Origin of the sequence: Polycladomyces abyssicola (assembly GCF_018326425.1) — a bacterium.
In the GTDB taxonomy this organism is placed as follows: domain Bacteria; phylum Bacillota; class Bacilli; order Thermoactinomycetales; family JIR-001; genus Polycladomyces; species Polycladomyces abyssicola.
Genome location: NZ_AP024601.1, coordinates 1,858,473 through 1,916,143, shown reverse-complemented (window position 1 = coordinate 1,916,143; position 57,671 = coordinate 1,858,473). Strand labels below are relative to the sequence as shown.

At 49.2% G+C, this 57,671-nt stretch carries 59 protein-coding genes and 2 pseudogenes (1 of these 61 only partly in view); 45 read left to right on the top strand and 16 right to left on the bottom strand.

The genetic code is table 11. The features are described 5' to 3' along the window. The 23 genes from plsX to KI215_RS09485 form a co-directional block, all read left to right on the top strand. A protein-coding gene (plsX, locus tag KI215_RS09595; RefSeq protein ID WP_212772532.1) for a phosphate acyltransferase PlsX crosses the window boundary here: on the top strand, positions 1-541 show its 3' portion. 449 nt of this gene lie to the left of the window's left edge; the window shows 541 of its 990 coding nt (coding positions 450-990); its start codon lies off the left edge, out of view; its stop codon occupies positions 539-541. 5 nt (positions 542-546) lie between these two features. Beyond that, complete coding sequence (locus tag KI215_RS09590) at positions 547-1,554, top strand: beta-ketoacyl-ACP synthase III (RefSeq protein ID WP_420830108.1); 1,008 nt, start codon at positions 547-549, stop codon at positions 1,552-1,554. 283 nt (positions 1,555-1,837) lie between these two features. Beyond that, positions 1,838-2,776, top strand: a complete 939-nt coding sequence (fabD, locus tag KI215_RS09585; protein ID WP_212772531.1) for an ACP S-malonyltransferase — start codon at positions 1,838-1,840, stop codon at positions 2,774-2,776. 24 nt (positions 2,777-2,800) lie between these two features. After that, a complete protein-coding gene (fabG, locus tag KI215_RS09580; protein WP_212772530.1) occupies positions 2,801-3,544 on the top strand; it encodes a 3-oxoacyl-[acyl-carrier-protein] reductase in 744 nt (247 codons plus the stop codon). A gap of 120 nt (positions 3,545-3,664) precedes the next feature. Then, entirely contained in the window at positions 3,665-3,898 is a 234-nt protein-coding gene (acpP, locus tag KI215_RS09575; protein WP_212772529.1) for an acyl carrier protein, read from the top strand. Between the two features lie 188 nt (positions 3,899-4,086). Beyond that, positions 4,087-5,331, top strand: coding sequence for a beta-ketoacyl-ACP synthase II (gene fabF / locus KI215_RS09570; RefSeq protein ID WP_212772528.1), 1,245 nt, complete (start codon positions 4,087-4,089; stop codon positions 5,329-5,331). Between the two features lie 21 nt (positions 5,332-5,352). Continuing rightward, entirely contained in the window at positions 5,353-6,078 is a 726-nt protein-coding gene (gene rnc, locus KI215_RS09565) for a ribonuclease III (protein ID WP_212772527.1), read from the top strand. Positions 6,079-6,280: 202 nt separating this feature from the next. Further along, positions 6,281-6,526 (top strand): hypothetical protein, encoded by a 246-nt coding sequence (locus KI215_RS09560; protein WP_212772526.1) that lies wholly within the window; start codon positions 6,281-6,283, stop codon positions 6,524-6,526. After that, the gene (locus KI215_RS09555; RefSeq protein ID WP_212772525.1) at positions 6,480-6,878 is read left to right on the top strand and encodes a putative glycolipid-binding domain-containing protein; all 399 of its coding nucleotides are present in this window, start codon (positions 6,480-6,482) and stop codon (positions 6,876-6,878) included. The genes KI215_RS09560 and KI215_RS09555 overlap by 47 nt, the downstream gene beginning before the upstream one ends. A 76-nt stretch (positions 6,879-6,954) precedes the next feature. Beyond that, a complete protein-coding gene (locus KI215_RS09550; RefSeq protein ID WP_212772524.1) occupies positions 6,955-7,287 on the top strand; it encodes a tRNA-binding protein in 333 nt (110 codons plus the stop codon). 325 nt (positions 7,288-7,612) lie between these two features. Next, complete coding sequence (gene smc, locus KI215_RS09545; RefSeq protein ID WP_212772523.1) at positions 7,613-11,203, top strand: chromosome segregation protein SMC; 3,591 nt, start codon at positions 7,613-7,615, stop codon at positions 11,201-11,203. Between the two features lie 13 nt (positions 11,204-11,216). Next, positions 11,217-12,206, top strand: a complete 990-nt coding sequence (ftsY, locus tag KI215_RS09540; RefSeq protein ID WP_212772522.1) for a signal recognition particle-docking protein FtsY — start codon at positions 11,217-11,219, stop codon at positions 12,204-12,206. Between the two features lie 101 nt (positions 12,207-12,307). Next, positions 12,308-12,640, top strand: coding sequence for a YlxM family DNA-binding protein (ylxM, locus tag KI215_RS09535; RefSeq protein ID WP_212772521.1), 333 nt, complete (start codon positions 12,308-12,310; stop codon positions 12,638-12,640). A 34-nt stretch (positions 12,641-12,674) separates the two neighbouring features. Beyond that, a complete protein-coding gene (gene ffh, locus KI215_RS09530; RefSeq protein WP_212772520.1) occupies positions 12,675-14,030 on the top strand; it encodes a signal recognition particle protein in 1,356 nt (451 codons plus the stop codon). Positions 14,031-14,066: 36 nt separating this feature from the next. Further along, entirely contained in the window at positions 14,067-14,339 is a 273-nt protein-coding gene (rpsP, locus tag KI215_RS09525; RefSeq protein ID WP_212772519.1) for a 30S ribosomal protein S16, read from the top strand. A 35-nt stretch (positions 14,340-14,374) separates the two neighbouring features. Next, positions 14,375-14,602, top strand: coding sequence for a KH domain-containing protein (locus KI215_RS09520; protein ID WP_212772518.1), 228 nt, complete (start codon positions 14,375-14,377; stop codon positions 14,600-14,602). Positions 14,603-14,627: 25 nt separating this feature from the next. Continuing rightward, positions 14,628-15,152: a ribosome maturation factor RimM gene (gene rimM / locus KI215_RS09515; protein WP_212772517.1), complete on the top strand. Its 525-nt coding sequence runs from the start codon at positions 14,628-14,630 to the stop codon at positions 15,150-15,152. A 10-nt stretch (positions 15,153-15,162) separates the two neighbouring features. Then, the gene (trmD, locus tag KI215_RS09510) at positions 15,163-15,903 is read left to right on the top strand and encodes a tRNA (guanosine(37)-N1)-methyltransferase TrmD (RefSeq protein ID WP_212775144.1); all 741 of its coding nucleotides are present in this window, start codon (positions 15,163-15,165) and stop codon (positions 15,901-15,903) included. A gap of 124 nt (positions 15,904-16,027) precedes the next feature. After that, complete coding sequence (gene rplS / locus KI215_RS09505; protein WP_205492419.1) at positions 16,028-16,375, top strand: 50S ribosomal protein L19; 348 nt, start codon at positions 16,028-16,030, stop codon at positions 16,373-16,375. A 134-nt stretch (positions 16,376-16,509) separates the two neighbouring features. Further along, positions 16,510-17,049, top strand: coding sequence for a signal peptidase I (gene lepB / locus KI215_RS09500; protein WP_212772516.1), 540 nt, complete (start codon positions 16,510-16,512; stop codon positions 17,047-17,049). Between the two features lie 15 nt (positions 17,050-17,064). After that, complete coding sequence (ylqF, locus tag KI215_RS09495; RefSeq protein ID WP_212772515.1) at positions 17,065-17,973, top strand: ribosome biogenesis GTPase YlqF; 909 nt, start codon at positions 17,065-17,067, stop codon at positions 17,971-17,973. Continuing rightward, entirely contained in the window at positions 17,942-18,745 is an 804-nt protein-coding gene (locus KI215_RS09490) for a ribonuclease HII (protein ID WP_212772514.1), read from the top strand. Before ylqF ends, KI215_RS09490 begins: the two co-directional genes overlap by 32 nt. 4 nt (positions 18,746-18,749) lie before the next feature. After that, on the top strand, positions 18,750-19,124 hold the full coding sequence (locus KI215_RS09485) for a YraN family protein (protein WP_212772513.1): 375 nt from the start codon (positions 18,750-18,752) through the stop codon (positions 19,122-19,124). Between the two features lie 48 nt (positions 19,125-19,172). Here KI215_RS09485 and KI215_RS09480 read toward each other — a convergent pair whose 3' ends face one another. Then, positions 19,173-19,730: a hypothetical protein gene (locus tag KI215_RS09480; RefSeq protein ID WP_212772512.1), complete on the bottom strand. Its 558-nt coding sequence runs from the start codon at positions 19,728-19,730 to the stop codon at positions 19,173-19,175. A 283-nt stretch (positions 19,731-20,013) separates the two neighbouring features. Between KI215_RS09480 and KI215_RS09475 the strand changes: the two genes are divergently transcribed. After that, on the top strand, positions 20,014-21,540 hold the full coding sequence (locus tag KI215_RS09475; protein ID WP_212772511.1) for a YifB family Mg chelatase-like AAA ATPase: 1,527 nt from the start codon (positions 20,014-20,016) through the stop codon (positions 21,538-21,540). A gap of 331 nt (positions 21,541-21,871) precedes the next feature. On the opposite strand, the gene KI215_RS09470 is transcribed toward KI215_RS09475, so the two are convergent. Both KI215_RS09470 and KI215_RS09465 read right to left on the bottom strand, forming a co-directional pair. Beyond that, positions 21,872-22,021, bottom strand: a complete 150-nt coding sequence (locus KI215_RS09470) for a hypothetical protein (RefSeq protein ID WP_246512300.1) — start codon at positions 22,019-22,021, stop codon at positions 21,872-21,874. A 989-nt stretch (positions 22,022-23,010) separates the two neighbouring features. Then, positions 23,011-23,553 (bottom strand): GNAT family N-acetyltransferase, encoded by a 543-nt coding sequence (locus KI215_RS09465; RefSeq protein ID WP_212772509.1) that lies wholly within the window; start codon positions 23,551-23,553, stop codon positions 23,011-23,013. A 370-nt stretch (positions 23,554-23,923) separates the two neighbouring features. Between KI215_RS09465 and KI215_RS15975 the strand changes: the two genes are divergently transcribed. From KI215_RS15975 to KI215_RS09455, 3 genes are all read left to right on the top strand, one after another. Next, the gene (locus KI215_RS15975; protein ID WP_246512072.1) at positions 23,924-24,133 is read left to right on the top strand and encodes a VOC family protein; all 210 of its coding nucleotides are present in this window, start codon (positions 23,924-23,926) and stop codon (positions 24,131-24,133) included. A gap of 5 nt (positions 24,134-24,138) precedes the next feature. Then, a complete protein-coding gene (locus tag KI215_RS15970) occupies positions 24,139-24,393 on the top strand; it encodes a VOC family protein (protein WP_246512071.1) in 255 nt (84 codons plus the stop codon). 109 nt (positions 24,394-24,502) lie between these two features. After that, positions 24,503-25,186 (top strand): cupin domain-containing protein, encoded by a 684-nt coding sequence (locus KI215_RS09455; protein ID WP_212772508.1) that lies wholly within the window; start codon positions 24,503-24,505, stop codon positions 25,184-25,186. Positions 25,187-25,377: 191 nt separating this feature from the next. Here the strand turns inward: KI215_RS09455 and KI215_RS09450 are convergent, their stop codons facing one another. The 4 genes from KI215_RS09450 to KI215_RS09435 form a co-directional block, all read right to left on the bottom strand. Beyond that, a complete protein-coding gene (locus tag KI215_RS09450; RefSeq protein WP_212772507.1) occupies positions 25,378-25,680 on the bottom strand; it encodes a hypothetical protein in 303 nt (100 codons plus the stop codon). A 397-nt stretch (positions 25,681-26,077) separates the two neighbouring features. Further along, positions 26,078-26,827 carry a YheC/YheD family protein gene (locus KI215_RS09445; protein ID WP_212772506.1) on the bottom strand — a complete coding sequence of 250 codons (750 nt, stop codon included), beginning with the start codon at positions 26,825-26,827 and terminating at the stop codon, positions 26,078-26,080. 208 nt (positions 26,828-27,035) lie between these two features. Continuing rightward, complete coding sequence (locus KI215_RS09440; RefSeq protein WP_212772505.1) at positions 27,036-27,947, bottom strand: phosphatidylinositol-specific phospholipase C/glycerophosphodiester phosphodiesterase family protein; 912 nt, start codon at positions 27,945-27,947, stop codon at positions 27,036-27,038. Positions 27,948-28,216: 269 nt separating this feature from the next. Then, the gene (locus KI215_RS09435; RefSeq protein WP_212772504.1) at positions 28,217-29,641 is read right to left on the bottom strand and encodes an amidase; all 1,425 of its coding nucleotides are present in this window, start codon (positions 29,639-29,641) and stop codon (positions 28,217-28,219) included. Between the two features lie 426 nt (positions 29,642-30,067). Here KI215_RS09435 and KI215_RS09430 point away from each other — a divergent pair, with 426 nt between their 5' ends. After that, complete coding sequence (locus KI215_RS09430) at positions 30,068-31,696, top strand: peptide ABC transporter substrate-binding protein (protein ID WP_212772503.1); 1,629 nt, start codon at positions 30,068-30,070, stop codon at positions 31,694-31,696. Positions 31,697-31,835: 139 nt separating this feature from the next. Here the strand turns inward: KI215_RS09430 and KI215_RS09425 are convergent, their stop codons facing one another. Then, a complete protein-coding gene (locus tag KI215_RS09425) occupies positions 31,836-32,099 on the bottom strand; it encodes a hypothetical protein (protein WP_212772502.1) in 264 nt (87 codons plus the stop codon). Between the two features lie 257 nt (positions 32,100-32,356). Here KI215_RS09425 and KI215_RS09420 point away from each other — a divergent pair, with 257 nt between their 5' ends. Further along, positions 32,357-32,863, top strand: a complete 507-nt coding sequence (locus KI215_RS09420; RefSeq protein ID WP_212772501.1) for a GNAT family N-acetyltransferase — start codon at positions 32,357-32,359, stop codon at positions 32,861-32,863. A gap of 51 nt (positions 32,864-32,914) precedes the next feature. Here KI215_RS09420 and KI215_RS16345 read toward each other — a convergent pair whose 3' ends face one another. From KI215_RS16345 to KI215_RS09405, 4 genes are all read right to left on the bottom strand, one after another. After that, on the bottom strand, positions 32,915-33,316 hold the full coding sequence (locus KI215_RS16345; protein ID WP_420830106.1) for a sensor histidine kinase: 402 nt from the start codon (positions 33,314-33,316) through the stop codon (positions 32,915-32,917). 146 nt (positions 33,317-33,462) lie between these two features. Beyond that, positions 33,463-33,699 (bottom strand): histidine kinase dimerization/phospho-acceptor domain-containing protein, encoded by a 237-nt coding sequence (locus KI215_RS16340; protein WP_420830104.1) that lies wholly within the window; start codon positions 33,697-33,699, stop codon positions 33,463-33,465. Positions 33,700-34,004: 305 nt separating this feature from the next. Further along, complete coding sequence (locus KI215_RS09410) at positions 34,005-35,036, bottom strand: NADP-dependent oxidoreductase (protein ID WP_212772500.1); 1,032 nt, start codon at positions 35,034-35,036, stop codon at positions 34,005-34,007. 406 nt (positions 35,037-35,442) lie between these two features. Next, complete coding sequence (locus KI215_RS09405) at positions 35,443-36,846, bottom strand: peptide MFS transporter (protein ID WP_212772499.1); 1,404 nt, start codon at positions 36,844-36,846, stop codon at positions 35,443-35,445. A 756-nt stretch (positions 36,847-37,602) separates the two neighbouring features. On the opposite strand from KI215_RS09405, the gene glcT reads away from it, so the two are divergent. The 3 genes and pseudogenes from glcT to KI215_RS15965 all read left to right on the top strand — a co-directional run. Continuing rightward, the gene (glcT, locus tag KI215_RS09400; RefSeq protein ID WP_212772498.1) at positions 37,603-38,445 is read left to right on the top strand and encodes a glucose PTS transporter transcription antiterminator GlcT; all 843 of its coding nucleotides are present in this window, start codon (positions 37,603-37,605) and stop codon (positions 38,443-38,445) included. Positions 38,446-38,644: 199 nt separating this feature from the next. Then, positions 38,645-40,612, top strand: coding sequence for a glucose-specific PTS transporter subunit IIBC (gene ptsG / locus KI215_RS09395; RefSeq protein ID WP_212775143.1), 1,968 nt, complete (start codon positions 38,645-38,647; stop codon positions 40,610-40,612). A gap of 218 nt (positions 40,613-40,830) precedes the next feature. Beyond that, positions 40,831-41,100, top strand: a pseudogene (locus tag KI215_RS15965) (transposase); the annotation flags it as partial. 177 nt (positions 41,101-41,277) lie between these two features. Here the strand turns inward: KI215_RS15965 and KI215_RS09385 are convergent. Both KI215_RS09385 and KI215_RS15960 read right to left on the bottom strand, forming a co-directional pair. Then, the gene (locus KI215_RS09385) at positions 41,278-42,621 is read right to left on the bottom strand and encodes a YheC/YheD family endospore coat-associated protein (RefSeq protein WP_212772496.1); all 1,344 of its coding nucleotides are present in this window, start codon (positions 42,619-42,621) and stop codon (positions 41,278-41,280) included. A gap of 189 nt (positions 42,622-42,810) precedes the next feature. Then, positions 42,811-43,619 (bottom strand): annotated as a pseudogene (locus KI215_RS15960) (transposase); the annotation flags it as partial. Between the two features lie 185 nt (positions 43,620-43,804). On the opposite strand from KI215_RS15960, the gene KI215_RS09370 reads away from it, so the two are divergent. The 11 genes from KI215_RS09370 to KI215_RS09325 all read left to right on the top strand — a co-directional run bounded on the left by KI215_RS09370 (position 43,805) and on the right by KI215_RS09325 (position 52,513). Then, positions 43,805-44,914 (top strand): KamA family radical SAM protein, encoded by a 1,110-nt coding sequence (locus KI215_RS09370; protein WP_212772493.1) that lies wholly within the window; start codon positions 43,805-43,807, stop codon positions 44,912-44,914. Positions 44,915-45,684: 770 nt separating this feature from the next. Then, entirely contained in the window at positions 45,685-45,912 is a 228-nt protein-coding gene (locus KI215_RS09365; RefSeq protein WP_212772492.1) for a hypothetical protein, read from the top strand. Beyond that, a complete protein-coding gene (locus KI215_RS16335) occupies positions 45,909-46,238 on the top strand; it encodes a YheC/YheD family protein (RefSeq protein WP_420830103.1) in 330 nt (109 codons plus the stop codon). The genes KI215_RS09365 and KI215_RS16335 overlap by 4 nt, the downstream gene beginning before the upstream one ends. A gap of 215 nt (positions 46,239-46,453) precedes the next feature. Then, positions 46,454-47,464 (top strand): ATP-grasp domain-containing protein, encoded by a 1,011-nt coding sequence (locus KI215_RS09360; protein ID WP_212772491.1) that lies wholly within the window; start codon positions 46,454-46,456, stop codon positions 47,462-47,464. 283 nt (positions 47,465-47,747) lie between these two features. Next, entirely contained in the window at positions 47,748-48,494 is a 747-nt protein-coding gene (locus tag KI215_RS09355; RefSeq protein WP_212772490.1) for a YheC/YheD family protein, read from the top strand. Positions 48,495-48,653: 159 nt separating this feature from the next. Then, a complete protein-coding gene (locus KI215_RS09350) occupies positions 48,654-48,968 on the top strand; it encodes a hypothetical protein (protein WP_212772489.1) in 315 nt (104 codons plus the stop codon). Positions 48,969-49,201: 233 nt separating this feature from the next. Further along, positions 49,202-49,945 (top strand): YheC/YheD family protein, encoded by a 744-nt coding sequence (locus KI215_RS09345; protein WP_212772488.1) that lies wholly within the window; start codon positions 49,202-49,204, stop codon positions 49,943-49,945. A 34-nt stretch (positions 49,946-49,979) separates the two neighbouring features. Then, a complete protein-coding gene (locus KI215_RS09340) occupies positions 49,980-50,732 on the top strand; it encodes a YheC/YheD family protein (protein WP_212772487.1) in 753 nt (250 codons plus the stop codon). Positions 50,733-51,578: 846 nt separating this feature from the next. Further along, on the top strand, positions 51,579-51,743 hold the full coding sequence (locus KI215_RS16330; RefSeq protein WP_420830102.1) for a PTS sugar transporter subunit IIA: 165 nt from the start codon (positions 51,579-51,581) through the stop codon (positions 51,741-51,743). 93 nt (positions 51,744-51,836) lie between these two features. Then, positions 51,837-52,082, top strand: coding sequence for a MerR family transcriptional regulator (locus KI215_RS09330; protein WP_212772486.1), 246 nt, complete (start codon positions 51,837-51,839; stop codon positions 52,080-52,082). 83 nt (positions 52,083-52,165) lie between these two features. Continuing rightward, a complete protein-coding gene (locus KI215_RS09325) occupies positions 52,166-52,513 on the top strand; it encodes a PH domain-containing protein (protein WP_212772485.1) in 348 nt (115 codons plus the stop codon). Between the two features lie 51 nt (positions 52,514-52,564). Here KI215_RS09325 and KI215_RS09320 read toward each other — a convergent pair whose 3' ends face one another. Further along, positions 52,565-52,987: a DUF2621 family protein gene (locus KI215_RS09320; RefSeq protein WP_212772484.1), complete on the bottom strand. Its 423-nt coding sequence runs from the start codon at positions 52,985-52,987 to the stop codon at positions 52,565-52,567. Positions 52,988-53,117: 130 nt separating this feature from the next. On the opposite strand from KI215_RS09320, the gene KI215_RS09315 reads away from it, so the two are divergent. Then, the gene (locus KI215_RS09315) at positions 53,118-54,263 is read left to right on the top strand and encodes a glycerate kinase (RefSeq protein ID WP_212772483.1); all 1,146 of its coding nucleotides are present in this window, start codon (positions 53,118-53,120) and stop codon (positions 54,261-54,263) included. A gap of 249 nt (positions 54,264-54,512) precedes the next feature. Beyond that, positions 54,513-54,953, top strand: coding sequence for an HIT family protein (locus tag KI215_RS09310; RefSeq protein WP_212772482.1), 441 nt, complete (start codon positions 54,513-54,515; stop codon positions 54,951-54,953). Between the two features lie 218 nt (positions 54,954-55,171). Here the strand turns inward: KI215_RS09310 and KI215_RS09305 are convergent, their stop codons facing one another. Next, entirely contained in the window at positions 55,172-56,845 is a 1,674-nt protein-coding gene (locus KI215_RS09305) for an acetate--CoA ligase (protein ID WP_212772481.1), read from the bottom strand. Positions 56,846-57,671 lie beyond the last annotated feature (826 nt).

Below are 57,671 nucleotides of genomic sequence, written 5' to 3'. Positions count from 1 at the left end.
GCAATATGCCCGGATGGGTGCGATCTATGCCGAAAAGGTGTTGGGGTTTGAACAACCGCGTGTCGGTTTGCTTAACATCGGGACGGAGGAAGGAAAAGGAACAGAACGAACCAAAGAGGCGTACAGCTTGCTGTCGCAGTTGCCCATCCGGTTTGTCGGCAACGTGGAGGCGCGGGATGTGTTGTATGGGGTGTGCGACGTTCTCGTGTGCGACGGCTTTTCCGGCAATATTCTGCTGAAAAACACAGAAGGCGTGGCCAAGGCGATTTTTGAACGGTTAAAAGAGGAATTTACCCGTACATGGCTGAACAAATTAGCTGCGGCGATTTTGAAGCCGGGTCTGAAACGTTTCGCCAAAGCGATGGATTACACCGAACATGGTGGTGCGCCGCTGCTGGGATTAAGCGGGGCGATCGTCAAGGCACACGGATCTTCTGACGCAAACGCGATTGCCAATGCAATTCGCCAGGCGCGTCGGTTTGTGGAACAGGCGGTGATTTCACAAATCTCTGGCGAGATCGGGGATGACAGGAGGGATTGAGGACGATGATGCGATCCGTGGGGATTCTGGGAACCGGCGCGCATTTGCCGGAAAAGGTGTTAACCAATTTTGATTTGGAAAAGATGGTGGATACTTCGGATGAGTGGATTGTGAGCCGGACCGGTATCCGGGAGCGGCGCATCGCGGCGGATAATGAGGCATCTTCGGACCTGGCGGTGGAGGCCGGACGAAAAGCGCTGGAAGCGGCGGGAATCACACCTGATCAGTTGGACTTGATCATCGTGGCCACGGTGACGCCCGACATGATGTTCCCCGCAACGGCCTGCCTCGTACAGGATCGGCTGGGAGCTTCGAAAGCAGCTACTTTTGACCTGTCTGCCGCTTGCACCGGATTCTTGTACGGCATCACCACGGCGGCCCAATTCATCGCCAACGGAATCTATCGTTACGCTTTGGTGATCGGGGTCGATTGCTTGTCCAAAATCATCAACTGGGAGGACCGGAACACCTGCGTGCTGTTCGGCGATGGGGCAGGCGCGGTGGTGCTTGGGCCTGTTGAAGAAGGATATGGTTTTCTCTCGTTTGATCTGGGTGCGGATGGTTCGGGTGGTAACCTGTTGCTCCAGCCGGCCGGGGGTTCGCGCATTCCGGCGACAGTGGAGTCAGTGGAGAAAAAATTGCACACCATTTCCATGACCGGCGGGGAAGTGTTCAAATTCGCCGTTCGCGTTATGGGCAATGCCGCCGAAGAGGCATTGAAAAAAGTGGGAATGACCAAGGACGATATCGATTTCCTCGTCCCGCACCAAGCCAATATTCGCATCATCGACGCCGCGGTGAAGCGCTTCGGTCTGTCGGAAGACAAAGTGATCGTCAACCTGGATCGCTACGGTAACATGTCGTCTGCCTCCATTCCGGTCGCGTTGGACGAAGCCGTGCGTGAAGGCCGGATTCGTGAGGGAGATACCTTGGTACTCGTCGGATTCGGCGGCGGACTGACTTGGGGAGCGGCCGTACTCAAGTGGTCCACCAAAGAAAAACAAAGGGACTAGGGCGGCAACGTTTTCCCAGGTGAGTGATACCTAAGATTGACGGCCTTGATCTGCTTCCTTGCAGGGCGCACGTGGACCAAGCGGGGAAAACGATACAGACAATGTAGATCAGGCATGCCCGAAAAGCATGTCCGGTTATTCTGGGAAAAGGGAAGCCTGTTGTTCCCGACTTCAAAGGTGGGAAACGGGTTTACCCTGTGCCCCAGGGGTGTAGAGATTCGATGAGAAAAATGGATCAGACACACCCCAATACGGCGCAAGCTGACGGAAAGGAGCAGGAACGATGGGAAAAATCGCGTTTCTCTTCCCCGGTCAGGGATCGCAATTCGTGGGGATGGGTCGGGTCATAGCAGAACGCGACGAGCGGGCGGCACGTCTTTTCGCCCAGGCAGATGACGTGCTCGGATATGCGTTGTCCCGACTCTGTTTCGAAGGACCCGAAGAGGAATTGCGCCTGACGGCCAACACGCAACCGGCAATTTTGACCACCAGCATGGCCATCTATACGGTTTTTGCAGACGCAGGGATCGAGCCCGATTATGTAGCAGGACACAGCCTGGGAGAATACTCGGCGTTAACCGCCGCAGGTGCACTAGATTTTGCGGATGCGGTGGCCACCGTGCACCGGCGTGGACTGTTCATGGAAGAAGCGGTCCCTGCCGGTCAGGGGGCGATGTCGGCGGTGATGGGATTGGAACGCGAAGCGTTGGATGCGGTGTGCCGGGAAGTGACGCGCGAAGGTCACGTGGTGGTGGCAGCCAATTACAACTGCCCCGGGCAGATCGTCATTTCCGGACATCGTGACGCTGTCGAGGAAGCGGGAGAAAAAGCCAAAGCCGCCGGAGCACGTCGAGTGATTCCGCTCGCCGTCAGTGGTCCCTTCCATTCGCCCCTGATGCAACCGGCGGCCGAACGGTTGAAAGACGTTCTGGAAACCATCACTATCCGTGATGCACGCGTCCCGGTCGTGGCTAACGTCTCGGCATCCCCGATCCAAGACGCGGATGAGATCCGCCGTTCGCTGGTGGAACAAGTGGCCAGCCCTGTTTTGTGGGAGGATAGTGTCCACTGGATGTTGAATCAGGGAGTGGACACGTTCGTGGAGATCGGACCGGGTACGGTGTTGACCGGATTGGTTCGGAAAGTGGAGCGCAAAGTGACCGCTGTTTCCGTGCAGGACGTGGAAACGTTGCAGGCGGCATTGGACATGTTGCAGAAATGACAATAAACCGAAGGAGGCTTACGCATGTTAACCGGTAAAGTGGCGATCGTCACCGGCGGTTCCCGTGGTATCGGACGGGCCGTATCACTCCGATTGGCCCGAGCGGGTGCCGATGTGGCCGTCGTGTTTGCGGGCAATCGCGAAAAGGCGGAAGCCGTCGTCGGCGAGATACAGGAGATGGGTCGTCGGTCCGTGGCGATCCAGGCAGACGTTTCTCAGGCGGAACAAGTGGACGCCATGGTGAAACAGGTGATCGAGGCGTTTGGCCGGATCGATATTCTGGTGAACAACGCAGGGATTACCCGTGACAATCTCCTTCTTCGATTGAAAGAGGAAGATTGGGACGCGGTGCTGAGCACCAACCTCAAAGGGGTGTTCCTGTGCACCAAAGCGGTCACCCGCCAAATGATGAAACAGCGCTTCGGTCGCATTATCAACATCAGCTCTGTGGTGGGATTGATCGGGAACCCGGGGCAGGCCAACTATGTGGCCGCCAAAGCCGGCGTGATCGGCTTGACCAAAACGGCGGCACGTGAATTGGCCAGCCGGGGCATCACCGTGAACGCTGTCGCACCAGGGTTTATCGAAACCGATATGACGGCTGTATTGGGAGAGGAAACCCGGGAGCAGATGCTCGGTCAAATCCCGTTGGGCCGTTTCGGTTCCGCTGAGGATGTGGCCGGTGCGGTTGCGTTTTTGGCGTCCGATGATGCTGCCTACATTACGGGACAAACCCTGAATGTGGACGGCGGCATGGTAACTTACTGACATCGGAAATCCACGGTGGGTCGACGCAAATGGTCGGATATCCGGCGGCGTTGCTCATCGTTTTGGATTGCTAGTCTTTTGATGACACTTTTCGTATAATACGAAAGGGAGGTGAACAAGATGGCAGATACGTTGGAGCGTGTAAAACGCATCATTGTAGACAAGCTCAACGTGGATCCTTCCGAAGTGACTCCGGAAGCCTCGATCAAGGAAGATCTGGGAGCTGACTCCCTTGACGTGATGGATTTGGTTCTGGAGCTGGAAGATGAGTTTGAAATGGAGATTTCGGACGAAGAAGCTGAAAAAATCTCCACGGTGGGGGATATCATCTCGTACATCGAGTCCCACAAATAATCAAAGTCCCGTTACATAACGGGACTTTCAGGTTATGAATATCTTGACCTGAGCAGGGGGCGTTTTCCCGGCCGGATGCCCGCAATCCAGTGGATCACAGCGGGAAAACGCGCCCATCCCCTGTTGGAATTAGGGATGCCCAACGGTATCCTTCACATAGATCAGTTGTTGGAAAAGGCGGTGGAATCATGAGCCGACGAGTGGTGATCAGCGGTTTGGGCGTCATTTCGCCGATCGGCAACGACCTGTCGACGTTTTGGAACAACCTGATCGCCGGAAAATCCGGCGTGGGTCCAGTGACCCAGTTTGATGCGAGCGACTATTCCACGCGCATCGCGGCGGAAGTCAAAAACTTCGACCCGTTGGATTACATGGACAGAAAAGAGGCACGGCGCATGGACCGTTTTGTCCAGTTTGCCGTAGCCGCTGCCCGTCAAGCATTGGAACATGCCGGATTGGACATGAATCAGGTGGACGCAAATCGCGTCGGTGTATACATCGGCTCGGGTATCGGCGGGCTGACCACTTGGGAAGAACAGTACCAAGTGTTGTTGAATCGCGGACCGAACCGGGTGAGCCCGTTCTTCATCCCGATGATGATCTCCAACATGGCGGCAGGTCAGGTGTCTATCCTCACCGGCGCCAAAGGGCCCAACAGCACATCTGTGTCCGCTTGCGCCTCGGGAACGCACTCCATCGGGGACGCGTTTCGGATCATCCAGCACGGGGATGCCGATGTCATGATCGCCGGCGGGGCGGAAGCCACGATCCGTCCGCTCGCATTCGCCGGATTTTGTGCGGCTCGTGCTATGTCCACGCGCAATGACGAGCCGGAAAAGGCGAGCCGGCCGTTTGACAAAGACCGGGACGGCTTCGTCATGGGCGAAGGAGCAGGCGTCTTGATTTTGGAGGAACTGGAGCACGCGAAAAAACGGGGTGCCAACATCATCGCCGAAATCGTGGGTTACGGCATGAGCGGTGATGCCTATCACGTGACTTCCCCCGCACCGGAAGGGGAAGGAGCGGCTCGTTCCATGGCACACGCGATCCAAGATGCCGGACTGAAACCGGAAGACATCGACTACATCAATGCGCACGGTACGTCGACCGATCTGAACGACAAATTTGAGACCATGGCCATCAAAAAGGCGTTTGGCGACCATGCCTACAAGTTGGCCATCAGTTCCAACAAGTCGATGATCGGGCATCTGCTCGGTGCCGCAGGCGGTGTGGAAGCGGTGGCGACAGCGATGACGCTGAAAGAGCAAATCATCCCGCCGACGATCAACTATGAAACACCGGATCCGGAATGCGATCTGGATTACGTCCCCAACGAAGCCCGTCGTGCGCGTATCAGAGCGGCTCTGTCCAACTCGCTCGGATTTGGCGGTCACAATGCAACAATCGTGTTGAAAACGTATGAGGACGCGTAATGACCAGGTGGTGAAAGACGGATGGATTTGACCGATTTAGAGCGAAAAGTCGGCTTCCCTTTTCGGAACCGTCGTTTGTTTCAACAGGCGTTTACCCATACATCGTTTGCCCATGAGAGAAAGGGAAGCGATTTTCACGAAGACAACGAACGGCTGGAATTTCTGGGGGACGCTGTGTTGGAACTGGCGGTGTCGGAGTTCTTGTTCCACCGGTTTCCCGACATGAGCGAAGGAGATTTGACCCGGACGCGGGCTCGCGTCGTGTGTGAACCGTCATTGGCCGCTTTTGCACAGGAGCTCGATTTCGGTCAATACGTCCGTCTTGGCAAAGGGGAAGAGATGACCGGTGGCCGGACGCGTCCGGCCTTGCTGGCTGACGTTTTTGAAGCGTTTGTCGGTGCGCTGTACCTGGATCAAGGATTGGACCGGGTCAAACAATTTCTGCATGCGGTAGTCTTTCCCCGCATTGATGATAAATGGCTGTCTCAGGTGACGGATGCCAAGAGTCAATTGCAGGAGATCGTGCAGCAGGAACGAATGGGACCGTTGGTATATCAAATCGTGGATATTCAGGGACCGGCCCATGACCGCCATTTCGTGGCCGAGGTGTGGCTGGAGGGGAAACGGCTGGGAAGAGGCAGCGGGCGTTCCAAAAAGGAAGCGGAACAGCGTGCGGCCTTCGAAGCTTTGCAGAATTGGAAACAAGGCCCAGGTCACGACATCGCCGACTCCCATCGGCAACGTTGACGGGGATATGGAGAACCGGAGCACATCATGATAGCTCCGGTCGATTATGCCCCATCGACATTGCCGATGGGATTTTCTTTTTGTAGAAAATGGGAGGTTCGAAAGGGAAGTTGGCGAAAATGGTAAGAGACCATGCGTGCCTTGCAAACCGCAACTGAGACGGTATCCCGAACCGATATACTCAAATGAGGGGAGATCACCTGTGCAAACGCACCATTGGATGTGGAAAAGATTGGACACCGCCGGTTACGAGCAAGTCACACTGCAAGAAAAACAGAACGGTTGGCTCGCGGATGGTGTGGGGGTATGGTTGGGAAATGATGAGCCGGTCCGTTATGGGTGCAAACGGATCAATGGTGGAGGACACGGGAAGTGGTATCTGCCTGCAAAACCAGGAGGATTTGGAACCGATTCGGTTGCTCTCGGATGGGACGGGCCATTGGCGTGATGTATTCGGTCGTCCCGTTCCCGCCCTTGACGGGTGCGTAGATGTGGATTTAAACATCACGCCGTTCACCAATACTATCGCCATACGCCGTTTGGGTCTGAACCCTTCGGACACGGAGACGATCCGAGCCGCCTATGTCGATGTGCCGAGGCTTTGTTTGCGCCCCATCTTCCAACGCTACACTTGCCTCTTGCGGACAGCTGACGAGACCGTATACCGATATGAAGGATTGGACACCGGTTTCGCTGCTGAGATTCGGGTGGACGCGCAAGGCGGCGTCATCGATTCCGCTGGATGGTTTGAGCGGGTGTGGCATAAGACAAATATATCGGTAGAGGGAACTCTGCGGTGATCGTCGTTTATGAAAAAAAATATTGTACCGCATTACCGATTTTTGGAGAGATCAGCTCCCGCAAAGGAGTGACCCGATGGCTACCTACGCTGATTTTGAACGGATTGAGATGAGAGTGGGACGGATTGTGCGGGCCGAAGCGTTCCCGGAGGCGCGCAAACCGGCCTACCGTATGTGGATCGATTTCGGGGAGCCTTTGGGCATAAAGAAAAGCAGCGCTCAAATCACGAAGCTGTATGAAACCGAAACACTCGTCGGCACACAGGTGATTGCCGTCACCAACATTCCGCCCCGCCAAGTAGCCAACTTCATTTCAGAAGTGTTGGTACTCGGAGTGGTATTGGATGACGGAAAGGTGGCGCTGATCCGTCCCGATCGTGAGGTACCGCTGGGGAAGCGTATTTTGTGAACTTTAAATTGATGAATGTGAGTCAGTTATTTTGTATCACCCTCGGATATTATCAGGTACCCCTGGAAGTAGAAGCGAAGATCGGAAAGAGCGACCAGTGGAAAAAGAACTTTTGCAAATCGATTTGTAACGTTTGTACCTGAGTTCCCGGTATACCTGTTATGTGGTAAAATAGTGCAGTTCGGATGAACACCGTTTGCCCGGCTGATCCGGTTGCCTCTCATGGTGAGAAGGGTGGTCTTTGTCCGATCATCACACCATGGTGGAATCGGTTGCCGGGCAAATACGTCCGGATCGTGAAACTCGAGCGAAAGGAGGCTGGAACGTGCATCTCAAGCGGTTGGAGATGATGGGGTTCAAGTCGTTCGCGGATAAGACCGAACTGGAATTCGTCCCCGGCATCACCGCCGTGGTCGGTCCCAACGGGAGCGGTAAAAGTAACGTGACCGACGGCATCCGCTGGGTGCTGGGAGAACAAAGCGCCAAATCGCTCCGGGGGTCCAAGATGGAGGACGTGATTTTCGCCGGCAGTGACACGCGCAAGCCGGTCGGATTCTGCGAAGTCTCCATCACGTTCGACAATACTGACAGAAAGTTGAACCTCGATTATTCGGAAGTGACGGTTACCCGTCGTGTATATCGCTCGGGAGAAAGCGAATACCTGCTCAACAGGCAACCCTGCCGTTTGAAGGATATCACCGAGTTGTTCATGGATACAGGGATCGGCAAGGAAGCCTACTCCATGATCGGTCAAGGGCGCATCGACGACATCTTGAGCACCAAATCGGAAGATCGGCGTGCCATATTTGAGGAAGCGGCCGGGATCGTCAAATACAAATCACGGAAAAAGGAAGCGGAAAAAAAGCTGGACGCCACCGAACAAAACCTGGCCCGACTCAACGATTTGGTTCTGGAGCTGAAGGACCAGGTTGCCCCATTGGCGGAGCAGGCGGAGAAAGCGGCGCAGTACAAAGAATGGCGCGCACAATTGGAACAAACGGAAATCGGCTTGTATGTACATAAGATTGAAACCTTGCACCAAGCTTGGCAGGAAGCGACCAAGCAAGTGGAGTCCTTTTCAACCGGACAGGTGGATCTGGCCGCCGAAGTCAGCCAACGTGAGGCCAAACTGGAATCTCTGCGCTGGGAGATCAGCCGTCATGAGGAAGAGATGGAAGCACTCCAAACTCGGTTGCTGCAGGTGAGTGAAGAACTGGAAAAAGTAGAAGGACGAAGAAAGGTCCTTCTGGAGCGGATTCGCAACCAGGAAGCGGCGTACACCCAGACGGTCGCACGCATCGGGGAACTTCAATCGACCATGGCCCGTCTGCGGGAGGAACAGTCCGTCAACGACGAGCGCTTGCGGGAGAAAGAGACTGAATTGGCGGAGGCCGAAGCCCGTCTGAGGGAAGCAGAAGCTCGTCTGGCGGCGACCGGGGACGATCGCGCATTGGAATTGGAGCGGCTTCGCGACCGTTACCGGGAATTGACCAATGAGATTACCGCATTGCAAAGCGAAGAGCGTCACCTGATGGATCGGCGAGTGCAAACTGAACGTCGTCTCGAAGAGTTGGCCGAACAAGAAAAGCAGCTGGCCGCAACGGAGCGGTCGCTGGCTGAGCGGATGGAACAGCTCCGACGTGAAACAGCTGAAGTGGAACAGATGTTGGAAACGGTGGCCGATCAGTACCGGCGCACATTGGAGGAGAAAAAAGCGGGGGAAGCCGAACTGGCCGAAATGGCCAAACGGCTCCGTCAAGCGGAACAGCAAGTGGATGCCCTCCGTTCGCGCCACGAGATCGTCAAGGAGATGGAAGCGGAGCACGCCGGTTTTTTTCAAGGCGTCAAAGAACTTTTGAAAGCCCGGGATCGCGGCCATGCGGCACTGAAGGGGATTCATGGTGCAGTGGCCCAATTGATTCAGGTACCCGCGGAATTTGAGGCCGCGATGGAAACGGCACTGGGCGGCGCCCTGCAGCATTTGGTCGTCGACACGGAAGAGGATGGCCGCAAGGGGATTCGCTTTCTGAAGGAAAACGGCTTGGGACGCGCCACGTTCCTCCCGATGGACGTCATCCAACCGCGTCGTTTCCCCGCTCATGAGGCGGACCGCCTGCGCAGTGTGGATGGTTTTGTCGGCATCGCAGCAGATCTCGTCAAAACGGATGAGCGATACCGCTCGGTCGTGGAAAATCTGCTGGGACAAGTGGTGGTCACCCGTACCCTGGAGAAGGCCAATGCGATCGCCCGTCAATTGGGCTATCGTTATCGGGTGGTCACATTGGATGGCGACGTCGTAAACCCGGGCGGTTCCATGACCGGTGGCAGCCGGCAAAAATCCAAGGTCAACTTGTTAGGACGCACACGTCAATTGGAGGAATTGGAAACCCGACTGCGGGAAGCAGAACGCGAATGGCGCGACATCCGGGACAGGGTGGACGCATTGACGGATCGTCAAGAGGCATGGGAGCAATCATTGGAGCAATTGCGCCGCCAAGGGGAGGAACATCGGTCACGCAAACAGGAACTGCATGCATCTGAACGGGAAAAGGCAGTAGAACGCCGGTCGGTCGCCGAACGGTTACGTGTGGTACGGGAAGAACGGGAAAAAACGGATGCGGAATTGGTCGATATCGGCCGGAAGCAAACAGAGCTGGGAGAGCGGCTTGCGGCACTGCGGCAGGAAGCGGAAAAATGCCAAACCACCGTCGCAGGGTTGGAGGCGGAAGTTCGCCGGGAAGCCACGGAAAAAGATGAAGTAGGTCGGATGATCACTGAATGGAAAGTAACCGTGGCCAGGTTGACTCAGGAAAAGGAACACCTGAAGACCAACGGGGCGCGTGTTCGGGAAGAGCTGGAACGGTTGAACGAACAACTCCGTTCTGCGATGGAACAGCAGGAAGAGCTGGATGCAGAATTGGAACGCAACCGGAGCGAAGCTGAGCAGCTGGAAGCGTCAACCGTCGATTTGCGCACGGTCAAATCCGAGACGCAAGCCCGGTTGGATGAAGCGCGCAAAAAACGGGACGGATGGTACCGTCAGCGAGAGGAGCTGGAGCGGGAGTTGCGGGAGGTGCAACAAACCTTGCGCAAACAGGAGGATCAGCTCCGGCAGCATGAAATCAAGGTCAACCGGATGGACGTGGAATTAAATCACTTGTTGGAGAAATTGGCGGAAGAATACGAGATGAGCTTTGAATTGGCCCGTGAACGGTTCTCCGTTCCGGAAGATCCGTCCCAAGCGGAGCGGGAGGTGCGATCGCTCAAACAAAAAATCGCCTCCTTGGGCGAAGTGAATCTCGGGGCGATCGAAGAATACAAACGGCTGACGGAACGTCTCGAATTTCTGGAGCAACAGCAAAATGACCTGATTGAAGCGAAAAACACGCTTTACGAGGTCATCCGTAACATTGAGTCGGAGATGTCCCGCCGGTTCCTGGAGAGTTTTGAAGCGATCCGTACCGAATTCCAGGACGTATTTGTTAAAATGTTTGGGGGCGGACGGGCAGATCTTCACCTGACCGACCCGGACAACCTGCTGGAAACCGGTATCGAGATCATGGCACAGCCCCCAGGCAAAAAGCTGCAAAACTTGGGCTTGCTCTCCGGCGGGGAACGGGCGTTGACCGCCATTGCGCTGCTGTTCGCAGTGATTCGCGTGAAACCGGTGCCGTTTTGCGTGCTGGATGAGGTGGACGCGGCGCTGGATGATGCCAACGTGGCCCGGTTTGCCCGTTATCTGCGGGAGTTTTCCCAAAACACCCAGTTCATTGTCATCACCCACCGGAAGTTGACAATGGAAGGGGCCGATGTCCTCTACGGTATCACGATGGAGGAATCCGGGGTATCCAAGTTGGTGTCCGTCAAGCTGGAGGACTTTGAGGAGCAGGTGGAGGTGGCCGCTGCCCGCTCGTAAGGAGGGATAAGCAATGAGTTTTTTCAGGAAACTGAAGGAAAAAGTGTCCAAAACGACGGAGTCGGTGACGCAAAAATTCGTCTCCGGCCTGAGCAAGACCAGCTCGTCCTTGGTCGGAGCGATGGAAGATCTGATCCTGCGGCGCAATAAGATTGATGAAGAGTTATTTGAAGAATTGGAGGAAATCTTGATCAGCGCTGATGTGGGCGTCTCGACGACGATGGAGCTGGTCGACCGCGTGCGCCAAGAGGTAAAAGAGCGCAAGATCCAGGATCCGGCCGAATTGCAACCCTTGATGTCGGAGATTATTCTGGAAATGATGAAAAGCGATGACGGGGCGCCATCCCTTGCCATGAACGACGAAGGATTGACTGTGATCCTCTTTGTCGGAGTCAACGGCGTCGGCAAAACGACCACCATCGGCAAACTGGCTCACAAACTGAAATCCCAGGGCAAAAAAGTGGTATTGGCAGCGGGAGATACGTTCCGAGCCGGTGCGATCGAGCAGCTGGAAACCTGGGGGGAACGCGTCGGGGTAGATGTGATCAAACACCAAGCGGGTGCGGATCCCGCTGCCGTGGTGTACGACGGTATCCAGGCGGCCAAATCCCGCGGGGCGGACATCCTGTTATGCGATACGGCCGGACGCCTGCACAGCAAAGTGAATCTGATGGAAGAGTTGAAAAAGGTGTATCGGGTGGTTCAGCGGGAAGTGCCGGGCGCACCGCACGAGGTGTTACTGGTGCTGGATGCCACGACCGGGCAAAATGCGTTGCAACAAGCCAAAACGTTCAGCCAGGCCGTCAACGTCAGCGGAATCGTGTTGACCAAGCTAGACGGCACGGCCAAGGGCGGAATCGTCATCGCCATCAGAAACGAGCTGGATTTGCCGGTCAGATGGGTCGGATTGGGCGAGAAGGTGGAGGATTTGCAGGAATTCGACGCAGAACAGTTCGTCCACGGTTTGTTCGGCCAGTCGCGAATGATGGAAGAAGCGGAATGAAAGATATCAAGGAGAAAACCTTGACACCGGATGCAGGACGTGATACAGTGTTACCCTGTAAAGGGCATTTCCTTGACGGGCTTGTTGCGAGGTGACTCCGCATGTTGGAGAAAACCAACCGGATCAATTGGTTGTACGATTTTTACGGTCCGTTGTTGACGGAGAAGCAACGAGCCATGTTGGAATTGTATTATCACGAGGATTGGTCTCTGGGAGAAATCGCCGAACATCACGGCATTTCCCGTCAAGCCGTATTTGAAGCGATCAAACGGGCGCAGACCGCGCTGGAAGATCTGGAACAACGATTGCACTTGTTGGAGAAACACAACCGCAGGATTGCCATCGCGGATGAAATACGGAAGCGGCTGGAAGTGCATCCCGAAGAGAAAGCGCAGATCGAGCCGCTGTTGGATGCGCTGTTGGATCTGGATTAGGGTCTCAAAAAAAGCCTGTGCGGGAGGCGGCACAATGGCATTTGAAGGATTATCCGAACGACTGCAAGCCGCCCTGCAAAAGTTGCGCGGCAAAGGCAAAGTGACGGAAGCCGACGTGAAAGCGGCAATGCGCGAGGTGCGCCTTGCCCTGTTGGAAGCTGACGTCAACTTCAAAGTGGTCAAAGAGTTTGTTGACCGTGTTCGGGAACGCGCCGTCGGGCAGGAAGTGCTCAAAAGCCTCACACCCGGCCAGCAGGTCATCAAAGTGGTGAATGAAGAGCTGACCCGGCTGATGGGCGGGGAACAAAGCAAACTCACCTTCGCCCAGCGACCGCCGACTGTCATCATGATGGTTGGTCTGCAGGGGGCCGGGAAAACGACCACGACCGGCAAATTGGCACGTCTATTGAAAAAGCAGAACCGCAAGCCGATGTTGGTGGCGGGCGACGTCTACCGGCCGGCGGCCATTCGCCAGCTGCAGGTGCTGGGAGAACAGGTGGGCGTTCCGGTATTTTCGATGGGGGACAAGGAAAGTCCCGTTCGGATTGCTGCGGAAGGAGTCGCCCGGGCCAAGGAGGAAGGCTGTGATGTCGTCCTGATCGATACCGCCGGTCGGCTGCACATCGATGAGGCGATGATGGAAGAGCTCCGGAAAATCCGTGAAGAGGTTCAGCCTCATGAGATTTTGTTGGTTGTTGACGCGATGACCGGTCAGGATGCGGTCAATGTGGCGGAAAACTTTCACCGGGAATTGGGATTGACCGGTGTCGTACTGACCAAGCTGGACGGGGATACCCGCGGCGGTGCCGCTCTGTCGGTAAAAGCCGTGACCGACTGTCCTATCAAATTCGTCGGGATGGGCGAGAAGTTGGATTCGCTCGAACCATTCCATCCCGAACGGATGGCTTCCCGAATCCTGGGCATGGGTGACGTTCTGACCCTGATCGAAAAAGCACAAGCTGCGGTCGATCAGGAACGGGCCAAAGAGTTGGAGCGGAAAATGCGTACCCAGCAGTTCACCTTCGACGACTTTTTGGATCAACTGCAGCAGGTGCGCAAAATGGGACCGCTCGACGAACTGCTGGGGATGATCCCCGGCATGGGACAGCTCAAGGGGATGAAAAACCTGCAAATTGACGAAAAGCAGCTGGCCCGGGTCGAAGCGATCATCCGCTCGATGACGCCAGAGGAAAAACAGCGTCCCGAAATCCTCAATGCCAGCCGGCGCCGCCGGATCGCATTGGGAAGCGGGACGAGCGTACAGGACGTCAACCGGTTGATCAAGCAGTTCGAGGACATGAAAAAAATGATGAAGCAATTCACCGCCATGACCAAAGGCGGTAAGAAAAAGAAACGCGGCGGTTTCCGTTTTCCCTTCATGCCGCAGTAAATATCCTTTTTACCCTGTAAAAGGAGGTGAACACGAATGGCTGTGAAAATTCGCCTGAAACGGATGGGGGCCAAAAAAGCGCCGTTCTACCGCGTGGTGGTGGCTGATTCCCGTTCTCCGCGCGACGGTCGTTTCATCGAAGAAATCGGGTACTACAACCCGTTGACCGAGCCGGCGCAAATCAAGATCAATGAGGAAAAAGCCTTGAAATGGCTGTCCAACGGTGCCCAACCGACGGACACGGTGAACAACCTGTTCCGTAAAGCGGGTATCCTGAAAAAAGTGCACGAAGCCAAATACGGCAAGTAAGCACCCCGTTTTCGTGTAGCCAAGGGGGAATGGAAGTGAAAGAGCTGATCGAGCTGATCGCCAAAGCGTTGGTGGACCACCCGGACCAAGTACGGGTGACGGAGCAGGTAAAGGAAAACACAATAGTGTACCAACTGTCCGTCGCGCCCGACGATATGGGCAAAGTGATCGGCAAGCAGGGGCGGGTGGCCAAAGCGTTGCGCACGGTGGTCGGTTCGGCCGCAGTGAAAGCGGACAAACGCGTCGTGGTTGAAATCGTCTGAGACTCCGCAGGGGGGACCCCGATCCATGAATGAACAAACTCATTTGTTGGTCGGCCAAGTGGTGACGACACATGGTATTCGCGGGGAAGTGCGCGTCTACCCTCACACCGATTTCCCGGAAGTGCGATTCGCGCAGGGAAGCCGGTTGTTGCTCACCCATCCCGACCTGAGGGAACCACTTCCCCTCACCGTTGAAAAAAGCCGCCCCCACAAGCGCGTTGTGATCGTCAAGTTCCGAGAATGGGACGACATCAATCAGGCGGAACCGTACAAGGGCGGAAAACTGGTGGTGGAACGCGCTGATGCCGTGGATTTGGATGAAGGGGAATTTTATTTCCATGAAATCATTGGTTGCCGGGTGGTGACCACGGAAGGACGACACATCGGCACAGTGCGGGAAATTCTTCAGTTGCCCGCCAACGACGTGTGGGTGGTGGCACCGTCGGACGGGGGCAAGGATATCTTGATCCCGTATATCGACGATGTGGTGAAGGAAGTGGACCCCGAATCGAAACAAGTGGTGATTCAATGGATGGAAGGACTGGCGTGACGTGGTTCGTTTGCATTTCGACGTACTGACATTGTTTCCGGAGATGTTTACCGGATTTCTTTCGTCGAGTATCGTCAAAAAAGCCCATGAAAAAGGGATCGTGTCCACCTCGGTTGTGGATTTCCGCGAATTCAGCACGGACAAACACCGCACCGTGGATGATACGCCATACGGCGGCGGGAGCGGGATGGTGCTGAAACCTGAACCCTTGTTTCGTGCGGTGGAACACCTGTTACAGGACGAACCCGAGCGCCCGCCGATCATCCTGATGACACCGCAAGGGGAGCGTTTCACCCAGAAAAAGGCGGAGGCGTTGGCTGAGCACCGTCGTCTGATCTTGATCTGCGGCCATTACGAAGGCTACGACGAGCGCATCCGCCAACACCTGGCGACAGATGAAATCTCGATCGGCGATTTCGTGTTGACCGGCGGCGAGCTGCCGGCCATGGTGGTAATGGACAGCGTTATCCGACTGTTACCGGGTGTTTTGGGCAACGAATCGTCAGCCAAAGATGATTCGTTCTCAACCGGATTGCTCGAGTATCCACAGTACACTCGTCCCGCAGAATTTCGCGGGTGGAAAGTTCCGGAAGTGCTGCTGTCTGGCCATCACCAAAATATCGAACGCTGGCGCCGGCAGGAAGCGCTCAGACGTACCTGGGAGCGCAGACCGGATCTGCTCCGGACCGCCCGGCTGACTGAGGAAGACCGGGCGTTTCTGCGAAAACTGGAGGAAGGTTCCGGTGAGTAAGCCGTCGGTTTGTGCAACTGATCCCCATTGTGGTACAATATTTCCCGTGTTTTCCCTTTTCGTGCGGCAAATCGGGATCACTTGAGATACGGGTTTGGAAGTGGAAAGGAAAGGAGTGAAAACGATGCATCCGTTGATTCAAAAAGTGACCGAAAGCCAAAAACGGCAAGACATCCCGGAATTCCGCCCCGGTGACACGTTGCGTGTGCACGTCAAAGTGATCGAGGGGCAACGGGAGCGGGTACAGGTGTTCGAAGGCGTGGTGATTCAACGCCGTGGCGGCGGAATCTCCGAGACCTTCACTGTCCGCAAAGTTTCCTATGGCGTAGGTGTGGAACGGACCTTCCCGCTGCACTCTCCGCGGATTGAGAAAATCGAAGTGGTTCGGCGCGGGAAAGTGCGTCGTGCGAAGCTGTTCTATCTCCGGAAGCTCCGCGGCAAAGCAGCACGAATCAAAGAAATCCATTCTTGATCGAATGGTGGCGTAAGGGCTTGGCATTTCAAGCCCTTTTCCCGCATATATACTGAAAATTCATTAGTTCCGAGTCGCCCGTTATTCTGCACAAGTTCGGATTTTGTTTGTGATCGCAAGGCAGGAGGAGCTTCATGAATCAGTTACCCTCACGATCCGCCAGGCACAAAAGGCGAGGAAAAAATGAAGCATGGGAATGGTTGCAGGCGTTGGTCATCGCGGTGGTCCTGGCGCTGATTATCCGTTATTTCATCTTTGAACCGTTCAACGTTTCCGGCCCGTCCATGATGAACACATTGCATGACGGCGATTTCGTGTTGGTCAACAAACTCGTCTACCAGTACCGTATGCCCAAACGTGGGGAAGTCATCGTATTTGAAGCCCCCGGTCACAAAGATTACATCAAGCGGGTCATCGCAGTTGAAAACGACTACATCGAAGCACAAAACAACGTCGTGCGGGTCAACGGTCGCAGTATCAACGAACCGTACGTGGCGACACGCACGGATGATATCAAACTGCAAAAAGTCCCCAAGGGTTATGTGTTCGTCATGGGAGACAACCGCATGAACAGTAGCGACAGTAGGGAATTGGGGCCGATCCCGGTGGACAAGATTGTAGGAAGGGCGGATATCGTCTTCTGGCCGCTCAACGATTTTCGTGTGTTGTGGTAGAAAAGGTGTGGTTACATGGTGATTCAGTGGTTTCCCGGCCATATGGCTAAGGCGAAACGCCAGGTCGAAGAAAAGATGAAAATGGTGGATGTGGTGTTGGAGTTGTTGGACGCCCGTCTGCCGATGTCCAGCCGCAATCCTCTGATCGATCGGTTGGTCGGGAAAAAGCCGCGGCTGGTACTATTGACCAAGACCGACTTGGCTGATCCGGCAGCCACAGAAGCATGGGTGAGTCACTTCAACCGGTTGGGGTTGGATGTATTGCCGGTGGATGCAACGACCGGAAAAGGAGTGGCGCAAATCCCCAAGCGGTGTGAGGCGCTTTTGGCGGAGAAATTTGCGGCATTGGCTCGCAAAGGCATCCGAACCCGCCGCATCCGTGCCATGATCCTGGGCATCCCCAATGTGGGCAAATCGACACTGATCAATCGGCTGGCTAAGCGAAATGCGGCGCAAACCGGCGATCGTCCGGGGGTGACGAAGGGACAGCAGTGGATCAGAATCGGCAACACCTTGGAGTTGCTGGATACCCCGGGGATTTTGTGGCCCAAGTTTGAGGATCAACAGGTGGGGTTGCGGCTGGCCGCCAGCGGGGCAATTCGGGAGGAAATCCTGCCGTTGGAAGAGGTTGCGGCTTTCGCTTTGCAATATATGGTAAACCGCTACCCGGATCTGTTGAAGGAGCGTTACGGGATTTCGCCGGGCGAAGTGCAGGAAGGCGCATGGATGTTGGAAGAAGTGGGACGACGCCGGGGATGTATGCGAAAGGGCGGGGAAGTGGATTTGGAGAAGGCTGCGGAACTGGTGGTCCACGAGATTCGCTCCGGGCGCATCGGTCGCATCTCCCTGGAAACCCCGGATGATTGGCAGAAAGAAGGTGAATCATCGGCGCATGAGAGTCCCGGAAACGATTCAGTCCATTAAGAAGCGTTTGGAACAGGGGGAGGTTACTGATAGTTTTTTGGCACAACTGAAGCAGGATGAGCGGGTCGGTGTGCAAAAACTGGTGGCCTCCTATTTGCGCAAGCGGGAACAGGAGCGTAAGGAAGCGGCACGTCTGGAGGAAATGTGGCGGTTTGAGCGGATGTTTCGGGAGAAGGGATGTCGACTGATTGCGGGGATCGACGAAGCGGGAAGAGGACCGTTGGCCGGACCGGTGGTTGCCGCTGCCGTCATTTTACCGGAAGACTTTGATCCGACCGGGCTCAACGATTCCAAGCAACTGTCGGCAGAAGAACGGGCGACACTGCGGAAACGGATCGAAAATCATGCCGTGGCCATCGGGATCGGGATCGTGGATACGGATTTCATCGATACATACAACATTTTACAGGCTACATACGAGGCCATGCGTCGGGCTGTCAACAATTTGTCCGTCCATCCCGAGCAGTTGCTGGTCGACGCGGTGAAAGTACCCGAACTGCCGATTCCGCAACACGCCATCATCAAAGGGGATCAACTCTCCCACTCCATCGCCGCCGCTTCGGTCATCGCCAAGACGGTGCGGGATCAGTGGATGATCGAGCAAGCGGCACACTATCCGCAATACGGATTTGAGAAACATATGGGGTATGCAACACCGGAACATTTGGCGGCACTGGCCGAGTGGGGGCCGTGCCCATTGCACCGGCGCAGTTTCGCACCGATTCGCGAGATGGCGCAAAAAGTGGAACGGACCACCCGGTCGACGGGGTGAAGTGATGAAAAGACGGAAACCGGATGACCGACGCCAGGTCGGGAGGACGGGGGAAGCCATCGCTTGCCGCTATTTACGCGAGAAAGGGTGGGAAATCGTGGAGACCAACTGGCGTACCCGCATGGGTGAATTGGATGTGATCGCCCGGTACGGGAGCCAGTTGGTGATTGTGGAAGTACGGACCACCCGTAGCACGCGGTTCGGTTATGGATTGGAGTCGATCAATGCCCGCAAACAGCAGCAAGTACGCAAACTGGGTTTGCATTACGTGCAAGCTCAGGGATGGCACCATCTTTCCATTCGATTTGATGTCATCTCCATCTTGTTAACGGATGGGAATCGACCTGCTCGGATCGATCATGTGGAAGGAGCCTTTTGAAACGACAAGCGCTTGGAGGAAAGCACCATCCCCCAAGCGCTTGTTTGTTCACACGGCTTCCAGATGATGTGCCAAGAGTTCCTGATACAATTCGTCTCCCCCAATGTGAACGCGGACGGAGACTTGATCGTTCCCTTGGGCATACCATTGGTACAACTGCTGGAATACCAGATAGATCAGTTTTTTCACTTCGGTTTGCGGATACAGCTTCAGGTCGATGAACAAACTGTACAGCTCCGTTTCATCCATCTGATAATAGGAGACCTTCATTGTTTCCAGTGTCTTCTCCAAGCCGACCAACAACCATGTCAGCCAGTCTGGACGGTTTTGGCGCGTTTTCTGATTCAAAAAATGTAACGTAAAACCCATCATCGGGTAACGATGGATATCTTGTTCGGTGTATGTGGCTTGTTCCTGGCTTTTGGGGTTGTAGAGGAAAAACTCCATATGTACTGCATAGCGGTCAGCATTGTTGTTGGAACAAACGTTCTCGGGTGTTTCGGCAGCTGCATCTTCCGAAGCTTCCGATTTTGTTGCCTTTCGGTGTGCCTCCCTCAACTCCTCCTTTTGTTCCGGTCCGAACCAATGCTTGATTTTGAAAAACATCCCCACTGTACCTCCTTCGGATGCTATTTCCTTTTTCATCGAGGCGAACAGACGCTGCCACGACAGGTGTCAGCGGGTTGTCGTGACGTATCATCCGTTGTAAACGGCTTTCTAGAAACTAGTGTACCATACGTTGGCACATGCTGGGTTCATCCGGTTTTCACAAAACATACCCGATTTTCTTTATGACTCATAACGAAATCTGTAAAAGGGGAAGGACTTTTTTGTTTCAGCTGCGAAGAATACCATATTTGACTAGTTTTTTCTATTATTGGAGGAGTGTATGTACGCCAAACTTTACAGTTGCACGGTTGTCGGTATTGACGGGTACGTTGTGGAAGTGGAAGTGGACATCAGTAATGGTTTGCCAACATTCGATATCGTTGGACTTCCCGATTCAGCAGTTCGTGAATCGCGTGATCGCGTCCGGGCCGCAGTAAAAAACAGCGGGGCGCAGTTCCCGTTGCAACGGATCACGACAAATCTTGCACCCGCTGATTTGAAAAAGGAAGGATCAGGGTTCGATCTGGCCATTGCGCTGGGGGTGATGATCGCCAGTGGCCAGTTGCCGTCGGACGCGGCAACGGATTCATTGATGTTGGGTGAATTGGCTTTGGATGGTTCGATTCGACCGATCACAGGTGTGCTGCCCATGGTGATCGCCGGCAAGGACCGAGGATTTCGACGGGTGATCGTCGCGCGGGAGAATGCGACGGAAGCGATGTTGGTCGAGGGGATCGACATCGTCCCCGTCGCATCATTGTCACAAGCGGCGGCTGTCCTGCGGGGTGAAGATCTGCCGGAAAACCCGATCGTCCCATCAGCAGAGGAAGGTGATCCCGCCTGGGAAGACTTCGCCGACGTCCGTGGGCAAAAGCATGTGAAACGAGCGATGGAAGTAGCGGCGGCCGGCATGCACAACCTGTTGTTGATCGGTCCGCCTGGTTCGGGCAAAACGATGCTGGCCCGGCGCATTCCTTCCATTCTGCCGTTAATGGATGTGGATGAAGCATTGGAGGTCACAAAAATCCGCAGTATTGCCGGTTTGTTTGCGGGACATCCTCGCTTGGATCGGTGGCGACCGTTTCGTTCACCCCATCATACCATTTCCCAAGCCGGACTGATTGGCGGCGGTGCAATTCCGAAACCTGGCGAAGTGTGTTTGGCGCATAGGGGTGTATTGTTTTTGGATGAGATGCCCGAGTTTTCCAAAAGCGCATTGGAAGTGCTTCGGCAGCCGCTGGAGGATCGGGAAGTGACCCTGGGGCGGGCTCGTGCCGTACTCACGTATCCTGCCGAATTCATGCTGATCTCTTCAATGAATCCCTGTCCGTGCGGGTTCTTTGGTTACGAGGAAGATCGTGCCTGTACCTGTACACCGCATCAGATCCGTCGTTATCGCTCCAAAATTTCAGGTCCGCTGTTGGATCGCATCGATATCCATGTGGAGGTACCACGTGTCGATTACCAGACACTGTCCGCTGCTGAACAAGGTGAGTCGTCTGAAGCGATTCGGGAACGCGTTGAATACGCCCATGCCGTTCAACGGGAACGATTTAGCGGTACATCGATCCGTTACAACGCCGCCATGCCCCCGTCATGGATTCGCCGTCATTGCGAGCTGAACCGCGAATCCCGTTTATTGCTTCAACAATCTTTCGATACGTTGGGACTCAGTGCCCGTGCTCACGATCGTATACTCAAGGTGGCTCGTACCATTGCCGATTTGGCGGGAAATGAGAAAATCCAGGCCGTTCATGTGGCTGAGGCAATCCAGTACCGATCGTTGGATCGGAAATTTTGGGAATAGTACGTTTCGATAAGGAAGGGGTACATGTAATAAACCCAGCGGAATCACGCTGGGTTTGTCAATAGATCACTTTTTGATAATCCGGATTTTTGTATTATCAATTTTTTACAATAATATCATTGTAGAACTTCTTCCAATGATGGCGATTTAGATGAAGGTGAACAGCGTGGATCAAGTACGACCAGGACGGTAAGATCACGCCACAACCTGATCTCAGAACACGTTTGTACATCAGAATTGGTGAGTACTTAAAAGTTATCCGGTTGATTCTAAATGAAGGTGAGGGCCCATTTGGTCGTGTAATAACAGTGATTTCTTCCTCACCGGAGCATTAGAAGCATGAAAAGCACTGGAAGCACTGGAAACAACCACTGCAGCCGGAATAACCACCGCATCGGAAACAGCCACCGCATCGGAAACAGCCACCGCATCGTTGGGCCAGAGTAGCATCGTACTGGTCATGATATTCCCAAGGCGTCACCTCACCCTGCTTGAACTCGTCAACACTCAACTTTTAAGTTCTTTTTTGAAATCATCCATTGTTACAACCTCCGTTTAGGTTTTGTCAGGCCGTACCCAGGACTAACAAAAGAACATAACGGAGATTATTAACTGTCCAACGAGTTAATCAACTATCCGTCAATCGAATATCCCACTCTCGACTTAATAATTATGAAACAGATCCGCTATGTTGCAGGTCCAAATAATTTTATTGGTCATGGGTAAAACCTATCTGAGGTTTTAAGGGTAAAAATGCGTTTTTTTCTATTCGTATATACCTCGTTTTCATGTCAGAACGGAGTGTTATCTATGCCGTTCGTTTGTGACATTCTTTTCCACTTATCCCGGTGGTCAATCGGTTGTCCCGATAGTGGCCATACAAGCACCTAGGAAAACGAAAAGACCGAAAACAGGACCACAGTTGATCTTTAACAATCCTTCGACACGTTGGGACTCAGTACCGTGCTCACGATCGCATACTCAAAGTGAACTGCACCATTGCCAATTTGGCGGGATACAGTACTGGTTGTTAATCGGAAATTTTGGGACAGGCGCGGGTTGGTAGTGAGGATTGGGGAAAAAAGCATTCCATCTAACCAGTCCATCATGGAGGAAAACAAGGAAAGCGGTATATGCAAGGACCATTATCTATGTCAGATGTACCTGAAACGCGGGTCTTGGAACCGGCTATGAACGTTCACCACATCGACCATGAAAGGATCCCCCAGACAAGCAGATGATGATGAAAACTTGCAAAACGTAAACCATGTCATATAACGATTGCATCAACAGAATGAACACAAGTATAGGAAAGCGAGTATGATCCAGATTGATTTGTTAAGAGCAAATCAAGGAATATCTTAAGCTTTTACCTAATAGGAGTAATACCGGTCAAGCTATCACTAGGCGAAAAAACGAAATATTGGTAAATGGCTACCTTTATTGGAAAATTGCGCGCACTGATCATTCTCAATCATTCGGATTCACGATCGCGTAGTGTAAATGATCTTCCCATCTCCCGTTAATCTTCACGTTCTTTTTGGAAAGCCCCTCTTTATGGAATCCTGACTTCTCCAAAACTCGAATCGACCCGATGTTATGTGGCATGACTCCTGCCTCAATTCTGTGCAACTTGAGAACCTGAAAGGCACAGTCAACGACCAGGCGCACGGCTTCAGTAGTATAGCCATGTCCGTTGTGCGAGTGATCTAAATAATAGCCTAGCCAACATGATTGGAAAGGACCACGGACCACTTCAGTCAACTCAATGATGCCAATCAGTTCATCAGTACCGACGAGGAAAATGCCGAACGTGTATTGCTCATCTCTTTTCATCTTCGCCAAACTGGTTCTGATTCGATTTAACTGATACGCCTCCGTATAGAACTCCTCAGTTCTATCTGGTGTATACCGTTGCCAAAATTCTCGGTTTCTAAGGTGCATCTCTGTCAACGGAACCACATCTGTATCCTTTAAAAATCGCAAATAGATATTGTGCCCCACCAATCTCATCTTTCCTCACCCTTCTTCACATAAAAAAACTGCAGCGGATGGAGTATCTCGTCTTTTAGCAGCATCCATTCCTGTGTATCTCAGCCTGGTTATCGATGTGTTCTGGGTTTCTATTTGAAGTACACAATTCTTTCTATCTTTCGAGATAGTTCAAATTTTCTCCTGCAAAAAGGGAATGATTTTATTACCCCGCATTATTTGGTATTAGCATATGGGGATTCTCACTTGGTTCGTTCACATGTCTTAAGGGGTTGAGGAATTGTGAGAGACTTGGAAAAAAGGGGATTGTCAATAAGATCAAGTTTATATATTTTTTAATCTAGTAATATTCATAAATAGGAGTAAGTTCAAACAAGGTGGAGGGGTAATTTTGATTAAAGGTTTATATGAAGTTCATTTCCAAGTGGACGATTTGGAACGATCCATCAAATTCTATAAAAAATTGGGGCTTTCTTTGGCTTGGAAAAATGAATATGTAGCTTTTTTGTGGATTGAACCGGAAAAAAGCTGGTTGGGACTGTGGCAAAAACCTAACGGTGATCATGTGTTTGCCAAACATATTGCGTTCCGCGTGGATTAGAGGAGATGGCAAGTGCGATAAATTGGCTGAAGGAACGGGGTATTCAGCCACAAAGTGACGGGACGTTTAAGCCGGTCGAGCCCATCGTTCGTCCCTACCAAAGAAATGCGTTCGTTTACTTCAGGGATCCGGACGGCCACAATTTGGAACTGATTTGCATTGTTCCTGATGACGTACCGGCTGATTTGCCCCGCATGTATTGGAGCGAGTGGGAAAAACTCGCGTTGAAAAAAAGAGATAAGAGGGATTTTCCCACTTGAAGCTGTTGATTTTCTTGTTTGTCAACAGCTCAAGACTCGACATAAACAAGTCAATGGAAATGGCAGGGGAAAATGATAGTGGGAAATAGGATTATACAAAGGATGAAAATTGCTTACCATTTATATTTCAGACAACTGTTTTCTGTGGTCAAGTGTTAAGCGCCTTGTCAATAATTTACTCTTCATACCAGAGGTGAGAAATATGAGAAGCCTTTGTCTTTCTACTCCGTCGCCTGTTTACAAAAACGAACTACTTCGGTCCAGTAAAGGGAAAAACACCAGCCTGTACGAAATCATCTTCCCGCATCACCAAGGATTGGGAGCACACATTCACACTTCCGGCGAGGATTGTGCCTTGGTGTTGTCCGGAAACTTGACCTATTTTGTGGGCAATCGTGAAACAATCAAAGCCGAGCCGGGCAGCGTCGTATTCGGCTGGCAAAATGTCTTGCATGGGTACCTGAACAAAGAAAAAGAGCCGGTACACCTGCTTGTTTTTGTCACCCCCAGTAAAATCGGATTGGCCTATCCCGATGATGAAGACCCAGTCGTGCGAAAAGTTCCCGTGGAACACCGCAAAGTTCACGCCGAAGAAGAGGTAAACGTTTCGTCCGAATATTCATCGTTTCAGACCATACTTGTTCATGGTCGATATGAAGAACCGGAGGAACTGGACACATTCAAAGTCTTCATTGATTGGAAGAAGAAGCAACTCTTTATTTTTGATGGAGAAAAAGTTGAATTGACAACCGATGAGCCTGTTCGTCTGCTCAAATATGTAGCGAAGAGTTAAGTGGGATCCGCTCACTCGGGCAGGTAATCAAGGAAAGCTCACTTGACAAGGAGCTTATCAAGGGGAAACGAAGAAGTTCATCCGCCGTCTGGCGGTACCGGTTTGTTACCGCCTTAGTGAAGGGATACAGCAACGATTCGTAAGTAAATGTCCAAATGGCATTCATTTTGCTAATCGTTGCCGTATCCCTATTATGCTAAACTCAGGTATCCATTCATGTCCTTCGGGTTCTCTTCAGCCTCTTCTACCCCGATCCCGCCGTCTGCGTCTGGGCCTACAATACCAAACCCAGACAGACTTGTCCAATTACCCCATCGATCTTGTACCCAACGACAAACGGATACTCTACGACACCTACGCCATTGATTAATACCTGGATCATAATAATCAAAAGAGTTGGGATCAAGATTATAGGAGTGTACATCATATGGATCATAATAATGATCATAATAATCTAAATTATAAAATTGATTCAAACCTAATGTGTCTTTCATTTACACTCCCTTTCATTTTATTTTTTTTTGCTCCCGCCCGATACTATATGCAGTATTAGTCATGAGTGAAAGGGAGATTAGCCTAAAATTAAGGTATGCACTATATGGTTAACGGATCGGGTGCTGGTCTACCTCTACCCCTTTGAATCAATTCATCGACTGTCGTGACGCCACAACCGAATGGGCTACGATCACGGAGCACCCTTGGTGGTGAAATAGGCGATAGGTATAGGAGCGAAGTGGCTAGTATACTCTTTTTGTTCTCCCTTAAAGGGGGTGATACCAGCGAAGCTGTCAACGGGAACGATTGGCGGGAAGTGAGTAAATCCAGGTCGTCTGTTTTTATAGCGAGATAGAGCCATCCGGTTGTTCCGAATTTGATTACATGGGATTAGGGTCATCCCGTCGTCTGTGTTTGTTTTCGCAAACGTAAGAGGTGAAGAAATAAAGAATAGTTTAATTGTTTAAACATACGGAGGCTGGGTCTGATGTTCACCTCATAAATCCATAATTTTCCTTCTCGGTCAATTCCAATATCCACTCCGAATTCGGAATAGGAGGGATATCGGTTACTGATCAGTTGCACGGCACGGGTTGCTAAGTGGGTCAACTCTGCTACTTTCTGTTTTACTTCGGTGGCCGTGTATGATAAATGCGATTTCAGCAATTCATCGAGATAAATGGGTTTGCCACCGCTACTCCGATTGGTGACAACGTTTTTGATGGAAGCGATACGTGCTGCCATGCCTGCCGTTTGCCATACATGTCCCAGACGAACGAGATGAACACGAATGTCTACCATTTTTCCTGAAGGGGTTTGGCTGATAATGCCTTGTTGAATAAGGTATGGGCGTTTCATTTTGATGTGTTGGATAGAACGGTTTAAAGCAGTCAGATTCTTACAGCTATTTTCCTTTTTGGTGTCACGCGAGCGAAGGAGATAGTGGCCGTTTGGTAGCTTGTCGATCCGCATTGCGCCCTTCCCTTGGCAGGAGTTGTCCGGCTTCAGATAGAGAATGGAATATTGATTGAGCATAGTACGTAGGTTTTGTATGGAATAGGGGAGGGTTGTAGGAAGAGAAAAGGCGACTCGTTTGTCTTTTTGTAATATAGCCCAATTATTCAGTTTACTTATTACACTTCCCACCGAGATTCCTCCCATCCTTTTTTGTCAATGGGCCAATTTTCAATTCATTAACCCCCTGTTCTTATTTTTGCTCCATCTTATGTCACGGATCATGTGGCGTTTCGTTTTTCGTGTGAATCCATTCCCCTGATGTTATGGGATACAGATAAAAACCCAGCGTTATACCGCTGGGTTTACCCTTGACCGGCGGCTTACTGTATGATGATGGTTATTTCGCCGCCTTGCTCCGCTTGTCGGCAGATTCCCATGTAATATAGGGCTTCGACGGTTGCGGATCGTATTGTTGTAAATAATGTTGCAGTCCAGAAAGATCATCGCTGTTGATAAAATCCACATTGGCCTTCATCAGCTCATGCCAGACCGCTTCCCGTTGTGAAGAGGGCATGTCCGGTGTGGCCCAGAAGCGTACCCGCTGACCGTTGGCGTGTGCGGTGGAAACGATGGATTGCAGCTTTTGACGTTCCTCTTCCGGCATGGGACCATTACCCATCCATGTAAAATGACGTTGCCAGTTGTCACTGATGACGGGCATGAATTGTGGCGATACACCGGAACCGAGATCACTCATGCGCCCATCCATGGCCGCATAGCGGACCGGCTGGGTTTCCATTAAGGTACGCGGGCGGTTGCCGGAAATGATCACCGTGACGGCGCCTGTTTTTACTTTATCACCTGTGAATTTGGTCAGTATGTCCTGGTATTGACGCAGCTGTTCGTGCAATACGCGATACGTGGACTCACCGTCGGTTTTGATATCGATCCAGAGGAAGAAATCGTGAGGGTATTTGGGATAGACCGATCCGCCGTTTTGTTGGATGATTTTCTTCAGAGGGTCGAGATAAAGGGACTTCAACGTTCGTTCAGGGCGCAGCTCACTCCAATCATGCCCGACGAGAAGTTCGCCGTCAACAAGAAAAACGTCAGCTTCCACACTGGTGAACCCATGGTCCAAGGCATCGTAGAGCGGGCGTGCGTGCCAGTAATCATTGTGGGCGTGTGCCCTGGCCAGAGGTAATACGAATTGATCGCTGGTAGACGCACCGGAATCAGCATGGGCCACAACAGGTACATTTACCAACAGAAGTACAGCCAATACAGTGCATACCCATCGGAACATCATCGAAGTACCCCCATCCACAGAATGGATATTTACGGTCACCATGTTAGGTGATAGATGTGAATGAAGGGTTAACACGTTATTGATATTTTGCTGAGCTGTCGCCGGAGTGCATCGTGATCAAACTGTAAGATGCTGAAACATATATACGACCGTCCACGGTGCACCCAATGTAGGGCTTATCCTCATCAAACAGCCCCAGTATCCATAGTATTCTCACAGCCTGGAATGACCTGCATTTCGCTGCTGGAACGGGTCTCTTTTTTCTGATTCTAGTTCACGTCATATTTCAAAGTGGGTATGGAAACTTCCTGTTCGAATGCATAAGCGAAGCGATAAAGATTTGCTTCATCAAAAGGTCTGCCGATGATCTGCATTCCAATGGGTAATCCCGCTTCCGAAAAGCCGCAGGGAATCGAAATGCTTGGAAAACCTGTAAAATTACTTGGGCTTGTCAAACGAAGGAGAGCATCACGTACGTGTTCGCAATTCCCTTTGATATACACTTCTCTCTGGTTTATGTCAGGTGGCAAAATCGGCAGAGTTGGGGTTACCAGCACATCAACATTTTCTAAGATTTTTAGAAACTCCCGTTGAGCAAAATGTTTGATCTGTTGGGATTGGACGTATTCATATGCCTTGATATCTTCCCCCAGTAGGAGACGTTCCCGCACTTCTATATCATATAGTTCTGAATATATTAGAAGTGTTTCTCTATGTACTGCATATGATTCGCTCCGAATGGTAATTTGTTGTACGAGAGAAATCTTTTGCATGTCGGGAAGGTCGACCATACGGATTTCAGCTCCCAACCCTTCAAACACTTCTAATGCTTTTCGAATCTTGCTTTCAACCTCAGGTTCCAGATTCTCGAAAAAGAAGGAGGAAGGAACCCCGATCACACTTCCCTTAATCCCTTTCCATATCACACGGGTAAAATCTTCTTCTTCCTTTCTAACCGAATAGGGATCCCTTTCGTCATGGCCTGCCAATACATTTAACAAGACCGCATTATCGAACACAGTTCGGGTCATGGGACCCACATGATCAAGCGTATAACTGAGTGGGTACACCCCGTATTTGCTTACCCGTCCAAACGTTGGCTTCATGCCAACAATGCCGCAGCAGGCTGACGGTATCCGGATTGATCCTCCAGTATCTGTACCCAATGCTGCGTAACAAAGGCCAGCGGACACTGCTGCACCCGATCCACTACTCGAGCCACCAGACATTTTTGTCAGGTCATGCGGATTTTTTACCGCACCAAAATAAGATCGATCACCTGTTGGACCATATGCAAATTGATGAGTATTCAGCTTTCCAATGATGACGGCACCCGCTCGCTTCATATTCTCTACAACTGCGGCATCATAATCCGGAACAAAATCTTTATAGATTTGAGACCCCATGGTAGTTTTGATGTTTGTTGTGCAGATTAAATCTTTGAGACCAATGGGGATTCCATGAAGCGGACCCCTCCAATTTCCTGTTACAATCTCTGTTTCTGCCTGTGAAGCGGATTCCAACGCTTCTTCATACAAAACGGTAATAAAAGCATTCAGTTTCGGATTGACTGCTTCAATCCGCTTCAGGAGATGTCGGGTTACTTCCAGCGGGGAAATTTCTTTGGTTCGGATACCATTTGATAATGTTTTCAAGTCCCATTTCAAAAACTCATCTTTGTATTTTTGGGCCATTTCTGTTCACCGTCCCCGATCCTTTTTGTTTTAACTAAAAAAGAGATTCTGAAGTGCCCAATTGATTTCCTGGTTCTCTCCATTTCATCGTGCTATTTCTATTTCCTTCTACCAAGAAAATATTTACATGGCAACATCATTACCATATGTTGTTCAACTGAAATATTTTTTACAGGGGAATCCTAATTTCTTGCAGTTTAATGTCTGTGGGACATTGGGAACAGCATTGCCCTTAATGTTATCTTTTAATTTTTCGACAAAAAAACATCGTTTGTTCTTAAGGGCGATCAGCTATATTTAATACTGGAATGCTCTTAAGCAATAAAGTAGAAAAGGAGGGGTGTGGCCATAGAGGGATAGGATGCCCGTTAATTGTATTTTATAGCTTATTTTGATATTAAAAACGCGGTGCGAGGAAGTTGCATCATGAAAAAAGGGGTATCATTACTTGTCATTTTCTGCTTGAGTCTGGCGGCGGCGGGATGCAGTTGGGTACCCGAAACGTTGAATGGCGTTGAAGCGGCGGAAGAGGGACAGGTGTTGAATATGGTGGAAAACACGGAGCCTGTGAATCTGGACACCGCCAAATATATCGACGAAAGTTCTGCCAAAATCATCACCAATGTGATGGAAGGATTAATGCGGCTGGATGCAGACAACCGTCCCCAACCCGCAATAGCGGCTGATTTTCCCGAAATCAGTCCCGATCGAAAGACCTATATCTTTCATTTGAGAGAGGCGTACTGGAGCGACGGGGAGCCAGTGACGGCCTATGACTTTGAGTATGCATGGAAACGGGCACTTGATCCAAAGACCAAAAACGAGTATGCCTATATATTCTATCCTATATTGAATGCCGAAGAATATCACACGGGTAAAGCGAAAGCCGAGAGTGTCGGCGTACAAGCAATAGACGAACACACCTTGAAGGTACGTTTGAAGAGTCCCACTCCGTATTTTCTCAGCTTGCTGTCATTTATCAGTTACATGCCGCAGAGGAAAGACGTGGTAGAAAAGTATGGAGACCAGTATGCCCGGGACGCGGACAAAATGGTGTACAACGGACCTTTTGTGCTGTCGAAATGGGAACATGAACAAGGTTATCAGTTCGCAAAAAATGTGGAGTATTGGGATAAGGACAATGTGCGGCTGAGCCGGGTCAATGTGAAGATCGTCCCACAATCCGACAAGGCGATTCGTTTGTATATGTCTGATCAAGTGGATGTGGTCCCGCTGAGAAACAAACTTGTGGATGTGTTCCAACCTTCGAAAGAATTTGTTTCAACGACCAGTGGCACCGTCAATTTTTTGAGGTTCAACGTGCAAAATGAGTTTTTGTCGAACCGAAATATTCGGAAGGCCATCACACTGGTACTTGACCGAGAAGAACTAACTCATGACGTGTTAAAGATCGGAACTCCTGCATATGCAATGGTTCCACCGACCATTCACGGATATGAGGGGTTTTTTCGTGAGCTTGCGGATCGTCAACAGGGCAAATTGGTTTATTATGATGTGAATGCGGCGAAGGAAGCGCTGCAAAAAGGGATGGCGGAATTGGGCATGGATAAACTGCCCGTGTTGAAATTGCTCGTCTACGAAGATGACAGAAAAATAGTGGCGTTGTATGTGCAGGAACAATTGGAAAAGTACCTGGGTATCCCCGTAGAAATCTCAGTAGAACCAGCCAAGAAAAAAGCGAAATTGGAAATGAACAGGAAGTTTGATATGAGTATTTTCCGATGGACGGCGGACTATGACGATCCCATAACATTCCTGGATTTGTGGGAAACGAAAAACGGCCTGAATTTCGGTAGATGGACCAATCCCCGTTTCGACCGGATTATCGAGCAGTCGAGAGATATGACGGATTATCAACTGCGCAACAAAAGCCTGATCGAGGCTGAAAAGCTGTTGCTTCAGGATTATGCTGCTGCACCTCTGTACTATGAGAACAATGTCTTTTTTATGCAAAAGAGTTATGTGAAAAACATGGTACACCATCCAGTAGGGGCGGCGTATTCATTGAAATGGGTGGAAATCCGCAAGAAATAGAATCTGTAACAGTAAAGGGGAGAGCTTTCATCGCTCTCCCCATTTCTTTGTTTCAATACAAGGATTTTCTGGAGGGATGAGTCCACTGACACTTTCTAACATACCAACTACTGAAGGGCTGGGTTTTCCCGCTCTCTCTTTATAATGTGTTCGCCTCCACATCCAGCAGCCTGTTATTCATTACTTCCATTTTTTTACCCAGGTGTCTGATATCTGCTGACAGGCTCATTGCTACATCATGAATCTGTTTTTCGATCAGGTTCACACGTGCAATGGTTTCCTGTTGAAGTTTCTTTACTTCTGTCAGGTCATGATCCATTTTGTCTAATCCGCTGTCTACCTTGTCCAACCTTTGATTAACCGCCTTCAACTCATCCAAAATCTGCTTCAGGGTGTCTTCCAATATGCACCCTCCCGTAATCGTATTCGTGAGCTCCGGTACTTCCTCACCGCTAAGCGCTGCCTGCCATTACTATATCATCTTCCCCCCATTTTGTGGTAAAGGAATCGCAAATGAATCTGTGGCTGCAGTTCGGACTTCTTGCTCCGGCAGCTGCCGTAGGACAGGGAAGTGATCTTGGGGGTGGGCTCTGGCATCGGAAGAAACTTGGCGATAAAATGGATTCTGCTCAGCTGAAACAACAGGAAAGGAGATCCGCCATGATTGACAATATCGTGATCCGGGACGCCACCATCGATGATTTGCCGGCCATCGTCGACATTTACAATTCCACGGTGAGCGTACGAATGGCCACGGCAGACACCGAACCGGTCACTGTGCAAAGCAAGGAACAATGGTTTTACGAACATTCCCCACACTTCAGGCCGCTTTGGGTTGCGGAATATAAAGGGAAAATACTCGGCTGGTTGAGTTTTCAATCGTTTTACGGCAGGCCGGCCTACCATGCTACCGCCGAAGTGAGCATCTACATTCATCCGGAAAGCAGAAAAAAGGGATTGGGCACTCATTTGCTGGAAAAGGCGATCGCGGAGTGTCCGCGGCTGAAAATCAAGACATTGCTCGGTTTCATCTTCGGGCACAATGAACCCAGCCTGAAGCTGTTTAAACGGTTCGGATTTGAAAAATGGGGCCACCTCCCATCTGTCGCCGAACTGGACGGAATCGAACGGGATTTAGTGATTGTCGGGAAAAGAGTGACTCCTTAATATCCTAATTTCATACTAGGTAATATCGTTGCTCTGATTACATATTCCCGGTCAGGTGACCCGGCCGGGTTCTTCCCGATTGGTTGTCTCTCTCTGTTGATGGTCTGCGGGCAGAAAGACCGAAAAACGGGCTCCTTCTCCTGGTTTGCTCTCTACCTGTACCCTGCCACCGTGAATCTCCACAATTGATTTCGTGATGGCGAGGCCAAGTCCTGCTCCGCCGGATTTCCGTGTGCGAGAGGTATCTATCCGATAAAAGCGTTCAAATAGATGAGGCAGATGCTCTTCAGGTATTCCGGGGCCGTTATCCTGTACACTGAGCATGACGCCTGCAGGTTTCCGATCCAAAGAAACATGGATCGTACCATCATTTGGGTCGGTGAGCTGTACGGCATTTTGGAACAGATTCAAGATGACTTGTTTGATTCGATCCCGATCGAAAGTGGTTCGCACATCGGCTTGAACGGAAAAATGGACGCACCTCTTCCCTGCTAGCAGGCGAAGTTGCGATCCAGTCGGGCCAGAAGCAAAAGGTCTCGAACCAGCTTCGTCAGTTTCTCCGATTCGTTATACATGCTGACCAACGCTTTTTGAAGCTGTTAGGGTTGTGAGGTTACATTCCCACGAAGCAACACTTCCAAAAAACCGCGAATGGAAGTCAATGGCGTTCGAAGTTCATGTGAAGCGTCCGCGATAAAGCGGCGCATTTGCTCTTTTGCTTCTTTTTCTGCGGTAAACGCAGATTCCAATCGTTCCAGCATCCCGTTAAAAGAGACTGCCAGTCGGTCGATTTCCATTTGGCCTTGGTGGGAAATCCAGCTGACCGACGCGCTCAACGCGATCAGTCGAACTCAACCGATTGTGGGGTTGGAGTTTGAGGGAAAACGATATGATGTGGGTGACAAATTGGGTTATATCCAGGCCATGATTGAATTCTCCCTCAAACGAAAGGATTTGAAAGACGACGTGATGATGTATCTTCAGACGTTATGGCATGACATAGCCGGTTGCCACAAGGGATAGGAGGCACTCTCCGGGAACCCTTTCCCCGACTGTTTCCTCATATAGTGAACTGGCTCATGGGGATTGGGTTCCCGGGTTTCACCATTTGTCAGTTACGCTCTAATCAGCCCATGTACGTTTATGCAGATGACTTCGTGGGTTCGGCCACTTTCACCAGCTGTTTACCCAAGTTTTCTCCGGTAAACAGGCCCAAGAATGCTTTAACGGTATTTTCGAAACCTTCCACGATATGTTCCGTGTATTTCAGTTGCCCGTTCCTCAGCCACTGCGCCAACTGCCGGGTCCCTTCTTCGAAGCGATCCGCATAGTCCGTCACGATAAACCCTTTCATCAATGCACTGGTAATCAGCAATTGAGGTTGAATGCGCGGGCCGATGTCCGGTTTCTCCAAATTGTACAGAGAGATTTGTCCGCACAAGGGAATGCGGGCACCGTGATTGAGAAGCGAAATGACCGCGTCCGAAATTTCGCCGCCCACATTGTCAAAATAAATGTCAACACCGTTTGGACACGCTTCGGCCAATGCCTTTTTCAAATTTGGTGTGGTTCGATAGTTGATCGCTGCATCCAAATCCAGCTCGTCCAACAGATATCGAATCTTCGTATCAGAACCGGCAATGCCCACCACCCGACAGCCTTTGATCTTGGCGATTTGTGCCGCAACTGTGCCAACTGCCCCGGCCGCACCTGAAACGACGACGGTCTCTCCGGGTTGCGGTCTCCCGATCTCCAGCATGCCGAAATATGCGGTGAGACCTGGCATTCCCAATACACCGAGAGCGGTGGAAATCGGAGCGAGGTCCGGATTCAACTTTCTCACTTGATTGCTCTTGACAGCGGCATATTTCTGCCAACCGTAGTGAGCAAGCACGATGTCTCCTTCTTTCAGATCCGCTGCTCGCGACTGCACCACTTCACCCACCACCCCGCCGGTGACGACTTCGTTGAGCGGATAAGGTGGCACATACGATTTTCGATCGCTCATTCTGCCCCGCATATAGGGATCGACGGACAAGTACAAGGTACGAACGAGAACTTCTCCCTCTCCCGGCTGAGGAATTGGCCCTTCAACCAGCTGAAAATGTTCCTCATTCGGCATGCCCTTGGGTCTTTTTACCAACAGGATTTGTTGATTGGTTTCCGTGGCCATACGGATTCGCCTCCGTTTTTATAAGTGTGACAAGTCGAACAATAATGGATTCTCGATGAAAAGTCAACGTGGCATATTGATGGCAAAAAGGGCTATGTTATGATAGGATTAAGATATTAAGCGTACCCAGGAACGGAGACGCACGGATAGCGGGATAATATATAATGAAAAAAACAGGGTTGCCTGCATGCGCACTACTCCAAAATAGCGTATATGGATCAAACACTGCAAGATTACGGAATTTTTAAATAAGATGAACCTTTGATTGAGTTCTTGTACATGCAAAATCAACCACAAATCCTGCTGTTTACAAATTCGGAAACAGAGGAGGAAGATAAAAAGCACCGCCGATGCGGTGCTGAGATTAATAACAAACCCCTGGCTCTTTTCGCAAGAATGGTTGGATCTAATCCATCATTTTAACCAATTTCTTGGAAATGAGCAGCAGGATGAAACCAAAGAAGATCGCCATTATCCCTATCAAGCCAAACACTTCTAAGTACCCTAACGTTTGAGTGAATGCAGCTAATTGACCACTTAAAATATTGGCAATGCCGGTACTAGCCAACCATACACCCATTAGAAGTGACGCCAGTTTGGCCGGAGCGATCCGGCTCACCATGGATAATCCTACAGGTGACAAGAACAACTCGCCAAGCGTGTGGAACAGGTAGGTAACAACGATGAATAATAAGTGAGCTTTATGCTCAATATGATGTTCATCGCTACCTGTTTGCAGTACGGCCAATACCAAAACCATATAACCTAAGCCGAGAAGGATCATACCCAGTCCCATTTTGGTAGGAATGGCCAGATCTCCCCATTTTGTATTGGCTAGCTTGACCCACAGCATAGAAATAATCGGTGCCATTAGGATGATAAATAACGGATTGACGGATTGGAACCAGGAGATCGGGACTTCCCAACCAAAGACCTGTCTATCGATAAAATATTGCGTATAGAGAGTGAGTGAGGTTCCTGCTTGTTCAAAACCGGCCCAGAAGAAAACAACGAAGACAGCCAAGATGAGAATTGCTGCTGTTCTTCTCTTTTCTTGTTTGGTCAACGGTGCTTTTGGTTGAATACCCTCTTTTTTCAATGGTGTCTTGTTGCTGGTCGGTTTCTTTCCAATATCGCCAAGATAACGGTTCGCTAAAGCGTTAAATGCGACTTGACCGAGAATCATCCCGATGGAAGCGGCCAAAAATCCATATTTGAAACCGTAATGAACCAGCCCGTTTACCGTCGTTTTAAAGAAATCTTCCGCCAGGTAGCCACAGACCAGCGGTGCGAATAGTGCCCCGAGGTTAATGCCCATATAGAAAATGGTAAAAGCGGAATCCCTTCTTTTATCATTTTTATCATATAAATCACCGACAAGAGTGGAGATATTTGGTTTAAAGAAGCCGTTTCCGAGGATCAGTAAAGCCAGTCCCAGATATAAGCCCCATCTGCTTTGCTCGGCAAACAAAACAAAGTTTCCGAGCGCCATGGTAATCCCGCCGATGGTAATGGCAAGCCTTCTGCCGATAAATCGGTCGGTTAGATATCCTCCCACTAATGGTGTGAAATAGCAAGCTCCTGTATAAAATCCATAGATAGATGCGGCCAAACCTTCTTCAAAACCAAGACCGCCGCTGATCAACGCGGTGGTTAAGTATAAGGTTAGGATTGCTCTCATCCCATAGTAACTGAATCTTTCCCACATCTCTGTAAAGAAGAGCAGGTATAAACCCGGCGGATGTTTCTGTTTAGGCAGTTGTACGGGCCCTTTTTTTGGCTGATGTCCGACTTTTAGTGTTGCTTTCAATTTTATACCTCCTTATAGACGGGAAGATGATGCGGAAGCTCCCTTTTTGTAATCAAACCTTAGTTTCGCCTGATTTAGTTTTTGATTTTATATTAATACATAAATTTGGGTCAACAGAAGTATATCGGAAATAACGATTTTATTATTATCGTTCTCATTTGTTCATTAATAATATAGAGATTATACTATAATTGATTTTGAATGATTAATTTTTGGATAATATTCTTCAGCCGTAAACCCATCCTAGTGGAAGTAAAGGTGCATAGCGAGATTGTTCCCACTGATGATGTGGGGTATAAACGATCTATGTAATAGAAGTATCCGATCCATCTGTGTTGAATTCTTTCCCAAACCCTATCGTTAGTGAATCAATTGCCCATGGTCAACATTCGAAATCGGGAATTGAAGATTTGACAATGGTATCGTATGACCGTCATCCGCACCCCCACCTGGTCATTTATCCCAATTTTAGCATTAGACGGATGAAATTTGAACCTTGATGACCCGGATGGAGGAATTGTTTCTATTTCGGGGCAAATATCTAAATATTATCAAAAATAACATTTGTGTATAATAGACATAGCACAATAAAAAGAGATGATTGACAGGCTGTTTGTCGTTCCCTACAATTAGTGTCCGACACGGATATTCCTGACATGTAACATGAATGGGAAGTTTCACCTGTGACACGTGTTTTCAAAATCGGGTAAGATAAAATCAGTGTCGAAAAGCGGCAGGAAAGGGATTGGATGGGCCGTGAAGGACGCATTTATCATCAAAAAAACCTTGAACAACAACGTGGTCATCGCAACACATCCTTCGTATGACGAAGTGGTGTTGATCGGGAAAGGGATCGGGTTCCGCAAAAATCCGGGGGATGTGATTGAGCGGGAAGCTGTGGAGAAATGCTTCACCCTGATCGACAAAAAGGAACAAGAGCAGTACAAAGAGTTGGTTTCCCAAGTGGACGAGCGTCTGATCGAATTAATGAATGACGCCGTCCGGTTGATTCAGAAGCGTTTTCAAACGCCGCTTTCCGAACACATCCACGTCGCGCTGACCGACCACGTCGGTTTTGCGTTGAAACGGTTGGAGCAGGGTTTGGAGTTCAACAATCCCTTTCTCATCGAAACCCAGGCATTGTATGAAAAGGAGTTTGAGGTGGCCGAGGAAATTGTGGACATGATCAGTAATCGCTTGGGTGTAGAATTGCCTGCCAGTGAAACCGGTTTTATCGCACTTCACATTCACAGTGCAGTAACACGGCGCCACTTGGCGGAAATCAGACAGCACTCGCGGTTGATCATGAAATTGATCAGCATTGTCGAATCCTCCCTCAATATCCGCATCGATCGAAAAAGCCTTGATTACTTGCGCATGATCACGCATTTGCGTTATGCTATCGAACGGACGATGCGAGGAGAGGATGTCAGTATTCCCGAAGGCTTTGAAGAACTGTTGCAAACGCAATACCCGGTGTGTTATAATCTGGCTTGGAAATTGGCCAAGGTGATGGAACGTACATTAAATCGTCCCGTTCACCCGGCTGAAATCAGCTATTTGACGTTGCATCTGCAGAGATTGACGCACAAAAACTAAAGCGTGTGGGCCTTATTTTCACGTGTTACTGATTCGATCAGGCATGAGTGAAAAAAGGCTGTAATTTCGTTTGCAAGTAAAAGGACTCTCCTTTTGCAAACGGTTACAGTGCCTTTTTTTGCTCATGCCTTTCATTTTGCCTTAAAAAGATGCAACAAACGGCCCATCAAAACCCATACTGATACGGGAGGGATACATGATGTTTAAGCAGGCGTTTGGGAAACTGCAACGTGTCGGTCGAGCGCTGATGCTTCCCGTCGCAATTTTGCCCGCGGCCGGGTTGCTGTTGGGGCTCGGGAACAAAAATGTGTTGAACATCCCGATCATGGAGCATGCGGGCGGCATCATCTTTGAAAACCTGGCTCTGCTGTTCGCTGTCGGGGTGGCGATTGGTCTGGCCAACAGCGAAGGAACCGCCGGTTTGGCTGCGGTGATCGGTTACCTTATCATGAACGTCACCATGGGGGAAATGGCCAAGGCATTCGGCGGTCATAACGTGGAAACAGTGAAGGTATTGGGAATCGACACCCTGCAGACAGGTGTGTTCGGTGGGATTATCATCGGTATGTTGGCGGCATATTTATATAACCGCTTTCATGACATTGAACTGCCGCCGTTCCTCGGATTTTTCGGCGGAAAGCGGTTTGTGCCGATTGTGACGGCCGTCTCGTCGTTCCTGCTCGGCGTGGCCTTCTTCTACATCTGGCCCCCGATCCAGCACGGAATCGACGTGGTGTCCCATGTCGTCACCACGCAAAATACAGCCTTGGCGGCATTCATTTTCGGTGTGATTGAACGTTCCTTGATTCCATTCGGATTGCATCATATCTTCTACGCTCCGTTCTGGTTTGAATTCGGTAGTTTCAAAACCGCAACCGGTCAAATCGTTCACGGAGACGTACAGCGTTTCTTTGCGGGTGACCCGACAGCGGGAACGTTTATGTCCGGGAAATTCCCGTTCATGATGTTCGGTCTGCCGGCAGCTGCGTTGGCGATCTACCACGAAGCGCGGCCGGAGAAGAAAAAAGTGGTCGGCGGGATCATGCTGTCTGCTGCGCTGACCTCGTTCCTGACAGGGATCACGGAGCCGATCGAGTTCTCGTTCTTGTTCGTGGCGCCGGCTCTGTACGTGGTTCACTGTCTGTTCGCCGGTATTTCCTTCATGCTGATGGACATTCTGGGCGTGAAGGCCGGAATGACATTCTCCGGTGGGTTTATCGACTACCTGTTGTACTGGAATCTGGACACTAAACCGTGGTTGATCATCCCGGTGGGATTGGTGTTTGCGGTTGTATACTACTTCGGGTTCCGCTTTGCCATCCGCAAATGGAACCTCAAAACGCCGGGGCGTGAAGATGAAGATGAAGCTGGAGAAGGAAGCAATGCTTCGGCCCGGGGTGGCGCCGAATTGGCCCAAGGTGTGCTGGAGGCGCTGGGTGACAAAGAGAACATCACTCACCTGGATGCTTGTATCACCCGGTTGCGTGTCTCCGTGGCTGATCCGCAGAAAGTGGACCAAAATCGGCTGAAAAAACTGGGTGCCTCCGGTGTATTGGTGATGGGGAACCATTTGCAAGTGATCTTTGGTCCCCGTTCTGAGTTGATCAAGGAACAGATGAAGCAAATCATGGCCGGCAAAAAACCGTCGGAAATCAAAGCGGAAAAAGAGGAAAAGGAAATTTCACAAGGACAGTCCGAAACTTCCGTGACTACGGGAGATGAGTCCTTCGTCGCTCCGATGACCGGTAAGCTGATGCCGATCACCGAAGTGCCGGATCAGGTATTCTCCCAAAAAATGATGGGGGACGGATTTGCGATTGAACCGACGGAAGGTGTCGTGGTATCTCCGGTTGAAGGGGAAATCGTCAACGTCTTCCCGACCAAACACGCCATCGGTATCCGTTCCGTGGGTGGTCACGAAATCCTGATTCACGTCGGGATTGACACTGTCAACCTGCAAGGGAAAGGCTTTGAAAGCTTCATCTCCGAAGGGGACAAAGTGAAACCGGGACAAAAACTGCTGGAAGTGGATCTGGACTATATCAAAGAAAACGCCACTTCCATCATCACCCCGATCGTTTTCACCAACTTGCAGGAAGGTCAATCGGTCAACCTGAACAAAACAGAAGTCCAATACGGTGAAGAAGACATCGTGACGGTGAAGTAATACGATATCTCACAACCAAACGGGAGCCGCATTCCTGGGGTGGAATCAGCTTGAGACTGCTGACAAAGGTAGTTGGTCAGCAGTCTTTTTTTGTCAAAATAAGAAAACCCACTCTCATCGCCGAAGAAGTGCGGGTACGTGGCATATTACTGGTACGTGGGACTTTCCTTGACGGACAAGTGCCGCACGCCACCACATTCAGCCAGAACCGACGCATATGTCCGGGAAAATACGAACTGACTTACCGAACCACCAACCTCCAAGGATACCGGGAGTACAAATCAGATCCACAAACAGGTCGGGATTGCCTGTTTTTATCCGGTGCACACGTTCGAAGAACCATGTGAAAACCATCACCTGCCACGTATGGGAAAATACTAAGGAGTGGGTTCGTCAAAACCGGCAAGCGAGCGAGGAAAAGCGCTCTACAAGCGAAGAAAAGAGACGATCGAGCGGAGTTTCACGGATGCAAGGAACTGCACGGACTTAATCCCTCCTTACAACAGTGTTTCAAAACAATCAAGAAAATGGCCCTGCTCCTCTAGAAAAAGGGGTAAGGGGCCCGAAGGTTTATCCGAAGCTTCTTTTCCCACTTGAAAACAGTGGCATTCGTAGGAGAGAAACTAATTCGGCTTTTTTTATGTTTTCATCCATGAATTTTTGATTCAAAATTTGGTGAGGTATTTAGCATATTCCAGGGGGTTTAGGAAGGCATTTCGAATCGTATTTTTGTCATGGGATTTATACAGAGTGTCTTTTGCTGGCTTGGAATTGGACTCTATGAAATAAACGTTACCTTTGTTGTCCAAACCAAAATCAATCCCCATTTCACCAAAGGGACCATAAACATTTTCGATACAGCGGTACGTTTGAAAAAGGAATTTCTCTATACGCTCTTTAACATCAGAAGAAAAATGATATCCATAATTTTCAAGGAACTCATCTAATCGCTGAACGTTGGATCCACTTCGGGAACTGGTGACCGGAGATCCTTCAATCCCAATACGCACGGCAATGGAATTAATGACCAGATCATCTGATCCATTTCTCTGAACGGTTGCGCGCATGTCTACGTTTCTGTTATTGATTTTAAATAAATCGATTCCTTGTTGCATAATGATTTTATCCACACCAAAAAATTGTTCAATCACGGAGTGAATATCATCGAGTTTATCGAGTGTACCTGTTTGCAATTCTTCTCTAAAACAACTAAAATTATAGTGGGAATCTTTTGTGAGCCGCATAACCCTGCGACCCATGCTACCAATGGCTGACTTTAAATATATAGTGGAATGCTTCTTCAACATTTTCTCAAGTTCATGGAAATCATAAAGTTTGGTTTCAGGAAGATATGGCTTCATTTCATTGCACTGGATCAACTTCTCATGTAGATCCCATTTGTCAAAATAATGCTGAGCGTTAATTTTTGAAATAGGAAATTGACTTAATTGCTGACGTGCGATTACATGTTTTTCCTTTTGTGTGGCCCTTCCAGATCCACGATCATACAACACATCGGGGAAAGGATAGGTCCTCCTTTCCCATTGACCTCTCCGTACGTTGAAACTGGTTCCCGAAATGGTTTTCTTTTTAAAACTAATGTCCTTGATAGAAAAATAAAACAACACGGTTTTTGCGTCACGATTGGCTTTTTCTAGTTCTATTGATCGAAAGGAGGGGCGTTGTTCTTTTAAATACCGAATATATCCAATGGATGTGAACACACCGACCAGCGGCCCAAACCATAAAGTATCATTTTCAACTTTTAAATTGCACTTTATTCTCGGATAAAGCCCACATTTCTTTAAAATATCTCTTGTTAACAGGACGGTGTTTTGAGTGTTATTTTGAAAAAAGTGTACCTTCTTTTTCCGTTGACCGATTTTTAGTTTGGATATAGATGGATATTGATGGAATAATTCTTTAGGGAGAGAAACTGAGTTGTTTCGATAAGTAGAGTTTCCTTTCAAGGTGCCTATTGAAACCACATGTTTCGGGTCATTTGTCATAAAAATTCCTTCTTTCGGTCACATTTTGTATTTTATTTTACGTAATCACCTTGTTATTTGCTTGGACAGCTGCTGATTTTACGGAGCGTGACGGATCAAGTCCAAATTGTGTGTAAAATTCCTCGGTCTAAAAAGATCAGCGCTTAACCGATTCGTGATTCTTTGGAATGTGAATGAGGCTTTTCGTTGTCATTTACACCACTGTAGATACTCGGTCATATTCAGATACTTTCTGCCTCTGGCCACTTGTCCATCTCCATCAACAAGGTGTTCAAAAGTCGAACAGTCGAGCACGGTTTGGTTAGATCCGGTTGACCCGTTCACGACGGCCGAATCTCTTCGTTCATTTTAGTTCCAAGCATTACAGAACTCTATTCAAATGTAGGCGAGCGGTTTCCGGATCCGGAGCATCCAGCAGGTTGCACAGGAAATGTGCCTGACAGCGTTGCCAGGTGACACCCTGAAAATGCTGGCGAATGGCCCAAATCAACAGACATGGTGGTCAGAAACGACCAAGTCCAACCCACGCAAGTCACAGGTTTTCAACCAGCTGAAAAACTCACTCCAGCTGGCTTCGATTCACTGTCCCCCAGCATGAAACCGAGGACCTCCGGTAGGCTTCTTCAACACACCGATGGCGATGAGAACACCATGTACACGCTCACGTCCCTCTTCCCGTCTCTTTAGCACCATCACATGCACCCAATGATGAAGGAATAAAGCTCGTCCTACCGAGCGCTCCAGACAAACACCACTGGATCCAGTTGCTTGTATAGATCTGACACTGTGGACTTGGAAAACTCCGTTCCGCACAACTCCTCCGTGATCCGTACCACCTTCCGGGTCGCCACGTCGTTGACCACCATCTCCATCAAGGCCAAGACCAACCCTTGTTCCTCTACTGGTACTAAGCAAACAGCTTCGTCGGGAACTTGCCATCCTGGATCAACATTTAGCGTGATGGTTCCCACCCGGGTGGTGAGTTGGTAGGGGTAGGTGATTTTAAGGGGTACTTGAGAGGCCAAACAGATCTCTGTCGCTGAATGTGGCTTTTTGCGTAGGTATAATTAGAACCAACTCATTTCAAAAAGAGAAGTACTTTAAAAGGAGGGGAATGAACAGTTCCAAGATGGAGGTCATATACTGAAATGCTTTTGTAATCTCAGCAAAAGGAGGGTGTTGTATGCCACGCTACATCACTGATATTCGCAAGATTGGATCAATTCCGGAGGATAAGCGTGAAAAACTGAGAGCGATAACGGAAAAATTCGTGTTTCGAATCAATGACTACTATCTCTCCCTAATTGATTGGGAGGATCCCGACAATGATCCGATCTATAAATTGATCATCCCCAATGAACGGGAATTAGACGAATACGGCAAATGGGATGCATCCGACGAACACGCCAACTACGTCGTACCGGGCTGCCAACATAAATATGGGACCACGGCACTTCTCCTGGTATCGGAAGTATGCGGAGCTTATTGTCGTTTCTGTTTCCGCAAACGCCTGTTTCGCAACGATGTGCATGAAACCTCCATGGAAGTGAGCAAAGGCGTGGAGTATATCGCCAATCATCCGGAGATCAACAACGTGTTGTTAACAGGCGGAGATTCGTTGATTTTAGCGACCGGGAAAATCAGGCAGATTCTGAAAATGCTCCGTGCAATTCCCCATGTCAAGATCATTCGCTTCGGCACCAAGTTGCCCGCGTTCAATCCGATGCGCATCTACGAAGATGAGGAGCTGCTCCAAACCTTGTCCGAGTATTCCAGGCCTGATACGAGAATCTACATTATGGCCCATTTCAACCACCCGCGGGAATTAACCGACGAAGCGTACCGAGCCATTGACGCTTTACAACGTGCCGGGGTCGTTTTGGTCAATCAGACACCGGTTCTACGCGGAATCAACAACGATCCGGAGGTGCTGGCGGAACTTTTGGACAAACTCTCGTGGGCCGGCGTCACGCCTTACTATTTCTTCCAAAACCGCCCTGTCGCCGGCAACGCCAGTTTCGTTTTGTCTCTCAAAGAGGCCTATGAAGTGATTGAAAAGGCGAAAGCCCGTACTTCCGGTCTGGGCAAACGGATTCGCTACGTGATGAGCCACTCTTCGGGCAAGATCGAAATTCTGGGGGTCGATCAGAGGAAAATATACCTAAAGTACCATCAGGCCCGTCATCCCGATTACTACGGTCACTTCATGGTGTTGGACTGTCCCGACCGGGCCGCCTGGTTTGACGATCTGCCGGGTGCCCAAGCCGTGCTGGAAGCCCAGAAGTCGAGGTGACCGTTTAATTGAAAATAAATATGCGGATCCCTGATGTCACTCTCTCTTTACGGCCGTGTACCAAAACATCAAGAAAATGGCCCTTAAGAACAGAGGGCCTGGTAACCAACCGGATTCTTGCAACCTTGGACAGCTTTTTCGATCGTTCTTCGAAACCAAACAAACCCAGCGGCCCCATTATAAAGAGCGAGCGGGAAAACCAGCCCTTCAGGGTTGGGATGAAAGCGAGCGTCGGATGAGGGAGGGCTTCAGCCCTCTCGCAAGTCCGACAGAATTATGGTACAATCAAGTCGAGAAGTGCGAAAACATTTAAAACTAGTATGTGAGCGAAACTCGTAAAACGAAAATCACCAGGCTTGGACGAAACCATCGTGAATGGATATGGGTTTCCACGCCAGATGAAGCGAGAAGCCCACGGCCCCAAAGGGAGTGCCTCTGGTGCTTCAGCCGTGTGGGGCAAGTCACGTTTGGTTCGCTGGATTTGTCAGCAACCTCATACTGCACCCCCTAAAGCGAACACAGGTTTTTTCTGTGTTCGCTTTAGGGGGTGCAGTCGTTTTACCTCTAGCTATGGGGACACTCATCTCTTCTGGATTTCACTATGAGCCTCCTTCATTATCCTTTACTCCCCAAGCAAAAAACATTCCTGTAGCCGCTTTTTCTTCGGCAGGATATCACATGCCGTTCCCATTTATTATTCTGTCACCATGCACATAATCTATAAACCTTCATATCATATCAGTAGATTATTAAAGAGGATGGCTCGTATTATGGCGATTCAGCGAAGGCTAACAGGAAAAATGAAGGTAAACACCGTTTTATCAAAAGATCTCTCCACATATTCCCAAAACGGAATGGCTCTCCGAAAAGAGCTTGGGGGCCATACTTCAACACTACGAGACGGTTTATGTAAAACCAAACAGTGGTCGCAAAAATCGGTATTTATCGGGTTCGAAAAATCACTCTACGCAGTGCGAGATTCAATCCAGTTTGAATGAAGCGGTTAAGATCGTCTTGCTTTTTCAGTTATTTAACCGAGCAAATCAAGAGAGGTTGCGAATATATTGTGCAACAAGGTACTGAGATGGCTCAACTGGAAGTCCGCTCTTATGATATTCGGATATTAATGCACAAACCACTAGACCGTTGGCAACTCGGATGGGTGGTGCGCTGGTCCAAACGAGAAATGATTGAAACGAACATACATCGAGGGGGAGAGAGGCAAACACGGGTCACGGGTTTCGGCAGATGTTTTAAAGCTGTAAGTATACCCAAGTATAAGAGGGTGATGAACACCCACAGGTTTATCAGACAAGGTTCCTAACCAGCTCGTCTTTTTACCCAAGGAGGTTAATTTAAATGGATACCAGGTCGATTCAGACAAATTCGGTTCTGACGCTAAAGGAAATTTACGGGCCAGGGCGCATATTTAATCCACGTACTTCATTTCAACCATTGAGATGGGTTCAGGTAGACTATGACCTCGCTCACTTAGATTTTTATACCGGACGCGAATTGGTAGTTGCTGGAGATATGCCGGTGCTGTGCAGTCAAGCGGTTGCGACCGATGTCGTCATAAAGCTGCTGAAGGAAGCGGGACTGGAAATGGCTTCCGAACGATATGTCTACTCGACTGCTGAAGAATACAGGGAAATGCTAAGAAAGTTAAGTAAACGGAATGAGAAAATCGTACTTCAGTACCTCCATCCACCCGGTGAACTGAATGAAAAAAGTTACTGGATTCAACCTGATTTACTGGCTTATCTCAACAATAAGGCAAGTATCGATCAATTGGTGCCGGAAGAAAATCGCCCCTTTCGCTCTGTTATAAAACCCAGTGAAATCCCACACCAGTTACCGATTGTGATCAAAGTTGCTTCGGACGAACCCGCCGCCGGAGGTGATGGTGTCGTCATCTGCCGGACAGAAGAGGACTTGAGGTACGCTTGCCAGATGTTTAAAGACGCGGAGTCTGTTGTTGTGGAAGAGTTCCTTCCGATTGTGAGAAATTACTGCGTTCAGTTTGTCGTAACAGCAAAAGGGGAGATCCTCTACATCGGATCATCAGAACAGGTAGTTAATGAGCGGGGGCGTTATATGGGGAACTGGTTTGACCGTAGAGAGGTACCAGAAGAAGTGATTTTAACGGGACGGAAGATCATAGAAAGGGCCAAAATGTTGGGATATGTCGGCGTTGCTGGGTTTGATATCGTCATCACACAGGAAGGACACTGTTATGTGCTGGATTTAAACTTCCGTTTGAACAGTTCCAGTGTGGTACTGCTTCTTCGGGATCAGATTGAAGAAGTCTACGGAGCCAAAGGAATGCATTTACGTTCCTGGAAAATACAATGTGATTTTGATCGTATGATCCGCGTGGTACGCCAAAAAATGGAGAAAGGACGTCTAATTCCGCTATCTATTTACGATCCCAAGGCAAGTCCCTATCGGGATGCTCAGGGTTATCTTTCCGGACTGCTTCTCGGTGACAGCCGGGAAGACGTCGATCACTTGAATGAACAATTGATCTTGGAGGGAATCGGGTATTAGAAGGATGGTTACGGATCATCCTCGTATGCTTCGATTTGGACTGAAGAAGAAAGGAAACAGAGCTATAAACCAGTACCGCATTGTGTCGGGGATGTCAATCTCAGGGGATTTACGACATCGTGGGATGATCGTAGAAGCCCTGGAATATGGCATCTTTTTTTGTTCCGCTTCCTTCCACGCTGTTTGTCTCGAGTATACCCATTTATTCTGTCACCATGCACATAATCTATGAACCTTCATATCATATCATATCAGTAGATTATTAGAGAGGATGGATCGTATTATGGCGTTTCAAGGAAGGCTACAAGGTAAAATGAAGATAAACACCCTTTTATTAAAAGATCCTTGGATATCTCCACATATCCCCAAAACGGAATGGCTCTCTGAAGAAAGCTTGAGGGCCATGCTTCAACAATACGAGACAGTTTATGTGAAACCAAACAAGGGTTACAAAGGAATCGGTATTTTTCGAGTTCGAAAAATCAACTCTAAGAAGTGCGAGATTCAATCCAGTATGAATGTAGAGGTTAAAATCGTCTCGCTTCAAAAGGCTTTCAGTTTTTTAACCGAGCAAATCAAGAGCGGTCGCAAATATATTGTGCAGCAAGGGATCGAGTTGGCTCAACTGGAAGGGCGCCCTTATGATATTCGGATTATGATGCACAAACCACTAGACCGCTGGCAACTGTCCGGATGGGTGGTGCGCTTGTCCAAACGAGACATGGTTGTAACGAACTTTCATCGAGAGGGAGAGAGCATTTCGATTGACCGAGCTCTTCAAGATAACAATTGGGACGTAGCTCAAATCGCTGGGGATTTGTCCAATTTGGCCCACTTAGTTTCTAACGTTTTAGACCATTATTACGGGTTAAGAGAACTTGGTATTGATTTGGCTGTCGATAACAAAGGGAAAGTCTGGTATATAGAGGCAAACACCGGTCCCGGGTTTCGGGGGTATAAAGCTGTGAGTATGCCCATGTATGAGAGGGTGATGAACACACACAGGTTTATCGTAAAAAAGTATTCCTAACCAACCCGACTTTTTACCCAAGGAGGTTAATTTCATATGGATACCAGGTCGATTCAGACAAAGTCGGTTCGACGCTGAAGGAAATCTACGGGCCAGGGCGCATATTTAATCCACGTCCTTCATGGGAACTGGTTTGACCGCAGAGAGGTGCCAGAAGAAGTGATTTTAACGGGGCGGAAGATCATAGAAAGGGCCAAAATGTTGGGATATGTCGGCGTTGCTGGGTTTGATATTGTCATCACACAGGAAGGAGACTGTTATGTACTGGATTTAAACTTCCGTTTGAACGGTTCCAGTGTGGTACTGCTTCTTCGGGATCGAATCGAAGAAGTATACGGAGATAAGGCAAACGATCCCAAGGCAAGTCCCTATCGGGATGCTCAGGGTTATCTTTCCGGACTGTTTCTCGGTGACAGCCGGGAAGACGTCGATCACTTGAATGAACAATTGATCTTGGAGGGAATCGGATGTTAGAAGGATGGTTATGGATCATCCTCGTATGCTTCGATTTGGACTGAAGAAGAAAGGTACCAGAGCTTTAAACCGGTACCACAGACGTCTTGTGTCGGGGATGTCATGTAATCCCAGGGGATTTACGACATCATGGGATGATCGTAAATCCCCGTATACCCATTTATTCTGTCACTATGCACATAATCTATGAACCTTCATATCATATCAGTAAAGTAAAAGAAAGGGTTGATCGTATGAGGGTTCAGAGAATCGTAGCAAGCAAAATGAAAAAAAACACTGTTTTATTAAAAGATCCTTGGATCTCTCCACATATTCCTAAAACGGAATGGCTCTCCGAAAAGAGCTTGGGGGCCATGCTTCAACATTACGAGACGGTTTATGTGAAACCAAACAGGGGTCACAAAGGAATCGGTATTTATCGCGTTCGAAAAATCAACTCTACGCAGTGCGAGATTCGATCCAGTATGAATGAAGCGGTTAAAATCGTCTTGCTTCAAGATGCTTTCAGTTATTTAACCGAGCAAATCAAGAGGGGGCGTAAATATATTGTGCAACAAGGTATTGAGATGGCTCAACTGGAAGGGCGCCCTTATGATATTCGGATATTAATGCAGAAACCACTAGACCGTTGGCAACTATCCGGATGGGTGGCACGCTGGTCCAAACGAGATATGATTGTAACGAACATGCATCGAGGGGGAGAGAACATTTCGATTGAGCGAGCTCTTAAAGACAATAATTGGGAGGCAGCTCAAATCGCTGGGGAATTGTCCAATTTGGCCCACTTAATTTCTAGCGTTTTAGACAATTATTATGGTTTCAGAGTACTTGGTCTTGATTTGGCTGTCGATAACAAAGGGAAAGTCTGGTTTATCGAGGCAAACACCAATCCCTTATTTCGGCAGATGTTTAAAGCTGTGGGTATGCATGAAAGGGTGATGAACACCCACAGGTTTATCGTAGAAAAGTATTCCTGACAGCTTGATCTATCCCCGAGGAGGTTATTTTTATATGGCCGTTCAAAAATATGTCTCTAACAAGATGAAGTACCACGACATACTGGTAGAAGATCCTGTGTTGTTTTCTTTGGTACCGGAAACTTTTTGGCTTACAGATACAGCTCTAACACAGTTGCTCCTAAAATATTCTGCTGTGTATATCAAACCCAATTCCAATCATCGAGGAAACGGAATCCTCAAAGTGAGTCTAAATGGAACAGCTTGTTGTATTCAACATAGTTTTCATGACCAGTCTTATACTGTGCCTTTGGCGAACGTATATAAAACGGTGAAACAAGGCTTGAAAGCCAAACAAAAATATATTGTTCAGCAGGGGATTAATCTTGCCACCTTTAACGGTTTTCCCTTCGATGTTCGTGTGTTAATGCACAGGCCCCTTGATCGATGGCAAATATCCGGTTGGTTGGCGAGAGTAGCAACCAGTAGTAATCAAATTGTGACCAATCATATCCGAGGAGCTGAACCCGTCCCTTTAGAAAAAGCGTTGTCAGAGCTCCCCAAAAATCCTACTGAACTAGTGGTTGAATTATCGGATAAGTGTCACCAAACAGCCAGTCTCTTGGGCCAGTATTTTGATTTACGGATTGTCGGTTTGGACATGGCCGTAGATCAACAAGGACGCATCTGGTTCCTTGAAATGAATTCCTCCCCGATGTTTCGTAAGATGTTTAAAGAACTGGGCGATTCCTCAATGTACCAGCGTGCAATCAAAACACACCGGTATATTGTTAAGAAATATTCTTAAAGGGGATCAACATGATAATGAGAACCGGGAGACCGTGACAGAGACGAAGCTTAACGATGTTGGAGCATTGCCATTGATCAAGACTGCATAGACAAAGTAGATATCGAGCCAAATGAACGTCGATCCCACTTAAGGAGCAGCTGGTTGAACCAGTTGCTTTTCTCATTCCGGTCGGCCGCTGATCGGTGCTATTTCTATCTGTATTAAGAGAGCCATCCTGGTAGCGAAAAACATCAAAAGTAGGGCAACCCGGGATCTTATGGAGTTTATTCGCCCCGTACTGTCAGTGGGGTTTCCCCTTCTCGGGATCGTCAGCGAGGGCCAATGCTCGATTCGGAAAGCTATCGAAAACTTAGTGGATGTACCGTATCAATCTTATCGGGAGACGCCGTTGATGTATCGGTTGATCTTCCCCGTTTTCATAAATATGCCTGAGGAGTTGAAGGTAGAGATTGACCAGAGGTACTAGAAGATGTACCGTGACAAATATGGCGCGGTTTTTGCAGGGGATGGACATTTTCGTTCCCGCAAAGACATCGATTCGCAAAAGGGATCGAATTGGTGATGGATTGTTTGGAGGTAATCAGGCTTCAGTATGAGGGTTCGGAATGATCCCATTTGCCATCCGCAAATGGAACCTTAAAATGCCGGGACGTGAAGATGAGGATAAAGCCATAGAATGATGGGGGGTGTCTTTGCGATCGAACCGACGGAAGGTGTCGTGGTATCTCCGATTGAAGGGACGCCATGGTATCCATTCTGTGGGCGATCCTGAATCACATCGGAATCGATGCCGTCAACCTGTAAGGGAAAGGCTTTGAAGTCTTCATCTTCGACGGTGACAAAGTGAAACCGGGACAAAAACTGCTGGAAGTGGATCTGGACTATATCAAGAAAAACGCCACTTCCATCATCACCCCGATCGTGTTCACCAACTTGCAGGGAGGCGAATCGGTCAACCTGAAAAAACCGAAATCCAACGGTGAAGAAGATATCGTGACGGTGAAGTAATACGATATCTCACAACCAAACGGGAGCTGCATTCCTGAGGGAATCGGCTCCCGTTTTTTAAACCATAGATAGTCTCAGTGGGTAATTAAGAGTTTGGGTCTGAATCTGCTGTATTTTAGCGTTCGGGAAACCTACTCTTTATTAGAGGGATTTGAAGAACAGGTCACTCCTTCTGAGCGATGGCGTACCATGGCAGCAATCAAATGTGCAGAACTGAAGGAGAAAAAGAAACAAATCGATACAATGATTAGCATATTGGAAAAAGGATTAACATGTCAGTGTCTTACTTGGGCTGATTGTTTGATGTATGTGAAATCAGATCAAGCATGTGATGAATGATTTTCTTCGGTTGCGATTTCCCCGTTTGCTCAAACGGGTTCAAGGGGATGGGGTATGATAAGACATAGGAAAGGGGGGATAATGTGGGAATTTTCAGCGGTGGAGACAATGACCGTGGTCATATGAATCAGGTGGCGGAGTTTTTGTTTGAAGGAGAAGAAGTATTGCAGACTTACGGTTTGTTGTTGGATTTCGTCGCGTTGACGAACAAGCGCATTTTGTTTGTGGACAAAACGGCGATGAGTCGAAGAACAGCTGTCATCTCCATCCCCTACTCCAAAGTGGAGGCAATCTCGATCGAAAAAGGGAAGCTCTGGTCGCTGTCCAACCGCGTTGAGATTCAGACGAAGGGACGGACATATGAATTGGAGTTTCTAAAAGGAGCGGATGTGATGGGGTTCTACCGGACGCTGGCCCGGATGATCTGTTAGCCTGATCAAAAAAGGTTCGTTCCCTTCATACTCGGGAACGAACCTTTTTGTCTAAAAGTATTCTTGGTACGGGGTGAGGTCGATCTGCTTCTCCTTCAGGGTGCGAATCAGCCATTTGTGATCCCGCTTCGGCGTCGCCTGGATGTATCCGCGGATAATCAGGTCTTCAGTGATGCGGTCGGCATTTTCCTTCAGCGCAAGCTCGCCGATTTTACCCGCAATTGTCTGACGAGCGGTATCCCGGAACATCTTGGGAACCGGACGCACCAAGTCCTCCAGCAGTTCTTTTTGTTCATCCGACCACATGTGCCGCGTTTTTTCGATATAATAAGCCTGCCATTCCAAAATCGACTTGCCGTCTTCCTTGGGCATGCCTTTGAGAAACTTGCGAAACATGAAATAACCGCCGATTGAGAGAAATCCGATCATGATCATGACCCAGATAATGACGGCCCATGTCATCCAAACCGGCATCGTACCACCTCTTTCGCCAACGTCGGTGGTCGGTGTATCTTTGTTGTCGTCGAACCTCATTATATCCGGACTGTGTGGGGTTGTTCAAGCCGAGCAGACGATAAGTATCAATCGATAAGGGGATGATGGGATGAAGGTGTTGATTGCCTCCGATTCTTTCAAAGGCAGCTTGTCTTCCGCACAGGTGGTGGAAGCAGGGTGTATGGCGGCGGCGCGTGTGGACCGACACATTGAAGTGACAGGGTTGCCGATCGCCGACGGCGGGGAAGGAACGGTGGATTGCGTGTTGCAGGCTGTGGAAGGGAAACGAATCCCGGTGAAGACGGTGGACCCGTTGGGTCGTCCGATCACCGCTGATTTAGCCGTGGTGGGACAAACGGCGATTGTGGAGCTGGCTTCGGCTTCAGGATTACCACTATTGTCTCCCGCGGAGCGCAATCCGTATCAAACGTCTACATACGGGACGGGCTTGTTGATCCGGTCTGCACTGGATTTGCCTGAAGTCCGGGAAATCCTGGTAGCTATCGGCGGCAGTGCCACCAATGACGGCGGACTGGGCATGGCGCAGGCACTCGGGCTGAGAGCATGGGACGAAAAGGGGAGACCGGTGAAGCAAGGTGGCCAACATGTGGGAGAAGTGGCGAAATTGGACACGAGCCAGATGCACCCGCGGCTGAAAGAAGTGACGATCCGCGTGGCCTGTGATGTGGACAATCCTTTATACGGGGAAAATGGTGCCTCCCATGTGTTTGGTCCGCAAAAAGGGGCGACACCTGAGATGGTTAAGACGTTGGATGCGAATCTGCGCCGGTTGTCCGATGTGATACGACGTGATTTGGGCGTAGATGTGTCCCGTCTGCCCGGAGGAGGAGCGGCCGGGGGTACGGGGGCAGGTTTGGCTGCATTTTGTGGGGCCCGACTGGAACCGGGAATTGAGTTGTTGTTGGACGTATGCCGGTTTGACGAGCGGGTGAGAGAAGTGGATTTGGTCATCACCGGTGAAGGAAGGACGGACCATCAGACTCTGCGGGGAAAAGCGCCGGTCGGAGTGGCCAAACGTGCGAAAAGGTACGGAAAGCCGGTGATCTGTGTGTCCGGAGCATACGATCCCGCAGTGGTAAAAGAGTTGAGAGCGTGTGGAATCGATGCCGTGTTCAGTCTTTGCCCGGGACCGACGGATGAGGAAAAGGCATTTGCTCATGCATTCGAATGGATGGTGTCTGCACTGGAAAACGTCTTTGGTTTGTGGTTGGGTATGAGAGGAGACAAGCGGTGAAAAAGAAAGCTACTACGATTCCAAAGGAAAAGCTCAAGAAATAGTAGTTTCACTCTTCCTCTATAATTATTCGACGGACCAGTCGACAAAACCACGACTGGTCTTTTCCTTTAGCCTGCTAAATGTTCTGATTACATCTTGTTACCTCAACCCTTTGACATTTGCCTGTAACTTGTAAAGTCAAGGTATTTGTTGCATTCAACAGCAGACATTAGATGCAGAACCGGGTCCGTGTAAAGGAGGAACGCTATGATGGAAGATCGACAGGTTTCCTGTATTTTTTGTTCCATCGTTCAAAAGGATGAACCAGCCAGTATCGTTTATGAAGATGCTCAAATCCTTGCTTTCCTTGATATCGCTCCTATCAATCCCGGACATACCCTTGTAATCCCGAAAGTGCACTATGAGTCATTGTCCGAGGTGCCGGACTCTGTGGTTGCTCGTATGATGACGGTAGCAAAGAAAATAGCGACTGCGATTCGGTTGTCCGGAGTGTACTGTGAAGGGATCAACTTACTTTTAGCCGATGGGGAAGCCGCATTTCAGGATGTATTTCACTGCCATCTGCATGTAGTTCCGCGTTTTAAGGGAGATTCATTCCGGATCGATGGTTGCTACTCGAACCATCCGGAACGCTCAGAACTTGACTGTGTTGCGTTGCAGATTCGTTCCAATATGGAATCGGTATAGAGTTTTTCAGAGTTTATCATCCGACTCTACCAGAAGGTTTCGGGTGTCTACAATACAAATACCCAGTTGGTAGTGAGACCTAATCGGGCCTTTGCCATGTCTGGTAGAGGGAGTGTTCACCGCCATATACCTAGTAAATGGAAAAATGACTTGAGGCACCACTTTTGGCGCTCAAGTCATTTTGTGTTTATGAAAGAAACCGTAGGATTTCCTTCCTTTTAGATTTGTTTTTGTTGCGAAGCATTATTTTTTTCTATTTCTTGGTTTCGGAGAATGAACCGTTGAATCTTACCGCTGGGAGTTTTGGGTAATTCAGTTACGAATTCAACTTCACGCGGATACTCATGTTTTGAAAGGCGGTTTTTTACATACAGGGATAACTCTTGTGCCAATTCATCCGAAGGTGTGAATTCGTCTGCTAGTACAACAAACGCTTTTACGATTTCTCCTTTCATCGGATCTGGTTTTCCAACAGCGGCTGCTTCAACTACAGCCGGGTGTTCCAGTAGACAACTTTCAATCTCAAAAGGTCCAATTCGATATCCGGCGCTCGAAATGATGTCGTCAGCCCGACCTTGGAACCAAAAGTACCCTTCTCGATCCTTGAATGCTAGGTCACCTGTCAAGAACCAATTTCCGATCATTTTTTCCGCAGTCTTATCAGGATCTTTCCAATATCCTTTGAAAACATTTGGAAATGAATCAGTATTGAACGCAATTTGTCCCACACTACCATCGGCTACTGGTACACCTGCATGATCAAGTAAAGCAACTTCAAAACCTGGTAAAGCAAATCCCATCGACCCCGGACGGATTTCCATATCGATTGCGTTAAAATTACCTATTAGCATCAATGTTTCGGATAACCCGTAGTGGTCTTTCACTGTTACTCCTAGATGTTTTTTGAAAAACTGTATTACCTCAGGGTTAAGAGGTTCACCAGCAGAGCTCATGGCTCTTACTTTAATATGGTATTTGCTGATTACCTGTGATCCTGATGCTACCATTGCTCGATAGGCCGTTGGGGCATACGCAAAATTCGTTACACTGTATTTTTCCATCAGGGAATAATAGGTCTCTGGCTTAAAGGGTCCTTCGTAAAAAACAATCGGGACTCCAAAGCACATGGGTGCAAATGTGCAAAAAATCAGCCCATAAGCCCAGCCCGGATCCGCACCGCCTAAGAATATATCGTCGTCTCGCAGATCGATCGCGTAACGCATATACGGATAAATATTAATAAGCAGATTGTGTGACCACATGGCTCCCTTTGGCATACCGGTGGATCCTGATGTATACTGTATAGCCAACAGATCGTCTACTGTCATTTCTTCTGTCCGATGTTCAGGAGACTCAAGTGCAAGGGTATCCCAAAAAGGCAAATCACCCGGATTCGGCGTTCCATCGATTACGAAAATATGCTCAAGTGAGGGGACTTTTTCTTTTGGTGGTAATTTGGGACGATGAGTTTGATTGGTTATAATCACCTTTGCTTCAGAATGATTGATACGATATTCGATTGCTTGCGGACCAAACGCTGTAAATAGTGGTACGTAAACTGCACCTACCTTCCAAGCAGCTAGAATATACACGATCAGTGCGGGATTCTTCGGGAGCAGTGCACAAACCCTGTCTCCTCGCTTAATACCAAGCTTGCGAAATACATTGGCCATTTGATTGGACCAGTCACGCAGTTCTCGATATGTGATGGTTTTTTGATTGCCAAACTGGTCCTCATAGAATATGGCTATACGAGAAGGATCTTCGGCATAACGATCACATACCTCGTGTGCCACATTGAAACGCTCACGAGGATTCCAGTCATAGTGATTCAGTACAGTCTCCCAAGAAAAAGAGGAACTTAAAGAAGAATAGTCAGTGATCTTCGTCATCTTTGTAACACTCCTTTTGATCAGTTAATCCACTTTTATGTAGCAGATACTCAACAATCAATTACCGACTATTCGGATGATTGATAGGGTATTGATTTCGCACCAAGACAGATAACAGCTTCAAGAACATTCTCTTCTAGAAAAAGTAGACGAGTTTTCTCGTCGGCCGCTGTATGAATCAAAAGTGATGTTACTGGGGTTATGATAATCAAAAAACTCAAATTTTATATCAATCAAAATGAGATTGAATATAAAAATAATATGAATACTAATTTCATGCATTCTTATCATCATATCCCGACAGCTATCCCTGCTGTCCAACTAGAGTTGATTATAATTGAAAACGTTTACATTATCAATCGTTTACAAAATATCAAAATGTTTTAAATTATATTAATTGTATTATCATCCCAGGAGATAGAAGTGACCCTGGAGGAAGTCTGATGTTTGGTGTAGTGGGTAACTTTTGGACACTTCGTAACAAACTTCTCCCTCCCGATTCACAATCACGGTTTTGACCGCGCTCGTGCCCAGGTCAACACCGATAACAAAACTCATTGGTCAGCCCTCCCGTCGATCTCGTAGAATCACATAAGATACTGGTTCAAGACGGCTTTCAGTCGTTCCTGCATGCCCGACGGGGTTTCGATCTTAGTAAGATTGAGTACATAGGCCTCCATTTAGAGGAAATCCCCCGTTTCATGGACGATATCCGACGGACTCCTGTTAGAATAGTTTCATGGACCACGTATTTCCTGGGCAAAACCGTATCCGGTGATTTTCAACCAACTTTTGATGAAAACCCGTGACGTATTTTCGTATCTTC

What these genes read in the sequence shown, in the direction of transcription:
- KI215_RS09315 (WP_212772483.1), top strand. Translation starts at nt 53,118, where the DNA reads ATGAAGGTGTTGATTGCCTCCGATTCTTTCAAAGGCAGCTTGTCTTCC.
- KI215_RS09410 (WP_212772500.1), bottom strand. Translation starts at nt 35,036, where the DNA reads ATGGCCACGGAAACCAATCAACAAATCCTGTTGGTAAAAAGACCCAAG.
- KI215_RS09490 (WP_212772514.1), top strand. Translation starts at nt 17,942, where the DNA reads ATGAGAGTCCCGGAAACGATTCAGTCCATTAAGAAGCGTTTGGAACAG.
- KI215_RS09450 (WP_212772507.1), bottom strand. Translation starts at nt 25,680, where the DNA reads ATGAAAGACACATTAGGTTTGAATCAATTTTATAATTTAGATTATTAT.
- KI215_RS09365 (WP_212772492.1), top strand. Translation starts at nt 45,685, where the DNA reads ATGGCGATTCAGCGAAGGCTAACAGGAAAAATGAAGGTAAACACCGTT.
- KI215_RS09385 (WP_212772496.1), bottom strand. Translation starts at nt 42,621, where the DNA reads ATGACAAATGACCCGAAACATGTGGTTTCAATAGGCACCTTGAAAGGA.
- KI215_RS09440 (WP_212772505.1), bottom strand. Translation starts at nt 27,947, where the DNA reads ATGATGTTCCGATGGGTATGCACTGTATTGGCTGTACTTCTGTTGGTA.
- KI215_RS09320 (WP_212772484.1), bottom strand. Translation starts at nt 52,987, where the DNA reads ATGCCGGTTTGGATGACATGGGCCGTCATTATCTGGGTCATGATCATG.
- KI215_RS09435 (WP_212772504.1), bottom strand. Translation starts at nt 29,641, where the DNA reads ATGGCCCAAAAATACAAAGATGAGTTTTTGAAATGGGACTTGAAAACA.
- KI215_RS09305 (WP_212772481.1), bottom strand. Translation starts at nt 56,845, where the DNA reads ATGACGAAGATCACTGACTATTCTTCTTTAAGTTCCTCTTTTTCTTGG.
- lepB (WP_212772516.1), top strand. Translation starts at nt 16,510, where the DNA reads ATGAATCAGTTACCCTCACGATCCGCCAGGCACAAAAGGCGAGGAAAA.
- fabD (WP_212772531.1), top strand. Translation starts at nt 1,838, where the DNA reads ATGGGAAAAATCGCGTTTCTCTTCCCCGGTCAGGGATCGCAATTCGTG.
- KI215_RS16335 (WP_420830103.1), top strand. Translation starts at nt 45,909, where the DNA reads ATGAAGCGGTTAAGATCGTCTTGCTTTTTCAGTTATTTAACCGAGCAA.
- KI215_RS09430 (WP_212772503.1), top strand. Translation starts at nt 30,068, where the DNA reads ATGAAAAAAGGGGTATCATTACTTGTCATTTTCTGCTTGAGTCTGGCG.
- rplS (WP_205492419.1), top strand. Translation starts at nt 16,028, where the DNA reads ATGCATCCGTTGATTCAAAAAGTGACCGAAAGCCAAAAACGGCAAGAC.
- rimM (WP_212772517.1), top strand. Translation starts at nt 14,628, where the DNA reads ATGAATGAACAAACTCATTTGTTGGTCGGCCAAGTGGTGACGACACAT.
- ftsY (WP_212772522.1), top strand. Translation starts at nt 11,217, where the DNA reads ATGAGTTTTTTCAGGAAACTGAAGGAAAAAGTGTCCAAAACGACGGAG.
- KI215_RS09420 (WP_212772501.1), top strand. Translation starts at nt 32,357, where the DNA reads ATGATTGACAATATCGTGATCCGGGACGCCACCATCGATGATTTGCCG.
- KI215_RS09310 (WP_212772482.1), top strand. Translation starts at nt 54,513, where the DNA reads ATGATGGAAGATCGACAGGTTTCCTGTATTTTTTGTTCCATCGTTCAA.
- KI215_RS09345 (WP_212772488.1), top strand. Translation starts at nt 49,202, where the DNA reads ATGAGGGTTCAGAGAATCGTAGCAAGCAAAATGAAAAAAAACACTGTT.
- KI215_RS15970 (WP_246512071.1), top strand. Translation starts at nt 24,139, where the DNA reads ATGGCAAGTGCGATAAATTGGCTGAAGGAACGGGGTATTCAGCCACAA.
- KI215_RS09485 (WP_212772513.1), top strand. Translation starts at nt 18,750, where the DNA reads ATGAAAAGACGGAAACCGGATGACCGACGCCAGGTCGGGAGGACGGGG.
- ptsG (WP_212775143.1), top strand. Translation starts at nt 38,645, where the DNA reads ATGTTTAAGCAGGCGTTTGGGAAACTGCAACGTGTCGGTCGAGCGCTG.
- rpsP (WP_212772519.1), top strand. Translation starts at nt 14,067, where the DNA reads ATGGCTGTGAAAATTCGCCTGAAACGGATGGGGGCCAAAAAAGCGCCG.
- fabG (WP_212772530.1), top strand. Translation starts at nt 2,801, where the DNA reads ATGTTAACCGGTAAAGTGGCGATCGTCACCGGCGGTTCCCGTGGTATC.
- ffh (WP_212772520.1), top strand. Translation starts at nt 12,675, where the DNA reads ATGGCATTTGAAGGATTATCCGAACGACTGCAAGCCGCCCTGCAAAAG.
- rnc (WP_212772527.1), top strand. Translation starts at nt 5,353, where the DNA reads ATGGATTTGACCGATTTAGAGCGAAAAGTCGGCTTCCCTTTTCGGAAC.
- ylqF (WP_212772515.1), top strand. Translation starts at nt 17,065, where the DNA reads ATGGTGATTCAGTGGTTTCCCGGCCATATGGCTAAGGCGAAACGCCAG.
- KI215_RS09480 (WP_212772512.1), bottom strand. Translation starts at nt 19,730, where the DNA reads ATGTTTTTCAAAATCAAGCATTGGTTCGGACCGGAACAAAAGGAGGAG.
- KI215_RS09340 (WP_212772487.1), top strand. Translation starts at nt 49,980, where the DNA reads ATGGCCGTTCAAAAATATGTCTCTAACAAGATGAAGTACCACGACATA.
- KI215_RS09590 (WP_420830108.1), top strand. Translation starts at nt 547, where the DNA reads ATGATGCGATCCGTGGGGATTCTGGGAACCGGCGCGCATTTGCCGGAA.
- KI215_RS09550 (WP_212772524.1), top strand. Translation starts at nt 6,955, where the DNA reads ATGGCTACCTACGCTGATTTTGAACGGATTGAGATGAGAGTGGGACGG.
- acpP (WP_212772529.1), top strand. Translation starts at nt 3,665, where the DNA reads ATGGCAGATACGTTGGAGCGTGTAAAACGCATCATTGTAGACAAGCTC.
- ylxM (WP_212772521.1), top strand. Translation starts at nt 12,308, where the DNA reads ATGTTGGAGAAAACCAACCGGATCAATTGGTTGTACGATTTTTACGGT.
- fabF (WP_212772528.1), top strand. Translation starts at nt 4,087, where the DNA reads ATGAGCCGACGAGTGGTGATCAGCGGTTTGGGCGTCATTTCGCCGATC.
- KI215_RS09355 (WP_212772490.1), top strand. Translation starts at nt 47,748, where the DNA reads ATGGCGTTTCAAGGAAGGCTACAAGGTAAAATGAAGATAAACACCCTT.
- KI215_RS09370 (WP_212772493.1), top strand. Translation starts at nt 43,805, where the DNA reads ATGCCACGCTACATCACTGATATTCGCAAGATTGGATCAATTCCGGAG.
- KI215_RS09475 (WP_212772511.1), top strand. Translation starts at nt 20,014, where the DNA reads ATGTACGCCAAACTTTACAGTTGCACGGTTGTCGGTATTGACGGGTAC.
- KI215_RS09465 (WP_212772509.1), bottom strand. Translation starts at nt 23,553, where the DNA reads ATGAGATTGGTGGGGCACAATATCTATTTGCGATTTTTAAAGGATACA.